Source organism: Stakelama flava (assembly GCF_019351405.1).
GTDB classification, from domain to species: Bacteria; Pseudomonadota; Alphaproteobacteria; order Sphingomonadales; family Sphingomonadaceae; genus Sphingomonas; species Sphingomonas flava_A.
The window spans coordinates 229779-284841 of record NZ_JAHWZX010000001.1 but is presented as its reverse complement, the minus strand read 5'-3'; the positions used below and the strand labels follow the sequence as shown (position 1 = coordinate 284841).

Genomic DNA, 55063 nt, shown 5'->3' with positions numbered 1-55063 from the left:
TTGAGCAAACGTCCGGCGTCGCGGTCACCGGGTATCGCGCGCCCAGTTTCTCGATCGACAAGCGCACGCCCTGGGCGCACGACATCCTTGCCGGGGAAGGCTATCGCTATTCTTCCAGCGTCGCCCCGGTGGTGCACGATCATTATGGCTGGCCCGAAGCGCCGCGCTTCGCCTTTCGCCCGCTGGACGATTCGCCGCTGGTCGAACTGCCAGTCACGACTGCCAGGCTGGGCAGGCGCAACATGGCGACGGGCGGCGGTTTTTTCCGCCTGTTGCCCGGCGCGTTCATGCGCTGGACGGTGCGCCGGGTGAACGGTCGAGATGGACGGCCCGCCATATTCTATTTTCATCCATGGGAAGTCGATCCGGATCAGCCGCGGGTGAGCGATGCACCGATCCGATCGCGTCTTCGCCATTACAGCCGCCTGTCGGCGATGGAGAGCAAGCTGCGCCGCCTGCTCGCCGCGCATCAATGGACGCGGGTTGACGAAGTCGCCGCTGCGGAAGGCGCTCGGCTAGGATGAACGCGCCGATTTCGTTCCCCAAGCTGACGGTGCGCGACGCCGATCTGTACGACGATAACGATTGCGCGCGAATTACGGCGTTTGTCGAAGCGCATCCGGGCGGCACGCCATTTCACCTGCCGCAATGGAGCATTGCGGTCGAACGCGGCTGTGGTCAGCGTGCGCGCATGCTGGTGGCGCAGGATGCGCAAGGGGCGCTCCACGGCATATTGCCGCTTACCGAAACCCGCTCGCCGCTGTTCGGCAACGCCATGGTGTCGGCCGGCTTCGCGGTCGGCGGCGGGGTGCTCGCAAGCGATGACGCGGCGGTAACGCCGCTGGTCGATGCGGCATGGGCACTCACCCAGAACCGGGGCTGCAACACGCTGGAACTGCGCGGCGGGGCGCGGCCCGCCGCGGGCTGGCAGTGCGACGACAGCTATCTGGGCTTTGTCGGCGATCTTGCCCAAAGTGACGAGGAACAGCTTTCCGCGATACCGCGCAAGCAGCGTGCCGAAATCCGCAAATCGCTGAAAGGCGATCTGACGGTCGAGACGGGCCGCGATGCCAGACAGCGGCGCGATCATTATGCGGTATATGCCGAATCGGTGCGCAATCTGGGCACGCCGGTTTTTCCGAAACGGCTGTTTACCGCCATGCTGGAGGAGTTCGGCGAATCGGCCGATATCCTTGTCGTGCGCGAAAAGCAGCGGCCGGTTGCGGCCGTTCTCAGCCTGTACTGGCGCGGCACGGTTTATCCCTATTGGGGCGGGGGCGTTCACGCCGCGCGGACGCTTCGCGCCAATGAACGCATGTATTACGCGCTGATGTGCCATGCGCGGCGGCGTGGATGCGCCCGGTTCGATTTCGGTCGGTCGAAGGTCGGGACCGGGCCGGCGGCGTACAAGAAGAATTGGGGTTTCACCCCCGAACCGCTCACCTATTGGGCGCGCGCACGCGACGGGGAGCCGCGCAAGATCAATCCGCTCAGCCCCAAATACCGGTTGCAGGTGGCGGCATGGAAGAAATTGCCGCTTTGGGCGGCTAACCGCATCGGCCCGTTGATCGCAAAAGGGCTGGGGTGATGGGCGACATCCTGTTCCTCGCCCATCGCGTGCCCTATCCGCCCGATCGCGGGGACAAAATCCGCAGCTGTCATATCCTGAAGTATCTCGGCAGCCGCGCCCCGGTCCATTTGCTTGCCTTTGCGGATGACGCTCGCGACTTGGGCCATGACGCTGAACTGGCACGCCATACCGTTAGCGCAACGGTCATCCCGCGGAGCAAATCGATGCTGGTCGCGGGGTTGCAATCACTCGTGCGCGGCACCCCCGCTTCGATTGCGGCGTTCGATCATCGTTCGATGCGCAAGGCCGTGGGCGAGGTATTGGCGGGCCATGCCATCGACGCGATCTACGTGTTTTCCGGGCAGATGGCGCAATATATCCCGCGCGATTTCGCGGGCCGGCTGGTGATGGACTTTGTCGATATGGATTCGGCAAAATTCGCCGCTTATGCGAAGGACGCCCATGGGCCGATGGCGTGGATCAATGCGCGCGAGGGCCGCTTGATCGCCGACCATGAACGCGCTGTGGCGGCGCGCGCGGACGTCAGTCTTTTCGTCAGCGAAGCCGAAGCGGCACTGTTTCGCGCGCAAGGCGGTGCGGCGCGAGTCCAGGTGGTTGAAAACGGAATCGACACCGAATTTTACGATGGCGACGCCGGTTTTGAGCGGCTGAACGCAGCGGGGCCGTTGATCGTCTTCACCGGCCAGATGGATTATCGCCCCAATGTCGAGGCGGTCGATTGGTTTGCGCGCGAAATCCTTCCCCAGGTTCGTGCCTCGTACCCGCAGGCGCGGTTCGCAATCGTCGGGCGGCGGCCGGGCGGCACGGTGACTGCACTCGGTAAGCTGTCCGGCGTGATCGTGACTGGCGAGGTGGAGGATGTGCGCAGCTGGCTCGCCGCCGCCACGATCGCGGTCGCGCCGTTGGAACTGGCGCGCGGGATTCAGAACAAGGTGTTGGAGGCGATGGCGATGGCGCGTCCTGTGGTTGCCACCCCCGCTGCGGCTTGCGGTATCGATCATGGCGGCGCGCTTCGGGTTGCGGAGGACGCAAATGCGTTCGCCAGCGAAGTCGTCGCGCTGCTCGATGATCCGAGCGCCGCCCGCGCGCTGGGCGCGGCGGCGCGCGCGCGCATGGTCGAACGCTATGGCTGGAGCGCGCGGTTTTCGGTGCTCGATACGCTTGTCGGGCTTGCGACGCCGGGGCGGGCGGGTGACAGATCCGCCGCATGAGCATCGCCTGGTCCTCCCGTGATTTCGATGGTGCGCGCGGCGGCTTTAACGGCCGTTGGCGCCGCAATGCGCTGTTTCTGGGCGGCGCCATCGCTGCACTGCTGATCCTGTTCCATGCCGATGTCGCCGACCTTGCCGGTATTTACTGGAACAGCACGACCTTCGGCCACTGCCTGTTCATCATGCCAGTGTTCGGCTGGCTGGTTTGGCAGCGACGCGAGGGGCTGGCGCGGCTTGTGCCGCAAAGCTGGTATCCCGGCCTTGCGCTGGTAGTGGCGGGCGGCTTTGCCTGGCTGCTGGGGAGCGCGGCAGGCGTGGCGCTGCTGCGCCATTTCGGGCTGGTTGTGATGATCCAGGGCGCGGCGTTGACGTTGTTGGGGCCGCATGTCGCGCGCGCGCTGCTCTTCCCGCTCGCCTTCCTGTTCTTCCTCGTTCCCTTCGGCGAAATGTTCGAAGGCCCGCTGCAAACGGTCACAGTGAAGATGTGCATGGCGCTGCTTCACCTGTTCGCGGTGCCCGCCAGTGTCGACGGGGTGCTCATCACCATCCCGAACGGCTATTTCGAGGTGGCGGAGGCGTGTTCGGGGGCCAAGTTCCTGATCGCGATGATCGCCTATGGCGCGCTGGTCGCCAATGTCTGCTATATTTCATGGGCGCGCCGCGCGGGCTTTATGGCGATGGCGCTGATCGTCCCGGTGATTGCAAACGGTTTGCGCGCGTTCGGTACGATCTACGCCGCCTATTGGACATCGGTCGAGGCAGCGACGGGGTTCGACCATATCGTTTACGGGTGGATTTTCTTCGCGCTGGTCATGGCCGCCGTGCTCGCCATTGGCTGGCGATGGTTCGACCGCGATCCCGATGCGCCTTGGTTCGATCCCGCCGATTTTCCGCCGCCGGTACGGCATCGCACCGATCCGGTGACCGGAACCGGGTTCGTGATCGCCATCGCGGTTGCATTCTTCGCATGGTCCGCAGCGATCGCGGGACGCGCCGATGCGCTGCCCCGCGCCATCTCGCTGCCAGATGTTCCGGGATGGCAACGGGTAGATCGCGTCACCCGGTCGGCATGGACGCCCAACTATCCGGGCGCGGACCATGTGCTGATCGGGCAATATGCGGGACCGGACGGCGCACGCGTCGATCTGGCCGTGGCAATCTATGCCGGCCAGTCGGACGGGCGGGAGGTTGTCGGCTTCGGCATCGGACCGATCCGGGAAAATGGCAAATGGGTGCGCGTCGCCGACGAAGCGCCGGTGAAGGGCGGGGCGACCATGCGCATGACCGCCCCGGGCCCCGTCTATCGCCATGTCGTGATCTGGTACGATGTCGCCGGAACGCTGACCGCCGATCCGAACATGGTGAAGCTCGCCACGCTGCGCGCCAGGTTGCTTGGCGGGCGTCAGCGTGCGGTTGCGGTTCTGGTTTCGGAAGAGGAAAACGGTACCAATGTCCCGCGCGCGGACATGGCGCGCTTTGTCGATGCGCTCGACATCGACACGCTTGCCGACCGGATGGTAAGGACCGCCCCCTGATGTGCGGCATTGCCGGTCTCTTCTATCCCGAAACGCCAAAGCCGGTCGATCCCGCGCGCATCGCCGCCATGACCGAAGCGCTGGCGCATCGCGGTCCCGACGGTGCAGGGATATGGACCGATACCGGCGTGGCGCTTGGCCATCGCCGCCTTTCGATCATCGATCTGGAGGGCGGTGCGCAGCCCATGGCCACGCCGGACGGCGGATTGACGATCAGTTTCAATGGCGAGGTTTACAATTTCGCCGAACTGGCGCGCGAACTCACCGATATGGGCGCGCACTTCACCACGCAAAGCGATACCGAAGTGCTGCTTCACGGCTGGCGCGCATGGGGCCCCGATCTGCTCGACCGGCTGAACGGCATGTTCGCGTTCGCGCTGTACGATGCCGGGACGCGGAGCCTGTTTCTGGCGCGCGACCGGATGGGGGTGAAGCCGCTTTTCTACACCCGCCTGTCGGACGGGGCGGTGGCGTTCGCATCCGAACTGAAAGGGTTGCTCGCCCATCCGCTGATGCGGCGTGAAGCCGATGTCCGCGCGGTGGAGGATTTCATGGCGCTGGGCTATATTCCCGACGATGCGAGCATGATCGCGGGGGTGAGGAAATTGCCCGCGGGACATTTCCTGCTGCTTCGGCGCGGCCACCCCGTGCCCGATCCGGTGCAATGGTGGGACGTCGATTTTTCTGACCGGGCAAAGGGATCGGCCAGCGACCTTCAGGCCGAACTGGCCGAACATCTGCGTCAGGCGGTGCGATCGCGCATGGTCTCCGACGTGCCGCTGGGCGCGTTCCTTTCGGGCGGGGTGGACAGTTCGGCGGTGGTTGCGTTGATGGCCGAAACCAGCCGTCAGCCGGTCGAAACCTGCACCATCGGGTTCGATCAGGCCGATCATGACGAAACCGCGCATGCCGAAATCGTGGCCAAGCGTTTTGCGACCAGCCACCGTACCCGCACCGTAGCGCCGGACGATTTCGCGTTGGTCGACCGGTTGACGCGGGCGTTCGACGAACCCTTTGCAGATGCCTCGGCGCTCGCCACCTATCAGGTCTGCGCGCTTGCCCGCGAACGGGTGACGGTGGCTCTGTCGGGTGATGGTGCGGACGAAGCGATGGCCGGATATCGCCGATACCGGTTCCAGGCGGCAGAGGAACGGGTGCGCGGTCTGATCCCCGATTCCATCCGCAGTCCTGTATTCGGCACGCTGGGGCGCGCTTACCCAAAGGCGGACTGGGCGCCGCGCTTCCTGCGCGCTAAGACCACGCTGCTCGGCATCGCGGAAGAAGGGGATGAAGCCTATGCCCGCTCGGTCGGCGTGACGCCGCCCGCACTTCGCCGGCAATTATACGCCGATTCGATGACCAGACGGCTCGACGGGCATCGGGCAGAGGATCGCTATATCGCCGCAATGCGCGATGCGCCCGCGCGCGAACCGCTTGACCGCGCGCAATATGCCGATTTCAAACACTGGCTGCCGGGCGATATCCTGACCAAGATCGATCGGACGAGCATGGCGGTGGGGCTGGAGGCGCGCGAACCATTGCTCGACCATCGCCTGATCGAATTTGCCGCGCGCCTGCCCGTGTCGATGCGGCTTCGCCATGGCGAGGGCAAATGGCTGATGAAGAAGGCGATGGCGCCCTGGTTGCCCAAGGAGATTCTCTACCGCCCCAAAATGGGGTTCGTCACGCCGGTCAGTGCGTGGTTTCGCGGCGAACTTGCACCTGAAGCGAGGGCGCTTGCCGTATCACCCATCCTCAGTGCGTGGTTCGATCGCAAGGCACTGGCGCGGCTGGCGGCGGATCACCGCGCGGGCCGCGCCGATCACGGCCGGACGCTCTGGCAATTGCTGATGCTTGATCGCGCCGCCCGCCGCCTGTTCGACTGAGGAAGCACGCTTCGCTCAGCTATGCTTTGCTGTCCATAGCCGGAACAGCAGTGGCCAGTGTGCGGCGGGCATGTCCTTTGCCAGTTGCTTTGGCCCGAAACCGTGCCCGCCATGTTCGAAGAAATGCGCCTCCACCGGCACTTTGTGCGCGCGTGCCGCTTCCATCATGTTTATCGCATTTTTGGGATTCACGATGGGATCGTCCAGCGCCTGAACGATGAACATCGGCGGGGCGTAATCGCCCATGCGCTTGCTGGCATCATAGCGCGCGTAAAGTTGCGGCGTGGGTTCGGAGCCGAGCAGGCTCTTGGTCGAATTGCCGTTGGGTGCGAGCGACAGGTCGATCACCGGATAGATCAGCCCGGAATAGGCCGGCTTTGCCGACAATTTGTCCGCATCGTCCACGGGAGTGTAGATTTTGTCGTCGAACCCGACGGTCAGCGAAGCGGCCAGATGGCCGCCCGCGGAAAAGCCGACAATGCCCAGCTTTTTGGGGTCGAGATTCCAGCGCGCGGCGCGCGAACGGATCAGCCGCATCGCGCGTTGCGCATCCTGCAACGGGACGTTCGCCCGGTTCGACCAGCCTTCACCGGGCAGGCGATAGGTCAGGACGAAGATCGTGATGCCATGGGGGTTGAAGGTATCGGCGACGTCGATCCCTTCATTCTGTACCGACAGAAACTGGTATCCGCCGCCCGGAATGCACAGCAGCGCGCGCCCGTCGGGGTTCTTGGGGCGATAGACCGAAACGGTGGGAGTGGCGACGCCGCGCACCCATAGCTGGCGTCCGTTTGCGGGGCCTTCCATCGTCGACCGGTCGGCGGGCAACGTCGCCGGAGCGCCGGGCGGTCGGCCGGGCCACAGTCGGAATGTTTCCTGCGGCGGCCATGCGGGCTTGTCGGGCGCTTTGTCGGCGGGCACTGGGGCGGGCCAGTCCTGCGCATTGGCGACGCCTGCAGCTCCCGCCACGCCAAGTCCGATTGCTCCGCCCAGCAGCGTCCGCCTGTCCATCGTCATATTCGTCCCCGTCCTTCGCTTGGTTGCGCGTCTCTTTGCGCCACCGGGCGGTGCTTTGTCGAGGGGCGGCGGCTTGCATCGCCCCTGTGCATCGCTATGTCCGGCGCCTGTTCGAATTTACCGAAAGGCATATGGCGTGAAGGACGTTCTCGTAATCGGTGCAGGCGGCGTTTCGTCGGTCGCGGTTCACAAGATGGCGAAGAACCCGCAACTGTTCGGGAAGATCACGTTGGCCAGCCGACGCCGGTTCAAATGCGATGCGATCGCCGCATCGGTGAAGCAGCGGTTCGGCGCCGACATCGATACGGCTCAGGTGGACGCCGACGATGTCGATGCGACGGTCAGGCTGATCGAGCAGGTGAAGCCCGCGCTGGTCGTCAATCTCGCGCTGCCCTATCAGGACCTGCCGATCATGGACGCCTGCCTGAAGGCCGGTGTGCATTATCTGGACACCGCAAATTACGAACCGCGCGACGAGGCGAAGTTCGAATATCGCTGGCAATGGGAATATCAGGAACGTTTCAAGGAAGCGGGACTGATGGCGCTGCTCGGCTCGGGTTTCGATCCGGGCGTCACCAGCGTGTTCGCCGCATATTTGAAGAAACATCACCTCGACACGATCGACACGCTCGACATTCTCGATTGCAATGGCGGCGATCACGGCCAGCATTTCGCGACCAATTTCAATCCCGAAATCAACATCCGCGAAATCACCGCGCCCGCGCGCCATTACGAAAATGGCGAATGGATCGAAACGCCCGCGCTTTCGACGCGGCAGGTTTATAATTTCGAGGAAGTCGGCACGAAGAACATGTACCTCATGTATCATGAGGAACTGGAAAGCCTGGCCAAACACATTCCGGGCATCAAGCGCATCCGCTTCTGGATGACCTTCGGCGATCAATATCTGCGCTATCTCGACGTGCTTCAGAATGTCGGCATGACCCGGATCGATCCGGTCATGTATAACGGCGTCGAGATCATCCCGCTTCAGTTCCTGAAAGCGGTGCTGCCTGAACCCAGCGATCTGGGCCAGACGACCAAGGGCAAGACCAATATCGGCGACATCGCCACCGGCACCAAGGACGGTGAGGCGAAAACCGTGCGCATCTACAATGTGTGCGATCACGAAGCCGCGTTCGAGGAAACCGGCAATCAGGCGGTAAGCTACACCACCGGCGTGCCTGCAATGATCGGCGCCGCGCTGATGCTGAACGGCACGTGGAAGGGGGAGGGTGTGTTCAACATGGAACAGCTCGATCCCGATCCGTTCATGGACATGCTCAACCAGCATGGCCTGCCCTGGCAGGTACGCGAACTCGCCGAACCGCTGCGTTTCTGATCCGCGCCCCGACGCAGGCCCGTGCCGCCAGCGGCTCGATATCTGCGCACCGTTTGCCCTGAGCCTGTCGAAGGGCTGTTCTTCTTCCGCCCGGCGTTAAGAAGAACGGTGCTTCGACAAGCTCAGCACGGACGGGTGCGAATGGGTTTGATTGTGAGGAATAGGAAATGACCAAGCATTCAGATCCCGAACCCCAGACCCCCATGACCACCAAATCCGGCGGTCCGGGCGCATTCACCGATTTCGATCTGTCGCGCGTTCCATCGCCCTGTTTCGTAGTCGATCGCGCGGCGGTTGAGGCAAATCTGCAAGTGCTTGCCGATGTGCGTGACCGGGCGGGGTGCAAGATTTTGCTCGCGCTCAAAGCCTTTTCGATGTGGTCGCTTGGGCCTCTGGTCGGGCGCTATCTCGACGGCGCCGCGACATCAGGCCTGTGGGAAGCGCGGCTCGCCGCCGAGTGCTATACCGGCGAAGTCGCGACCTTTTGCGCCGGGTATAAGGACGCCGACATGGCGGAAGTGTTCCGCCTGTCCGATCATGTCATCTTCAATTCGCCGGGGCAGGCGGCGGCGATGCGCGGCGCGGCACAAGCGGCGCGCGAAACAGGCGAGACGTTCGATATGGGGCTTCGCCTCAACCCGATGCACAGCGAGGGCGAGGTGTCGAAATATGATCCTGCGCGACCCCATTCGCGGCTCGGCTTTCCGGTCGATCAGCTTCTGCCCGAACATCTGGACGGGATCGACGGCGTTCACATCCATACGCTGTGCGAACAGGATTTCCCGCCGCTGCGCCGTACCTGGGAAGCGCTGAAACCGCGGCTCGCACCTTATTTCGCGCAGCTTAAATGGATCAATTTCGGCGGCGGGCATCACATCACGCGTCTCGATTATCAGCGCGACGATCTGATTGCGTTCATTCGGCAGGTGCGCGAGGAAACCGGGTGCGAGGTGATGCTCGAACCCGGTGAGGCGATCGCGCTTGATGCCGGCATATTGGTCGGCGAGTTCGTCGACATATTCGACAACGGCATGCCGGTGGCGATCGTCGACATTTCTGCGACCTGCCATATGCCCGACGTGATCGAGGCGCCGTACCGTCCCGCGATGCTGGGTGAACCGGCCGAAGGCGGAGTGACCGTTCGGCTCGGCGGCCCGTCCTGTCTCGCCGGGGATGAGATCGGGGATTATCGCTTCGCGTCACGTCCCGAACCGGGCGATCGCTTCGCGTTCCTCGATCAGGCGCATTATTCGATGGTGAAGACAACCACCTTCAACGGCGTGTCGCTGCCCGCAATCGCGATATGGGACAGCCGCGACGACAGTCTGGAGGTCGTCCGCCAATTCGACTGGACGACGTTTCGCGACCGGTTGAGCTAAGCGGTTCGCTTCCCCATCGTTCTTGTCGGGCGCGGTTGAGAAGCTTTGCTGAGCGCAAACGGTTCCAGGCAAAAAAAGGCCGGATCGGGTAATCCCGTCCGGCCTTTTTCGTCCTTACTGACCCGCCTTGCGGCGATGCTCGTCCAGCGACACCACCCGGTCGGGTTCGCTTTCATGCGTATCGCCCAGATACAGCGTGTCCATCGGTTCGTCATTGACGATATGGGTTTCGTCGGAACCGAAGCCGTTGAACGCGGTGCGCAGCGCAGCGCCATAAGCCCCCAGCATCCCGATCTCGATATAATCGCCGGTCTGGATATCAGCGGGTAGCAAAAAGGGCCCTGCCATATGATCGATATCGTCGCAGGTTGGGCCGTAAAAGCTGAACGCTTCATAGGGCGAAGCGGTCGGCACCTCGCGAAGCCGCTTTACCGGAAATCGCCAGCCCATATGCGCCGCGTCGAACAGCGCGCCATACGCGCCGTCATTGATATACAGTTCGGTCCCGCGCCGTTTTTCCACCCGCACGATCAGCGAGCTGTATTCGGCGCACAGCGCGCGACCCGGTTCGGCCCATAGCTCGGCCGAATAGGAAATCGGCAGGCTTTCGAACGCGCGATGGATCGCGTCGAAATAGCGTTCCAGCGGCGGCGGCTCCATACCGGGATAGGTGGAGGGGAATCCGCCGCCAACATCGATCACGTCGACCGTGACCGATGCCTCGACAATCGCAGCGCGAACGATTTCCATCGCATTGGCATAGGCGTCGGGGCTCATCGCCTGGCTGCCGACATGGAAGCAGATGCCGAGCGCGTCCGCCGCCTGACGCGTGGCGAAGAGCAATTCCTTCACATCGTCGAGTTCGGCACCGAACTTCGCGGCAAGGCTCAGCTTGGACAAGTCCGACGATACGCGAAGCCGGACGCACAGCGTCAGGTCTTCGGCGCCGCGCGTGGCGCGCATGATCTTTTCCAGCTCCTCGATCGTGTCCAGGCTGAAGGTGCGAACGCCATGCGTGAAATAGGCCTCTGCAATCGCCTCTTCCGCCTTGACCGGGTGCATGAAGCACAAGGTGGCTTGCGGAAGTGTACGCGATACGAGGCGCACTTCACCGATCGACGCCACGTCGTAATGGGTGACACCCGATTCCCACAGCAGCTGCAACAGGTCGGGCGAAGGGTTCGCCTTCACCGCATACATGCAGCGACCGGGAAATTTCTCGGTAAAGAATGTAGCTGCCCTGCGCGCCGCATGGGGGCGGACGAGGGTTACCGGCTGGACCGGACGAAGGGCGGTTGCTAGCCCCAGCGCGCTATGATGTTCGGCCAATTCAAGGGACCTCCACAGGGTAGTTCAACATAAGAGCTGCCTTGCGGTAGGAAGTCCCTGGGGCAGCGGAGCGCCCACATAGGGACCACCTTCTGCTATGTAAAGCGTTTCGGCGATGCACCGTTCCAAGACTGGGGAAATACGTGACGATAATGCGACAACCGACCAGGGCAGGCGTTCGCGATGCTGCGGCGAAAGTGGCGGCGATTCTGCCGCCATCCCCTATTTACGTGCACGACGTGGGGGGCGTCGCCGTAACGTTCAAGGCCGAATGTCTGCAACCCATGGGCGCGTTCAAGCTGCGCGGCGCATGGCACCGGTTGACCGCGATCGATCCCGATGTGCGTGACAAGGGGGTGGTCGCCTTTTCGTCCGGCAATCATGCGCAGGGCATCGCCTGGGCGGCAAAGCGGCTCGGCATGCCCGCGGTGATCGTGATGCCCGCCGACGCGCCGCGATCGAAGCGCGAAGGGACGCTGGCGTTGGGGGCGGAGATCGTGACCTATGACCGCGACAGCGAAAGCCGCGAAAAGATCGCCGCGCACCTTGCCCATGCGCGCGGCGCCATTCTGGTGCCCAGCTTCGATGATCCCTGGGTGATAGAGGGGCAGGGGAGCGCCGCGATCGAAGCGATGACCCAGATGGTGGAGGCAGGGCTGCCCGATCCGTCGCATCTCGTCGTGCCGTGCGGCGGCGGCGGCCTGGCGGCGGGGATGACGCTTGGCCTGCCCGATGCGGCGATCACCGTGGTCGAACCCGAAGGCTGGGACGATATGTGTCGCAGCCTGGAGGCGGGGTGGATCGAGCCGGTTGGCGACAATCCGCCGCCCACCGCCTGCGATGCGTTGCAGACCAAACGGGTCAGCGAGCGCACCTTCGAAGTTCTGGCGCGGCGCGATGCGAAGGGGGTCGCGGTCAGCGAAGCGGAGGTTCGCGCCGCCCAGCGCTGGGCGGCGACAAAGCTGCGGCTGGTGGTGGAGCCGGGGGGCGCGGTGGCGCTCGCCGCGCTGCTGGCGCGAAAGGTCGCACCGCAGCCGGGGATGCTGGTGGTGCTGTCCGGCGGCAATGTCGATGTCGATGCCTATTCCGCTGCGCTGGCCGGCGATCGTTGATGCCCGGCGAGCCTGACAGCGATGCACCCGGTAGCTGAAGCGATCGCGGCGGCAGCGCCTGCCATCGCGATGGTCGCGGTCTTCATGCTGTTTGCCGGCGGCGTGGTGCTGATCCGGCGCGGAAGGGGTACGCGGAACAAGGGATTGTTGATGATCGTCTGCGCGGCGGTCCTGCTCGGCAATGTGCTGATCTGGACGCTGTGACGGACCTTTTGTCGGGATTGCGTGGTTTTTGACGCACAACTGATACAGGATGAGGTACGAATATGACGATCCGGACCCCGACTTTTGCCATGGCTGCGCCGTTCGCGCTGCTCGTTGCCTGTTCGGGCGGACAAACGACAGCCGACAATTCGGCAACCGCTGACGTCGCCGCCCCCGATGCATCATCGCAGAGCGCGGATACCGGTATGAATGGGGACGATTCGGTCGTGGCTTCCGCTTCCAATCCCACGCCCGCGCCGACCGCTGCGACCGTTTCCGATGGATCGGACGACGTTCCCGCCACCCCGGCCGAGGCCAAAACGTCGCGAGCGGCGGCTGCCGTGGTCCGTCACTATTACGACGCGATCGACAGCGGCGATTTCCGTACCGCCTATGCCCTTTGGGGCGATGACGGCAAGGCAAGCCACCAGAGCCTGACCGGCTTTGAAAAGGGCTTTGCCCAGACCGCCTCGACAAAGGTGACGATCGGCAATGTCGGCCAACCCGAAGGCGCCGCCGGTTCGATCTATATCGAGGTCCCGGTCGAAATCGATTCGCGGCTGAAGGACGGCACGCAGCAGCATTTTGCCGGCACGTATACGCTTCGCCGCGTCAATGATGTTCCCGGATCAAGCGCCGAACAGCGTCGCTGGCATATCCAGTCGGCCGATCTGAAACGCGGCTGACCGCCGTCCGCGCCCGGCCCGAACCGCGCCGATCACTTGATCGGGCAGTTCGGGTCCAGCCGCATATCCAGATAATTGTTCACCGATCCCATCAGCGGGTCCATTTCATGTTCGAAGAAATGGTTCGCCCCCGGAATGGTTTCATGATGAATCGTGATGTGCTTCTGGGTGCGCAGCTTGTCGACCAGCCGCTGAACCCCGCTGGGCGTCACCACTTCGTCCGATTCGCCGTTGATGATGATACCAGAGGCGGGGCAGGGCGCCAGAAAGCTGAAATCATACAGGTTTGCGGGCGGCGCGATCGAGATGAAACCGCGAATTTCGGGGCGGCGCATCAAAAGCTGCATGCCGATCCACGCGCCGAAACTGGGCGCTGCGACCCAGGTGGTGGACGCTTCGGGATGGAAGCTCTGCACCCAGTCGAGCGCGCTCGCCGCATCGGACAATTCGCCGATGCCGTTGTCGAACGTGCCCTGGCTGCGCCCGACGCCGCGAAAATTGAACCGCAGGGTCGCGAAGCCGCGCCGCTGAAAGGTCTTGTAGAGTTCCTGAACGATGCGGTTGTTCATCGTGCCGCCCGATGCCGGGTGGGGGTGCAGGATCAGCGCGACCGGCGCGCGCGGTTTGGGGGCGGGCGCGAAACGGCCTTCAAGGCGACCTTCGGGACCGGGAAAAATGACTTCGGGCATGAATCTTCCGCAATTGGGGATCGCGCGCGGTGGCACGCGGAAAATGTGGAGGCTATATAGGCGACGTGACCTTTCGCGCAATCATCCTGAACATGGCCCGGCATGGCTGAACGTATCTATCTGGATCATGCGGCCACTACGCCGATGCGGCCGCAGGCGATTGCGGCGATGGAAGACGCAATGCGTGGCTTTGCAAATCCTTCCTCTCCGCATGCCGAAGGCCGTGCGGCGCGCGCCGCGCTTGAGGATGCGCGCCTCCGAATAAAGGCCGCGCTCGGCTGGGATGGCGAACTGATCTTTACCAGCGGCGCGAGCGAGGCGATCGCCATCGCGTTGCGGCGCGGGAAGGGCGGCGACCGGCTGGTCGGCGCGATCGAACATGATTCGGTGCTCCGCATGGCGGGCGATGCACGGCGCATACCCGTCCTGCCCGGCGGTCAGATCGATCGCGAACTGCTATGCGCGCTGCTCACCCGAAGCGATGCGCCGCTGGTCGCGGTGCAGCATGTCAATTCCGAACTCGGCGCGATTCAGCCGGTCGCCGATATTGCCGCCGATGTGCGGACGAAGGGCGGCCTGCTCTTTTCGGACTGTTCGCAATCGGCGGGCAAACATGCGCTTCCCGATGCGGACATGATCGCCCTGTCGGCGCATAAATTCGGCGGACCACCGGGAATCGGCGCGCTGCTGGTGCGCGAATTTTCGGTGCTTGAGGCATCGGGCGGGCAGGAATTCGGGTATCGCGGTGGGACGGAGAATCTCCCCGGTGCGCTGGGCATGGCCGCCGCGCTGGAAGCGCGCGAGGTTGATGAGGACGGCACCGCCACCTGGCTTTCGGCGCTGCGTCCGGCGCTGCTCGATCTTCAGATGAAGCTAGCCGATGCGGGCGGGGTGCAGATCGCGCCCGGCGGATCGCGGGCGATTTGCAACTGGGCGATGCCGGGCGTGAAATCGGCGACCCAGCTCATCCGCTTCGACATTACGGGGATCGCCGTGTCGGCGGGCAGCGCCTGTTCGTCGGGCACGCTTAAATCCAGCCATGTCCTACGTGCGATTCGCACGCCGGGCGACCTTGCCGATTGCGCGATCCGGGTCAGCGTCGGCTGGAACACAACGCCGGAACACATCGCCGCCTTTGCCGAGGCGTGGACGCGAATCGCGCAAGACGCGCGGAGCCGTGCCGCATGACCTATCTCGATTATCAGGCGACGACGCCGCTTGCTCCCGAAGCACTCGCCGCGATGCTTCCCTGGCTCGAAAGCGGGCACGCCAATCCGCACAGCAGCCATCGTCCGGGTCGCGCGGCTGCGGCGGCGGTGGAGGTCGCGCGCGAACAGGTCGCGGCGCTGCTTCCCCCCGGCGGCATACTGCCCTTCACCAGCGGCGCGACCGAAGCGCTCAACTGGGCGATCAAGGGCGTCGAAGGACGCACCGTCACGCTGGTGACCGAACATGCCGCCGTGCTTGACACCGTCCGCGCGCTGGAGGCGAAAGGGCGCGAGGTCATAATATTGCCGGTCGATGGAGATGGCCTGATCGACCTCCACTCCATCCGCGAAGCAATCACGCCGGGGACCGCGCTCGTCGAAGCGATGCTCGTGAATAACGAAATCGGCGTGATTCAACCCGTCGCGGAAATCGCGGCGATTGCGCATGAAGCCGGTGCGTTGATGCTGTGCGATGCGGTGCAGGGCTATGGCCGGATCGCGATTCCCGAAGGATGCGACCTGATCGCGCTTTCGGCACACAAGATTCACGGACCGAAGGGGATCGGCGCGCTATGGATTCGTGACGGTGCGCAAATTGCTCCGCTGCTCCATGGCGGCGGGCAGGAAAAGGCGGGTCGATCGGGCACGCTCTCGCCAGCCTTGTGCGCCGGTTTCGGTGTGGCGGCTCAACTCGCCGCCGATCGCTTTGACGCCGACGCAACGCATGTCGCCGCGCTCTGGGATGCCGCGGTCAATGCATTGGGCGATGGCTGGGTCATCAACGGTTCAACCGATCATCGTTATCGCGGCAACCTCAACATCAGGCGCGAAGGGCTGGACGTGAACCGGTTGATGAGTGAGCTTCGCGACATCGCCTTTTCGGCCGGATCGGCCTGTGCCAGCGGTTCGGGGCGGTCGAGCCATGTGTTGCGCGGCATCGGCCTGTCCGACCGCGAGGCGCGTAGCAGCATTCGCCTGGGCTTCGGCCGCTATACGCAACGGGAGGACCTTATCGCCGCCATCCACCGCATCGACGAAGCCGCACGCAGCCAGATGGCGCCCGTATGACTCGCGTCCGCTTCATCGGACCCGACGGCGAAACCGTGCAGGAGGTGGAGGGTGAACCCGGCGATTCGCTGCTTCGGGTGGGGCAGGCGGCGGGGCAGCCGCTTGAAGGGACATGTGAGGGGCAGATGGCCTGCTCGACCTGCCATGTCATCGTGTCTGATGATGATTTCACGAAGCTGCCGCCAGCGAGCGACGAGGAAGAGGATATGCTCGACCTTGCCGCTGATGTGCATCGCACCAGCCGCCTCGCCTGTCAGATCACGCTTGCCGACGGAATGGACGAATTGACGGTGCGCATCCCTTCCCAGGTCCATAATATGCAGGGACGCTGACTCATGAATTTCAATCGCCGCGATATTCTTTCCGCTGCCGCTGCGCTGGGCGTCGCGGCGACCACCGGCAGCGCCCGCGCGTTTCAGGCGGCGGGCGGTTCGGTCTTCGAACAATTGGAGGATGCGGTTCAGGGCAGGCTGGGTCTTGCCGTGCTCAATACCGGCAACGGCCAGCGCCTGCTGTGGCGCGCCGATGAACGCTTCGCGCTGTGTTCGACGTTCAAGCTGCCGCTTGCTGCCTGTGTGCTGGCAAAGGCGGAGCGCGGCGATGTCGATCTGAATAAATCGGTGCGGATCACACAGGCCGATGTGCTCGATTACGCCCCCGTCGTGAAGGCGAACCTTGCCAGGGGCAGCATGACGATCGCGGAACTGGCCAAGGCGGCAGTTACGGTCAGCGACAACAGCGCCGCGAACCTTTTGCTGCCGCAGGTGGGCGGCCCGCGAGGCGTTACGCGCTATCTGCGCGATGTCGGCGATGCGGTCACCAATATCGACCATCCCGAACCGTTGGTGAACCGCGTTCGTCCGGGGCAGGAGCAGGATGCGACGACGCCCTATGCCATGGCGACGCTGGTAAACGATCTGCTCCTGACCAATGCGCTGACCGAGGACAATCGCAGGATGCTGGGCGAATGGCTGGTCGACAGCACCACCGGCAGCGACCGGCTGCGCGCAGGCCTTCCCGCCGACTGGAAGGTGGGCGACAAGACCGGCACCAGCGGCGATGGCTGGTTCAACGATGTTGCAATCGCCTGGCCCGGCGAAGGCAAGCGCCCGATCATCATCGCCAGCTATTTATGGGCGCCCGATACACCCGACAATGCGGCCAACGCGGTCCATGCCAAGGTCGGCGAACTGGTGGGCGCGCTGTTCACGGGATGACACAGTGCCGCTCGTCCTGAGCTTGTCGAAGGACCGTCCTTCTTTCTTCCGCGCAACAGGAGAAAGAGCAGCGCTTCGACAAGCTCAGCGCAAACGGCGTTGTGATCATGATCGCCAGCCCAACGAATGCGAGCATCCAGCAGAAACGCTGGCCCGCCGCCCGCGCAGGTTCCGACATGGCCGCCATCAAAAGCCTGTGGATAACTCCACCGCCGCCCTTGCCCCGGCATGCCCGCTTCCGCCATTAACGATCCCATGACCGTTCTCGTCGATCTTGGAACCGACGGCGCGGGGAACAGCGTTCCCATGGACCTCGAAGAACTGCTCGCCACGCGATTGCTGGTGCAAGGCAATTCGGGGTCGGGGAAGTCGCATCTCCTTCGCCGCCTGCTCGAAAAAAGCGCAGGACAGGTGCAGCAAGTGGTCATCGATCCCGAAGGCGATTTTGTCACCCTGTCCGACGCCTATGGCCATGTCGTCATCGACGCGCTCGACCATTCGGAGCGGGAGATCACGACCTTTGCCGCACGGCTTCGCGAACATCGCGCTTCGGTTGTGCTGAACCTGGAAGGGCTGGAGGCCGACGGGCAGATGCGCTGCGCGGCCTGGTTCCTGTCCGCATTGTTCGATGCGCCACGCGAGCACTGGTACCCCGCGCTGGTCGTCGTGGATGAAGCGCAGCTTTTCGCCCCCACCGGCGGTGGGGAGGTGCCGGAGGATGTGCGCCGTGCCTCGCTGGGCGCGATGACCAACCTGATGTGTCGCGGGCGAAAGCGCGGGCTTGCAGGCGTGATCGCGACCCAGCGGCTCGCTAAGCTTGCCAAGAATGTTGCTGCCGAGGCGTCAAACTTCCTGATGGGGCGCACCTTTCTCGACATCGACATGGCGCGGGCCGCCGACCTGCTGGGTATGGAGCGGCGACAGGCCGAACAGATTCGCGACCTGGCGCGCGGCAATTTCCTCGCGCTCGGTCCCGCGCTCAGCCGCCGCCCGGTGTCGGTGAAAATCGGCGATGTCGAAACCAGTGCGCGCAGCGGCAGCCCCAAGCTGACCCCGCTTCCCACAGCGCCGGCAGAGGACATGAAGGATCTGCTCTTCGCTGAACTGGAAGAAGCGCCGCCGCCACCGCCGCCGCCCACGCCAAAGAAACAGGCTTTGGAAACGCTGATGGAAAAGCTGGCGGCCAGTGTTTCGCAGCAAACGCCAAGCGCCGCGGCGCTTCCCGAAAAGGAGCCGGAAGAGGTGGAGGCGATCATCGCCGACACGTTGCGCGCGATCGTTGCCGATTCGGATTCGGCGTTTCGCGCTCCGCCCGTGCTGTTTCAGGATTTTCAGGTCCGCTGCCGAATGGCGGGTCTGTCGCCGCCGCCGCTCGACCTTGCGCAATTCACGCGCCGACTGTCGTGCGCGCGCGCCGGTATCTTCGATGCGCCGGGTGAGGAGTGGGAGGCGGCGATCGCGCTTGCCGATACCTTGCCCGACGATATGCTCGGGACCTTCCTGCTCGTCGCGCGCGCGGCGAAGGACGGCGCGCCGTGCCCGAGCGAGGAGCAGCTTGCCGAAACCTATGGCACCAGTTCGCTGGGCCGCGTCCGCCGCCTGATCGCCTATATCGAGGAGCGCGACCTGTTCGTCACGCGAGTCGATCTTGCCGGCAAACGCTCGATCACGCTGCCGCATCTCGGCTGGAGCACTGCCCCGGCCGAGGTTTAACGGGCAGGGGGTCAGCCCGGCGCCACGTCCGGCGCGTCGTGCATAAGCCGTTTGGCGAGCAGCAGCTTGAACGCGATGAACACCACGCCCGCAAAGGCGGCGCACGCGCCATGGATCAGCCAGAAGCTGGTCGTGGGCATCTTCACGTAAAATCCGCCCAGCCAGCCGATCATTGAATTGGCGGCGAAGAAGGACAGGTAATAGAAACCGATCACCGTCGCGTTCAGCGCCTTTGGGGCAAGCCGCGCGAACAGCGCCAGACTGACCGGCAGGACATGCGCAAAGCCGATCGAGTTCATCAGTTCGAACATCATCGGCCAGAACATGCTTATCTTATGCCCTTCGGGCGTCGTGGCGGCGGCCATGAACAGGCAGGCCATCCCCGCTACCGAAAACCCTGCGCCGATGATCATCTTGGTCAGTTCATCGGGCTGCTCCCACCGCTTTCCGTACCAGCGATAGAACAGCGCGACGAGGAACAGGAACGACACCGACACGATCGAATCGATGGTGATGAGGTAGGACGAGAGGAACCGGAAGTGCAGAGCGGGGACATTGAACTGGCTCAGCGCGAAATGCTGGTCGCCCCAGATCAGGTAGATGTTGAAGATCTGCATATTGGGGATCAGCGCGATCGCCAGCACCGGGATCAGCAGCAGCACCGCGATCAGGGCGGGAAGGTCGCCGCGCGTCAGCTTCGCCTTCGGCGCTGCGGTGGCGCTACGGTCCTTTGCGGTGAAATGTTCGCGTGGCAGATATTTTTGCCCGGCGATATAAATGGCGAGCGAAATCAGCATCCCCACGCCGGCCGCGCCGAACCCCCAGTGCCAACCGACATCCTGCCCCAGTGTCCCGACGATGATGGGGGACAGGATCACGCCTGCATTGATGCCGAGATAAAATATCTGGAACGCATCGGCGCGGCGCAGGTCCGCCTCGTTATACAGCGAGCCGACCTGACTCGCGATATTGCCCTTCATCAGTCCCGATCCGATGACGAGCGCGAGCAGTGCGAACAGGAAGCTCGCTTCGAACGCCATCAGGAAATGGCCCGCCGCCATCGCGATCGCGCCGAACAATACCGCGCGCCGCTTGCCCAGCCAGCGATCGGCGATAAAGCCGCCGGCGATCGGCGTCAGATAGACGAGCGCGGCATAGGTGCCGAAGATCGCGGACGCCAGCGCCTCTCCCGAAAGCCCGCGATACATAGGCAGCGAATGGAACGCGCCGAACGCCGCGACATTGCCGATATTTTGCGGCTGCAACAGGTGATGCACCATGTACAGCACCAGCAGAGTCTGCATCCCGTAATAGGAAAACCGCTCCCACGCTTCGGTAAAGGCCAGATAGGCAAGTCCCTTGGGATGGCCGAAAAACGCCCGGTCGGCATGGGTGGCGATGTCGAGTTCGGGCGTCACTTCGGCGGTGGTCATGCGGCGGCGTTCCTTCGGTGGATGGTATCACGTGCAACCAAGGGCAGGTAACCATGTACCATTAACCCTGCCTGTCTCAACCGCATACGGGACGTTGCGCCGCGCACGACTGGCCCTTAAGGGGCTGCAACCTGATCACAACAGGAATGCAACCCATTCGTCAGATAGCAGCCCTTCCCTATCGGTCCGAGGATATCGCAGGCGATTCGCCGGTGCAGGTGATGCTAATCACCTCGCGCGATACCGGGCGCTGGGTGATGCCGAAGGGGAATATCGGTCCCGGCGTGCCACCACACCTTGCCGCCGCGGCGGAGGCGGAGGAGGAAGCGGGGATCATCGGCGCTGTCTGCCCGGTGCCGCTTGGCAGCTACCGATACAGAAAACGGCGCGGCAGCGGCGCGTCGCTGATGGTCGATGTCGATGTCTTTCCGCTTGCCGCTACGCGTGTTCTCGATTCCTGGAAGGAAGAGAAGCAGCGCGAGCGTCGCTGGTTCTCGCTTGCCGAGGCGGCGGATGCGGTGGACGAGGAGGATCTGGGAGAGCTGATTCGCTCCTTCGCCGCGTCGGAGTTCAAAAGCGCCGCCGCGCGCACCGGGCTGATGAGCACGGTTTCACAAAAATCGGGGATTAAAGCCATGTTCGCCTGGTTCCAGCGCCTGTTGCCCAGAACGGGCAATTTCTTCGAAATGTTCGAGGCGCAGGCCGCCGCCGTGCTCGCCGCGGCGGACGCCACCGCGCGCCTGTTCGGCGATGGAAAGGGCGCGAACGAGCATATCCGCGAGATTATCGAGCGCGAACATGATGCCGACGAAATCACCCGCGAAGTGCTTCAGACGGTTCGCCGGACCTTCCTCACCCCCTTCGATCGTGCCGCGATTACCAGCCTGATCGGCGCGCTGGACGACACGGTGGACGAAATGCAGGCGGCGGCGCAGGCGATCGACCTGTACGGCTTTGCCGATTTCACCCCCGAAATGCGCGACATGGCGGCGATCGTGGTCGATGCCGCGCGCCTGACCGCCGATGCCATGCCGCTGCTGCGCGATGTCGCGCGCAACGGCCGGCGGCTGCACGAACTGACCGAACGGCTGGTGCGCATGGAGGGACATGCCGATGAAATTCATACCGAGGGGCTGAAAAAAGCGCTGAAGCAGCATGGCGAGAACGATACGCTGCGCTTCGTCGTGGAGCGCGAAATCTACAAGCATCTCGAACGCATCGTCGACGCGTTCGAAGATGTCGCCGATGAAATCGACGGCATCGTCATCGATCACGTCTGACCGGCCGGCTTTTCGTGCACGAACTCGCCTTTCCGCTGCTGGTCGCGCTGATCGTCGTCGCGCTGGCCTTTGATTATCTCAACGGGCTGCATGATGCCGCCAATTCTATCGCGACCGTCGTTGCGACCCGGTTGCTGTCGCCGCTGATGGCGGTGGGATTCGCCGCGGTCTTCAACTTCGCGGCCTATTTCCTCACCATCGCCTTTCCCAGCCTGCACGCCGTTGCCGAAACCATCGGCAAGGGGTTGATCGACAAGGACCTCGTCACGCCCGCGGTGATTTTCGGCGCGCTGGTCGGCGCGATGTTCTGGAACGTCGTCACCTGGATGAAGGGGATACCGTCTTCGTCCAGCCACGCGCTGATCGGCGGGCTGATCGGGGCTGGCGTCGCGCATGCGGGCCTTACCGGCATCGAATGGGGCGGGCTGAACAAGACGCTGCTTGCCATCGTGCTGTCGCCGATGATCGGCATGTTCCTCGCCATGCTCGTCATGCTGCTGTCCAGCTGGGCGCTGCACCGCGCAACGGCGCGCGGCGCGGAAAAGGGGCTGCGCGTGCTGCACCTGTTTTCCTCAGGCGCCTATTCGCTCAGCCATGGCCTGAACGACGCGCAAAAGACGATGGGGATCATCACCGTCCTGCTGTATTCGACCGGGTATCTGACCGGGCCGTTCGAAGTGCCGCACTGGGTTGCCATCGCCTGCTACACCGCGATCGCGCTGGGCACGATGACCGGCGGCTGGCGGATCATCGAAACGATGGGATCGCGAATCACCAAATTGTCGCAGCATCAGGGGTTCAGCGCTTCGCTCGCCGGATCGATCGTGCTGTTCGGCGCATCCTTTCTGGGCATTCCGGTTTCGACCACGCACACGATCACCGGGTCGATCATCGGGGCAGGGACTGCGCGACGCGCATCCGCCGTGCGCTGGGGTGTGGCTCAGAATGTCGTCATCGCCTGGGTAGTGACGATTCCCGCTTCGGCGGCGGTCGGCGCGCTGTTCTACGGGCTCACGACCTTTTTCTGACGAAGTGGCGCCGCGCGCGGCTGTCTTCATCCGCACCCCCTTGCGTCGTAAGGTAGCTTCGACCATATGCCCGGACGGGAGTCGGGCGGACGGTGCCGTCGCCAACCCGGTCAGGTCCGGAAGGAAGCAGCCGCAACGATTTCGTATCGGGTCGTTCCGGCTCCCACCTTTTCGAAAAAGCTGAATGTCCCGCTGCAACGCCGATATGCCCTGGCGGTGCGGAGGCGTTCGGCACTGGCGAGCGAGCGACGCTGCTTCACAGTGCCGATCTCTTCGACACGCCCGCCTGCTTGGGCTAGACCCGCAGCGATGAACGAATCGTCCCTCGGCCTCGACGAACCGCCCCAGCCGAACAAGGCGGAAAGCTATCGCGTGCTCGCGCGCAAATACCGGCCGCAGACCTTTTCCGAACTGATCGGCCAGGATGCGATGGTCACCACGCTGGCCAACGCGATTCGCCGCGACCGGCTGGCGCACGCATTTCTGCTCACCGGTGTTCGCGGGGTGGGCAAGACATCGACCGCGCGGCTGATCGCGAAGGCGCTGAACTGCATCGGGCCGGACGGCAATGGTGGCCCGACCATCTCTCCATGCGGCGTGTGCGAACCGTGCCGCGCTATCGCCGAAGGGCGCCATATCGACGTCATCGAAATGGACGCGGCCAGTCATACCGGCGTCGACGATGTGCGCGAAATTATCGAAGCGTCGCGCTACGCCGCGGTTTCGGCGCGCTACAAAATCTACATCATCGATGAAGTCCACATGCTGTCGAAAAACGCCTTCAACGCGCTGCTGAAGACGTTGGAAGAGCCGCCGGCCCATGTGAAGTTCCTTTTCGCCACCACCGAAGTGCACAAGGTGCCGGTAACGGTGCTTTCGCGCTGTCAGCGTTTCGATCTGCGGCGCATTTCCGCCGAAAAGCTGGCCACGCATTTCGCCTGGGTTGCTGAGCAGGAGGGCGCTCAGGCCGAACCCGAAGCGCTGGCGTTGATCGCGCGCGCGGCGGAAGGATCGGCGCGCGACGGCCTGTCCATCCTCGATCAGGCGATCGCCCATGCCGATATGGAGGGCGGGGGCGTTCGAGCCGATGCGGTTCGCCAGATGCTGGGCCTGTCCGATCGCGGCGCGATGCGCGACCTGTTCGGGCTGTTGCTGGGCGGCGATGCAGCCGGCGTGATCACGGCGATCCGGCGGCAATATGATCTTGGCGTCGATCCCCAGTCGGTGATGCAGGCGCTGCTCGAAACGGTGCACGGCATCACGCTGGTGAAGGTGGGCACGCCGGACGATCCGGCGCAGTCGGCAGAAGCCCGCGACATGCTGGGCGAGTGGGCGGGGTCGTTGTCGAATCCGTTGCTCCACCGGTTGTGGCAGATGCTGTTGAAAGGGCATGAAGAGGTGGCGCGCGCCGCCATGCCGATCGAAGCGTGCGAAATGGCGCTGCTCCGTATCGTCCATGCCGCCTCGCTTCCCGATCCGGGCGATCTCGCCCGTCGGCTGGCGCGGGGAGATTCGCCGCCCGTTCAGCCTGTCGGTGGCGCGCAACCCGACGGTCCCCCCGCCGCGCCTGCGCCTGCGCCCGATGGTCCACCCGTACAGCAGCTCCCGACCAGTCTTGACGATCTCGCCGCGCTGCTTGAACGGCATAATAAGCATGCGATGGAATCGCATGTTCGCAACCTCATAAGCCCGATCACGTTCGATCCGCCAAAGATGGAAGTGAGCGCCGCGCGGCCGCTGCCCAGCGAATTTTTGCGTGACCTTGCCGCGGACCTGCGCGAGATTACGGGCGTTGTATGGAAGATCACGGCCAGCGATGCGCCGGGCGAACCGACATTGCGTGAAAGGCGGCGTGCGGATCAGGAGGCCGATCGTGCGTCGGTGCTCGCCGAACCGATGGTCGCCGCGGCGATGGACGCGTTTCCCGGTGCCGAACTGGCCAGCTGGACCCGCAAGCAGAATGGATGATTGCGATGCAAAATCTCGAAGAAATCATGAACATGGCTCAGAATGTTCAAAACGAACTTCAAAAAGCGCAGGCCAATCTTGACACGATCGAGGTTGAAGGGAAGGCGGGCGGAGGTCTCGTCACGGTGAAAGCGACGGCAAAGGGCCGGATCGTCGGCGTGAATATCGACGAATCGCTGCTCCAGCCTTCGGAAAAGCAGGTGGTCGAGGATCTGGTCACCGCCGCGTTCAACGATGCCCGCGCCAAGGCGGATCAGGCAAGTAATGAGGAAATGTCGAAGCTGACCAGCGGCATGGAACTTCCGCCGGGATTCAAGATGCCATTCTGACCCGGCATCGCCAACCATGTCGGTCGCGGAACATTTGAAAGCCAATCCACGTTGACCCTCCCAGTTTAAAGGAGGACGCCGCGATGGTAGATGAACGTGTAGAAACGACCGAACCCCGCGAGGGCCACACCCATACAACCGTGATCGAGGAACGGCGCGGCGGTGGCGGGGGCGGTCTGTTGATTGGCTTTGCGGTGCTGATCCTCGTGATCGTCGGCGCCTATTTCCTGCTCAACCAGAGCAAGAATGACAATCTGAAGACTCAGGCAGTCACCGACGCCGCCAAGAGTGTGTCGGATACCGCCGACAAGGCGGGCGACGCGATCGATCAGGGTTCAAACAACTGATCGCGCGTCAATAGACGCAGGCATCAAGCCCGTCGGTACGCACGACATTCATCCGTTTTGCGATGGTGTTGCCGTATCGGCGGGTAAAGCCGCTGGGGGCAATGGCGGCGCGTTTCTTGGGAAGCGGCAGCACCGCCGCGATCCGCGCCGCTTCCTGCGTGCTGAGCGTATCCGCACCATGACCGAAATAACGCCGTGCGCCAGCATCGACGCCATAAGTGCCGATCCCCGTCTCTGCGACGTTCAGATAGACTTCCATGATCCGGCGCTTGCCCCATAAATGTTCGATCAGGAAGGTGAACCACGCTTCCAGTCCTTTGCGGAAATAGCCGCCATCCTGCCACAAAAAGACATTTTTCGCGGTCTGCTGACTAATCGTGGAGCCGCCGCGGATGACGTGGCCGCCCGCCTGATTACGCTCGAACGCCTTGCGAATGGCTTCGTAATCGAACCCCGAATGTTCGCAAAAGCGTGAATCTTCGCCCGCGATCGCCGCGCGCGCCATGTCGCGGTCAATACGTCCGATGCCCATCCAGTCTTTGGTGACGCCGTGACCGGAAATCATATCGCCGAGCATCGTTATCGTGATCGGCGGCGGCACGAACCGATACACCCCGACCCAGATTACCGACAGGATAAGGAAAGCGGCAGCGAGTTTGACCAGCGTGACCGCTATCCACCGGATGGGGCGGCCGCGACGCTTTCGGGATTTAGCCATTACGTTCCGCGATTGATGACCGGGCAGGGTGGCAGCAGGGGACAAGTCGGATGGTCAGGCTGCGATCAAAGCCATTTCACCTCGATCCAGCCCCGTTTCCGTCTGCCCCTTACGGCAACAAGCGATGCACGATCACCCGGCGGGGAGCAACCGCTTATCGCCCGCCAGTCGCATCATCGCCTTTTGCAGCTTCTCGAACGCGCGCACTTCGATCTGGCGGACACGTTCGCGGCTGACGCCATAAACCTGCGATAATTCTTCCAGTGTCTTGGGGTCGTCGGTCAACCGGCGCTCGGTCAGGATATGCTTTTCGCGATCGTTCAAATCGTCCATCGCTTCGACCAGCATATCGTGACGGACATCGGCTTCCTGCGCATCGGCGACACGTTCGTCCTGAAGCGGCTCGTCATCCTGAAGCCAGTCCTGCCACTGCGCTTCGCCATCCTCGCGCATCGGCACGTTAAGCGACGTATCGCCGCCCATCGCCATGCGGCGATTCATGCTGGTGACCTCATCAGCGGTCACGCCCAGATCGGTCGCGATCTTCTCGACATCTTCGGGACGCAGGTCGCCGTCCTCGAACGCGTCGAGCTTCGCCTTCATCCTGCGCAGGTTGAAGAACAGCTTTTTCTGCGCCGCAGTGGTGCCCATCTTAACCAGGCTCCATGACCGCAGAATGAATTCCTGGATCGAGGCGCGAATCCACCACATCGCATAGGTGGCGAGGCGAAAGCCGCGATCGGGTTCGAATTTCTTCACGCCCTGCATCAGGCCGATATTGCCCTCCGAAATCAGTTCGCTGACCGGCAGCCCATAGCCGCGATAGCCCATGGCGATCTTCGCCACGAGCCGCAAATGGCTGGTGACCAGCTGGGCGGCCGCTTCCGGGTCCTGATGCTCCTGAAACCGCTTGGCGAGCATATATTCCTGCTCGGGCGTGAGAATCGGGAATTTCTTGATCTCGGCAAGATAGCGGTTGAGGCTCGCCTCTCCGCCAAGCGCGGGGATCGTCGCCGGGACGTTGCTTGCGCCTGCCATGATCCGTGTCTCCTTGATCCGTCGGTGCCGTCGCCTGATAGCGCGATCGTCACCAGTTCCTATACGTGAAGTTGGCCCAACAGTTCCCGCATGTCCGCAGGCATTTCGCTATCGAACGACAAAGCGTTACTATTTATAGGGTGGGTGAACCCCAACCGGGCCGCGTGCAAGGCCTGACGCCGGAAACCCAGCGTTTCGAGGATCGGCCGGTGAACGGGGCGCGGACGGCCATAGGTCTGATCACCCAGCAGCGGGTGGCCGATCGATGCCATGTGCACGCGCACCTGATGCGTACGTCCGGTCTCCAGCCGGCATTCGACCAGCGCGGCCTGGTTCAGCGGTTCGACCAGACGATAGCGGGTGGTCGCGTGCTTGCCGCCCGGAACGATCGCCACTTTCTTGCGATTGGCGGACGAACGGCCGAGCGGTGCTTCGACAATGCCCTCGCCCTGAACCGGCAGGCCGGCGACGATCGCCAGATAGCGCCGGTCGATCGTATGCGCCTTGAACTGACGCGCCAGCCCTTCGTGCGCGCGGTCGTGCTTTGCCGCGACGATCAGTCCCGATGTATCCTTGTCGATGCGATGGACGATGCCGGGACGCGCAACGCCGCCGATGCCCGAAAGCTGGCCCGCGCAATGATGAAGCAGCGCATTGACCAGCGTGCCATCGGGATTTCCCGCCGCCGGGTGGACGACCAGCCCCACCGGCTTGTCGATCACGATCAGATGCTCGTCTTCATACACGATCGAAAGCGGGATCGCTTCGGCGACATTATGGGCGGGTTCGGGTTCGGGGACCGAAACGCTGAATATTTCGCCGGCGGAGATTTTCTGCGATGCGTTGCGCACAGGAACGCCGCGCGGGTCGACGACATTTCCCTTGGCGATCAGGACCTTCAATCGTTCGCGCGAAATCGTAGGGACGGCCTGCGCAAGCGCACGGTCCAGACGCCAGCCATGGGCCATGTCCGCGATGCGCGCTTCTATTGTGGAAACCCCCCGATCCATTCGGGTAGCAAGATGGGCATGAACCCGCGAATTTCAAGAGCGACGCTGACCCGATTGATGGTGTTGGCCGGACAGTCTCCTGATGCCGAAATTTGCGGTATTCTGCGCGGACATGGCGATGCGGTGCGTGCAGCGCTCGCCACCGCCAACGCGGCCGCCGATCCCGCGCGCCGTTTCGAAATCGATCCGGCGATGTTGTTGCGCTGCCACCGGCTGGCGCGGCGTCCGGGCGGATTCGAAATTATCGGCTATTATCATTCGCATCCCGGCGGCAGGCCGTTTCCCTCAGCCACGGACGCGGCAATGGCTCAGCCGGACGGAAAATTATGGCTGATCGTCACGCGCGATGAAGCGCGACTGTGGCGCGCGGTGGCGCAAGGCGATATGCACGGGCGCTTCGATGCGGTTGCTTTCGACATGCCGACTGGTAATCGGATCGATACGTCCCTGGCCGCGGTCCTGCGGTCGGGGAGGGAAGATAGCTGGAGCGTCGAGCTTGAATATTTCCGCGACTGATTTTGCGAGCCTTTTATGTTCCCGGTTGTGCCATGACCTGCTCAGTCCGGTCGGCGCGCTCAACAACGGGCTGGAACTGCTTGCCGACGAACATGATCCGGAAATGCGCGCTCGCTGCCTCGAACTGCTCGCCGACAGCGCGCGCGCTTCGGCCAACAAGCTGAAATTCTTCCGGCTTGCCTTCGGTGCGGCCGGGGGATTTGGCGAAACGGTTGACGCGCGGGAGGCGAAGACAGCCATTGAAGGGCTGTTTGGCGACAATCAACGGCTGCAACTCGGCTGGATGGTGAGCGAGCAGGTGCTTCCCAAACAGGCGATCAAGGTGCTGCTCAACCTTGCGCTGATCGGCGGCGATGCGCTGATTCGCGGCGGCCAACTCGATATCGGCGCAGAGGTCGTGGACAATATGATCGAAATCGGCGTGCGCGCCGATGGCCCGCGCATCGTTCTGGATGGCGAATTACGCAATGCGCTGCTTGGCGAATCGGGCGATGCCCCGGTAACGCCGCGCGCCGCAGCGGCGTTTCTGGTCCATCAACTCGTGATGCAGAGCGGCGGCAGCCTCCAAGTTTCGCCGCCTGAGGCGGACATTCTCGTCTTTGGGGCATCTTTCCGGGTCGGGTAAACCAGCCTTTAACCGTCCTGCGGCATGGTGCCTGCGCGCTTATGTGCGGGGAACCATGGACGATCTGCTTCAGGACTTCATTGCCGAAACACGCGAAACGCTGGAAACGCTTTCGGGTGAGATCGTCGCTTGGGAAGCCGCGCCCGGCGATCGCGCACGGCTGGATGCCATTTTCCGGTTCGTGCATACGGTAAAGGGAAGCTGCGGATTCCTTGACCTTCCCCGGTTGCAGCGGCTCAGCCATGCGGCAGAGGATGTCCTGGCGCAGGTTCGCGACGGGCATCGCACGCCGGACCAGCAACTGGTCAACGCCGTGCTCGGCATTGTCGATCGAATTGCCGAGATCGTCGAAGCGATCGATGCGGGAACAGCGCTCGACCATTCGGGCGAGGACCTCCTCATCGCCGCGCTGGAGGACGGATCGGCGGAGGTGCATCACGCCGCGCCGGTGCAGGTTCGTCCCGCGTCGCGTAGTGTGCGGCTGAGCGTTGATCTGCTCGACCGGATGATGGGCGGGATGTCCGACATGGTGCTGGCGCGCAACGAACTGGCCCGCCGCCTGCGCGATAGCGATTGCGATCCGGCGATAGAGGCCGCGCTGGAACGCATGTCCGCGACGGTCGCCGATATGCGCGATGCGGTCACGCTGACCCGAATGCAGAAACTAGACGCCTTGTTTTCGCCCTTGCCCCGCGTGGTGCGCGATACCGCAGCGAGCCTGGGCAAGGCGGTATCGCTGTCGATCGACGGGGCCGATGTCGAACTCGACCGCGAAATGATCGAGGCGATGCGCGATCCGCTGGTCCACATCATTCGCAATTCGATCGATCACGGCATTGAATTTCCCGCCGACCGACGCAAGGCTGGAAAGCCGGAAAATGGCCGCCTGACCGTTGCGGCACGGCAATCCGGCAATCAGATCGTCATGGAAATCATCGATGACGGACGCGGCATCGATGTCGAGCGGGTGATTCGCAAACTGGCCGAGAATGGGTCGCGCAGCGAAGCGGAATTGCGCAAGCTGCCCGATCAGGCGAAGCTGGCGCTGATCTTCGAGCCAGGGCTGAGCACAAAGGATGCCGCCACCGAAGTGTCCGGCCGCGGGGTCGGGATGGACGTCGTGCGCGCCAGCGTCGATCAGATCGGCGGCAGGATCGAACTCGATAATTCGCCCGGAAAGGGGCTCAGGATCACTATCCACCTGCCACTTACCTTGTCGATCATCTCGGCAGTGACGCTGGGCGTGGGGAACCAGTCGTTCGCATTGCCCCGTCAGGCGGTTGAGGAGATCGTCAGCGCCGGCGCGCAGAACATCCGGGTAGATCAACTGGGCAGTGCAAGCATCGCCACAGTGCGCGGCCGCAAGCTGCCGCTTGTCCGGCTTTGCGATGTGTTGCGCATCGAATCGTCCGGGCACGAGACGGCGGGAATGCTGGTCATCGTCGGCATGGGCACGGGCAGCTATGCACTGGCGGTCGATACCGTATTCGATACCGAGGAACTGGTCATCAAACCGGCGGTGCCGCAGATCATGGCAAGCGGCGTATATGGGGGTCAGACGCTGCCCGACAGCGGTCAGCCGATGCTGTTGCTCGACGGTGCGGGCATCGCCGCGCGCGCCAATGTCCGGTTTGGCATCAACGGCGCGTTCACCCGGTCGGAGGAGGAAGCGGAGGTGGAGGAAGATCTGGGCATGCCTGCGCTGATGTTCCTCGATCTCGATGGCAGCCGGCGCAGCATACCGCTTTCGGTCGTCGACCGGATCGAAAAGGCGCGGGCGGAGGCGGTGGCGATGTCCGCCGGGCGGCTGCGCATCGCGATCGACGGATCGATGATCACCGTCGCGGTGACGGGCGACCTTCCGCCGCGGGGCAGCATCGCGTTGTTACGGCTGAATTGCGGCGACGGTGAAATCGCCTATGCGGTGCGCGAAGCGTTCGACATCGTGCATGTGCGTGACGAGATGACGCCGGGGGAACAGGGGCCGGTGGCCGGGGTGATGCTGGTCGAGGGCGAGCAGATCGAGATGATCGATCCCAACTGGCTGTTCGAACAATTCGGCCCGAACGAGGCGGCGCATGACGCCTCGCCGATATGCCTGCTGGCAGGCGCGGACGACGGGTGGATGCGCAACTTTGTCAAACCGCTGCTGGAAAGCGCCGGGTATCGCGCGGTTTTCAAATTGGAGGCAGGGCAGGCGCCGGCGGTGGTGCTGGCGCGCGAAGGCGAAACACCCGATGCGGCCGGGACTGCGCCGCTGGTGCATCTTAGTGATCGCAGGGGCGGCGGGGCGGACCGTGCAGGCATATTCCGCTATGATCGCGCCGCGTTGTTGGGCGCCGTCGCGGAACGCCTGAGGACCATCTGATGGAATCGCTCTACCTCGTCGCGCGAATCGCCGGACGGCCTGTCGTTATCGATTCGGAACAGGTCGAATCGGTCATCGACCTTGCCGGCGTCACCGACGTTCCGCTTGCGCCCGGTCATGTCCGCGGCATCAGTGCGCTTCGCAGCCGCGTGGTCACGGTGATCGACAGCCGGGCCGCGCTCGGTCTTTCGCCCTCGCCTGAGATTGGCCGGGCGGTCATCACCCAGGTCGACGGGCATCATTACGCGGTCATGGTCGAGGAACTGGAGGATGTGGTGCCGTTCGCCGCCAATCCGCTGACCGACGGCATCGCACTGGATCGCGTCTGGCGAAAGGCGGGGCGTGGTTATGTGGAGCGCGACGGCGAACCGATCCTGATCGTCGATGTCGAATGCCTGGTTCATGGCGATGAAAAATCCGACTGATCGCCGCGCGTTAACGCGGCCCTTACGAACGCCATGCCATCGCTTCGTTTCTATGCGTACAACAGGGTATTTTTCATGAAGAGCTGTCTGGTAGTCGATGATTCGAAAGTGATTCGACAGGTCGCCCGCCATATCCTCGAAACCTTGCAATTCGAGGTTCGCGAAGCGTGCGATGGCCGCCAGGCGCTGGACAGCTGCCTTGATTCGCCACCCGATGTGGTGCTGCTCGACTGGAACATGCCGGTGATGAGCGGCATGGATTTTCTGCGGGCGCTCGGCGAATCGGACGTCACCAATCGGCCGAAGATCATATTTTGCACGACCGAAAACGGCATGGCGCATATTCGCGCCGCGATCGATGCGGGGGCGGACGAATATGTGATGAAGCCGTTCGATCGCGAAACGCTTGAAAGCAAGCTTCAGATCGTCGGCATGGCCTGAACCGCGCGGTCATGAACATCGCCACCCACGATATGGATACGAATACCGCCCGCGAAACCGCGATGTCGCGTGTGCTGGTGGTGGACGATTCGGTCGTGGCGCGCACCGTGATTACGCGAATGGTCGACTCGTTCGCAGGATTTGCGGTGTCGGCGACCGTCCCCAACGCCGGGGCAGCGCTCGACCATCTGCGACACAATCAGGTCGATATCATTCTCCTCGACATTGAGATGCCGGGCGTCGATGGGCTGACTGCGCTTCCCGACCTGCTTCGGCTGGGCAATGGCGCACGGATCATTGTCGTATCGTCGGCTTGCGACGAAGGCGGTGCGGCGGCGGTTCAGGCGCTGGCGCTGGGTGCCGCGGACACGATGGTGAAGCCCGATACGGGCAGGCTGGCGACGCGCTTCGCCGATGCGCTTTACGACCGGATGGTTCGCCTGACGGTGCGTTCAGGCAATCCTGCGCCGGGGTGTCCGACCGGTTCGGTGAAGCCTGTCCACGCTTTCGATATCGTTGCGATCGGCGCTTCGACCGGCGGCATTCATGCGCTGTCGCAGGTATTGCGGGCGATTCCGCCTGCTTTTGATGTCCCGATTCTGGTGACCCAGCATCTGCCCATGTCGTTCATGCGCTATTTCGCGACGCAGCTTGCCCTGCTGGCCGGCCGGCCGTGCGATGTGGCGAGCGACCATATGCGTATTCGGCCAGGCCGGATCATCGTCGCGCCGGGCGATGCGCATATGCGCTGTGTTCGCATTTCCGATGGCGCAGCGATCCGGCTGGTTCAGGAACGGTCGAACAGCGGCTGCATGCCCTCGGTCGATCCGATGCTGGCTTCGGTGGCGGAAGTTTACGGCGCGCGCGGGTTGGCGATCGTATTGAGCGGTATGGGGAGGGACGGAATGTTGGGCGCGCAAAGCCTGCATGACGCAGGTGGCACCGTTCTGGTGCAGGACAGGGAAAGTTCTGTCGTCTGGGGCATGCCCGGCGCAATCGCTGCGGGTGGTAACGCATCGGCAGTCATGACCCCCGACGCAATCGGCCAGTTTATCGCGCGGAGCTGCACCGCATGATCGTTTCGCCTGCCACTGCCCGTCCCGCCAGCGGCGCGCTTTCGCAAGGGGCGCTGGGCGTCATCGCGGCTATCCTTGAACAGCGTACCGGCCAGCAGGTCGGGGCAAGTCGCAGCTGGCGGATCGAAACCGCACTGCAGCCGCTGCTTCGCCTGAATGATTTCGCATCGCTGGACGATCTTGCGACAGCGGTGGTCAGCAATCCCGACTCGCCGCTGACCGACACCGTTATCGAAGCGATCGTGAACCACGAAACGTCGTTCTTCCGGGATGCATCGATCCTCGATCAGATTGTCGATGCGGCGCTTACCGTGCGCGCGGAAAATAACGGGCGGCGGTTTCGCATATGGTCGGCAGGATGTTCGACCGGGCAGGAGCCGTTTTCGCTTGCGATCCTCCTGTCCGAACGGCTCGCCGCCGACGATCCTGCTTTTCCCGAAATCGTTGCCACCGATATTTCGGCAATGGCGCTCCGCCGCGCGCAGGCAGGGCGGTTCAGCCAGTTCGAAATCCAGCGAGGCCTGCCGGTGCGTCGAATGATTTCCTGGTTCGACAGCGTCGATGAAGAATGGATCGCCCGTTCCGATCTGGTTCGCCGTGTTCAGTTCCGCCGCAACAATCTGGCCAACGAAGCGCCGCCACCGGGGAAGTTCGACCTGATTTTGTGCCGAAATGTGCTTTTGTATTTTTCGGACGAATTGCGTTCACGCGTCTTCGCCAAACTGGCGGGCGCGATGCGCGATGAAAGCCTGCTGGTTCTCGGCGCAGGAGAGACGGTAATCGGGCATACAAAGGCGTTAATGCCGTGCCAGCGTTTTCGCGGCTTTTACCGCCGGACGCCCGCAACGGCGCGCGATGCCGCCTGACGACGACTTGCTTTCGCGCGATATTGCCCCCAATCGGGAAGAACGGCTTTCCCAGCGGTGATATGCGCGCGCAATGAAATTCATCGAAAACCCTTCGCCCAATTTCGATCAGCGCACGCTGTCGGTTTCGATGATCGTGCTGCACTATACCGGGATGCAGAGCGGTGCGGCGGCGCTCGCCCGTCTCACCGATGCCGAATCAAAAGTTTCGGCGCATTATCTGGTTGAGGAGGATGGTGCGGTTCATCGTCTGGTCGATGAAGACAATCGCGCCTGGCACGCCGGTCGTTCGCATTGGCGCGACATCGGCGACATCAACAGCGCGTCGGTGGGGATAGAGATCGTCAATCCCGGCCATGAATTCGGCTATCGCCCCTTTCCCGATCCCCAGGTCGCCTCGGTCATTCGTCTGGTCCATGCGATCAAGGACCGGTACGAAATCACGCGCGGAAACGTGGTGGGCCATTCCGATGTCGCCCCGGCGCGCAAACAGGATCCGGGCGAGCTGTTCCCCTGGGGGAAACTGGCGCGGCTTCGCCTAGTCCTTCCGCGACCGACCAGAAATCTTGCCGATCCGCACTGGCCCGATGGCGGCTTCATGCTGGCGCTCGAACGTTTCGGGTACGACGTGACGGACGGCGAAGCTGCGGTCGTTGCGTTTCAGCGGCGATTCCGTCCCGAACTGATCGACGGGATCATCGATGCCGAATGCCGCGCGATTCTTCTCGCGCTGCTGCTTCCCAAACCGCAGGGAGACGACTAACTAGCGCGCGTGCCAGAGGGCTGGGCGACCGCGTGGACATGCGCCACGAGGAAAGTCCGGGCTCCACGGAAACGACGGTGCCGGGTAACGCCCGGCGGGGGCGACCCCAGGGAAAGTGCCACAGAGAGCAGACGGCCCGGTTTCGACCGGGTCACGGTGAAAGGGTGCGGTAAGGGCGCACCGCGCGGTCGGTAACGGCGGCGGCATGGCAAACCCCACCGGGAGCAAGACCGAATAGGGATGGCAAATGGGCTACAGTTCCGGCCCGCCGTCCGGGTTGGTTGCTTGAGGCGGCGCGCAAGCACCGTCCTAGAGGAATGGTCGCCCAGTCCCGCAAGGGATGGACAGAACCCGGCTTACAGGCCCTCTGGCACGATTTCGCTGCGTCCTGCTCTGGTCTTTGCGGCGCTTGCGCCCTATTTCATACGCTTATGGCACGAACTTCCCGATCCTATGACTGGGGCTTTCCGCGCTGGCGTCCCTATGGCGAACAAGGACGTGAGGCGGCGAATGTCCGCCTGTGCGACCGCCAGGGGTGTGAAGAACCCGGCACCTGCCCCGCGCCCAAAGCACCCAACAGCCCGGAACGCTGGTATTTCTGCGAAAAACACGCGGCGGAATATAATCGCGGCTGGAATTATTTCGAAGGGCTGAGCGAGGAAGAGGCGAAGCAGCGTGAGGCGAATGAACGGCGCGATGCGTCGGGTTTTGCCGATTCGGCGCATTATGGCTGGGCGGGACCGGGCGACGGCACCCGTTCGCGCGATGAGATGCGCGCTCTCGACATCCTTGAACTCGACAGCGATGCCGATTTTGATGCTGTTCGCGCCTCCTGGCGGCGGCTTGCCAAGGAAAACCATCCCGACAAGCGGCCGGACGATGCCGAGGCCGCAAAGCGCTTCCACGCGATTCAGGCGGCGTATGACGTGCTGAAATCGGTCGAAGAGCGCCGTCAGTGGAAACCCGGTTGAAAAGCCATATAAACGCCAACTGGACCAACGCCGCGCTTGTCTGCGCCAAATGCCAGAAAAAGGTCAGGGGCGGCTTTGGCGCTGATGGCAAACAAAAGCTGTCCAAGGCGCTTCGCAAACATCTGGGCGTGAAGAAAGGGCGTAAGGGCCATGTCGGCATCGTCGAAACGAAATGCCTCGGCGTCTGCCCGAAAAACGCCGTAACGGTCGTCAACGCCTCGCGAATGGACCAGTGGCTGCTGGTTGCGCCCGGTGCGAACCTTGATGAGGTGGCGCGCTCGCTCGGTCTCGCCCCGGAACGATGAAGGTCGTCGGCGCCGGGCGGCCTCAGAAATTCATCGCTGCTGTGATCGCGTGATCGCAATCGATATCGGTCGCAACCGGTTCATCGCCGCCAAACAGCGCTTTTCCGACCTGACCGATGACGTCGCCGACAGAATCACCTTTTTCGGGCGGTGATATTTTCGGCGATTTGATCGTCCCGCGCACCGGGACGGCGCCGCCGATCCGCAAGGTCGAATGCTGTTTCGCGACGCCGTGCAACGCCAGGTTCAGGCTTTCGGAAGGGAAGCGGATCGTTCCGGCTGCACGGGTGACCGCGCGGCTGGTATCTATCCGCACATTGCCGGCACTTGCCGTTCCGTTTTTGAGGGTGAACGGGGCGATCAGGCAGCGAAGGACCGCCTGTTTCTTCTTTCCCGCGAACAGGCCGCCGCCAACATCCTGCCCCAGCAGCAGCGCAGTCTTGTCGGGCAGCACGCCGTTGCGCGCGGTCAGCGCCAAACGACCGCTGGCAGCGCCGATCGCCGCGCGGATCGTCTTGCCGGTTCCTGTCAGGTCGATGCGACCACGGGCAGGGGCATCGACACCGCTGGCCGGAAACAGATCAGATAATTGGCCCCCATTCAGTTCCAGCTGCAGGTGAAGCTGCGGCCCCGCCGATTTCTGGGCAATCACGGCTTTACCCGACAGGGTGCCGTGTGGCATCCCGAAACGCAGCGGCGAAACCGTCAGTGTTTTCTTTTCAAGCGTCAACGTGGCGTCAAGGCTGGTGAACGGATCGGAGCCGGGTGCGAGCAGCCGGTCGGCATGGAGGCGAAGCACGCCTGCAACATCGCCCAGATTATCGAGGTCAATCGCGGTGTCGGGTACGACCAGCTTGCCCTGCCGCGCCTGTTTCGCATCCGCCTTTGCACGCTGGGCATCGGTCGACAGATCGGCGAAATCAAAACGGTCGGCATGTAAGGTGCCGTCGATACGGCTCTGCCCGCCCCCTTTGCGGATCGTGGCATCTCCTGAAAAATCCGATCGCCCGACCGTGCCGTTCAGCTTTTCAATTTTCCATTCCGGTCCGCGGCGGGCAAGGGTAGCGGTCATTCGCACCGGCTGCGTATCGGGAAGCCCGGCCTCGATCAGCGCGTCGACATAGGCGAGGCCTGCACCATGGGCGCTTGCCGTCGCGTCGATGCTATCGGTGGCGAGCGGCTTTGCCATGGTTCCGTGCATCACCAAACCTACCGCCTGACCCTCGATATTCAGCTCGAAGGGCCAGCGACCGGATCCATCTTCGGCGGCAAAGGCACCGCCATGCGCGCGCACGCTCACCGGCGCGCCATGGACGCTGCCGCTACCCTTCACGTCGAGGCCGCTTTGCGAACCACCGTTCAGCGTGACGTCGAAACGGCGATTCTGAAGCGCGTCGCGATACGCGATCGTTACATTCTGCAAGGAAAGGGCATGAAGCGCATTCGTTGACGATCCCTCTTCTTCGCTTTTCCCCGATGCGCCGCTCCAGTTGATGCGATTATCGGCTGTGCGGATCAGCAGCGCGTCGGCCCCGCCTATGTCCAGCGTCTCGATCCGCGTGGTTCCGAACAGCAGGGCGAGCGCGTCGAAGCCAAATCGCATCCGGTGGACGCGAAGCATCGGCGTATCCGCTTCTGCCCAATCGGGCTGCGGGATGGTAATGTCGCGTATGTCGAGTACGGGGTGCAGCGAAAATCTGTCCTCGCGTTCGATCGACCCGATGGTTACGGGGCGACCCAGCGCCTTCGACAGTCTGGATTCGATTGTCCTGTCCAGGCTGCCCCAGGGAAAGGCGGCGAGCGTCGCCAGCGCGAGCAGGATCAGCGCAACCAGTCCGGCGAGCAGTATACGCCAATGACGGCCGAGCCAGTGGCTCGCACGCACCGTAAATCGTTCGATTTTCCTGTCCCTTCGCTCGTGCGCTGATCCAGCGCGCGAAAGGGCATATCGTTCCGGATCAGCCGGTAAAGCGGGCGGCGGTTTCGCGGATCAGCGCGATCATATTGGGGATGCCCTGGGTACGGTTCGAACTGAGCTGATTTTTCAGGTCAAAGGGATCCAGCGCGCCTTCGATATCGCATTCGGTGATTTTCTGCGGGGCCTGATCCTGTACTGTCAGCAGTACCAGTGCGATGATCCCCTTGGTGATCGCGGCGTTGCTGTCCGCCAGAAAATGCAGCCTGCCATCGTCCCGGACGGTGGGATAGACCCAGACCGCTGCCGAACATCCGCGAACCAGCGTGGCGTCGGTCTTCAACGCATCCGGCATTGGTTCCAGCTCGCGGCCAAGTTCGATCAGCAACCGATATCGGTCGTCGGGTTCGAGGAATTCATACTCTTCGCTAAGGTCATCGATGCTTCGCATGGGCGCGATATAGCGTCAGCACCGATGAATGAAACCGCCGCCCCTGCGGGAGTGAAGCGCGGGAGCGGCGGCAAAGCCGGCGGCACGGTTGCCGATCGGCTTTTTTCAAAGGTCGACGCCGGCGGCGATCGCTTCCAGCTTGCGGATACGCTCCTTCAAATCGGCGATCTCGATCCGCGCGCCGGTTGAGGACGGCGGAGCATCGACATCGCGCCCGCGCACCAGCGACAATTCCTGCTTCTTGAGCGCAAGCCAGCTTTTCCAGCCGATCAGCGTCGCGGCGATCATCATGGCAAGTCCGGTAAGCGCCGTGGCCGCCATGATCAGATAGAGGTTGGGATCGTTGGTCATATCGTGTCCCCTTTTATGCGGTTCAGCGGCGGTCTTCGTCGCGAAGGCGTTCGATCTCGCGCTCCAGGCTGACGCTGCTGTGATTGTCGGTGATGACCCGTTCGAGCACCGCGATGCGTTCGCGAAGACCCCGGATTTCCGCCTGCATCTGCCGGGCCTCTTCACTGTCGGCGGCGCGATAGGGCGCCTCGCTCGCCTGTGCCTGCAGCTTTGCCTGGACGATTTTCCCGATGGTCACGATGACGATGATGGCAACCACCATTTCGAACGGGTTCATGAAGTAACTCCCTGATCGTGTTTTATATTTCAGTTCAGCGGCGCATCGCGCAGCTTTTCTATCTCGTCGGCGAGATCGATCCCCTTGTCGGTGACGATGCGTTCCAGCACCCGGACGCGTTGTTCCAGCCGTTCGGTCTGCGCGGCATATTGCGCCGCTTTCTCCGCCGCCTGCGCGTTCATCATCGTCGCCATCTTCTCACGATGCTTGAGCGAGCGCTCATAGGCCGAGAAGAGGAGGCCGCCGCCGACCGGCAGGCCGATCACCACCAAAGTGAGCATGAAAATCGTGAAACCGTCGTGCATGGTTACGTCCTTTCCTCAGCGTAGCGAGTCGATTTCGCGCGAAGTGCGTTCGGCGGGGTCGGTCGCGATGCGTTCGAGGACGCGAAGCCGCTCCTCCAGGCGATTGATCTGGCCGGTCAGCCTGTCGTTTTCATTCGACAGCAGTTCGATCTTCCGGGTGAGCGCCAGTTCTTCGTCGCTCGCACCGCCACGGCGTCCGGCGCGCCGGGTGCGTGGGTCATATCCGTATTTCGCGCGGATGACCTGGCGGATAATTCCGGCTACCATCGCCATGCCGACGATGAGCAGGACGAAAACTTGTCCGTGATGCATGGTTCGGCTCCCTAATCCTCAGGCGCTTCAGCGCAGGCTGTCGATCTCATCGGCAAGCCGCGTGTTGCGGCTGGTGTAGAACATTTCCATGTCGGCAAGCCGGCGGTCGATGTCGCGGAATTTTGATCGCACCTCGGCGGTCGAACGCTTCGGGTTGGTGCGCACGCCCTGCCAGAACCTGGCGTCTTCGGCGCTGCCGTACAGATCGACCGGCTTTTTCGGCGCCATATAGGCGACCATGCCATAGGCGATCAGCGTCCAGGGGAAGCCTCCGACCAGCGTAAGGATCACCGCGCTGACGCGAACCCAGACGACATCCAGCCCGGTATAGTCGGCTATCCCTGCGCACACACCCGACCACTGGCCGTTCTGCTTGTCGAGATAGAATTTGGTACGGCTTGCGGACATGGCTCAGTTCCTCCGGGAATAGTCGATTTCGGAAACGTCCGGGGTGCTGGGCACCTGCGGACGGAAGTCGGGATTGTCGGCAGCGACGATGCGTTCGATCGTCTGCAGGCGGTCTTCCAGCCGGCGGGCGGTGTAGTGCAACTCGTCGAGCAGCTTTTCATCCTCGCCGGTAATGGTCGCCGCCTGTTTCCACTTTGTCACATAGTGCATCACTACCCAGGGAAGCCCGATGAAGAGCATTCCCACGATGACGATCGGAAGGAATACATCGTCCAGCATGTTATCCCTCCTGCTTGCCGACGCGGCGCTTCAAGGCTTCCAGCTCTGCCTCGACCTTTTCAGAGGAGCGCAGCTCGGCGATTTCCTCTTCAAGCGTTTTTTGCTGGCCCATGCCGGCGGCTTCAGCACGACCCTCGGCCATATCGACGCGCGCTTCCATCATGTCGAATTTCGAAAACGCATCCTGCATCTTCGATCCAGTGTACATTTCGCGCATCCGCGTGCGGTTATTGGCCGATTCGAGCCGGGTCATGACCGAATTCTGCCGGGTGCGCGCCTCGCGCAGCTTGTTTTGCAGCTTGGTGATGTCCTCTTCCGAAGACTTCAGCGCATTGTCGAGCACCGTGATCTCCTCGTTCAGCTGTTCGACCATGTCGGCGGCCTTTTGCCGTTCGATCAGCGCGGCCTTGGCCAGATCCTCACGATCCTTGGACAGCGCCAGCTCGGCCTTTTCGGTCCAGCTGTCCTGAAGCTTTTCCAGCTTGTTGATATGGCGGCGCATTTCCTTCTGGTCGGCGATGGTGCGCGCGGCCGAAGCACGAACCTCGACCAGCGTTTCTTCCATCTCAAGGATGATCATGCGGATCATCTTGGCCGGGTCCTCCGCCTTGTCGAGCAAGTCGGTGACGTTGGCGGCGATGATATCCCGGGTTCGTGAAAAGATACCCATGGTAACGAGACTCCTTCGTTTAACGCATTGTTACTAAGTGTGATTGCCGGGGCGGGAGTGGGGCAGCCCGTTCCGGCAATCGACCGCTGCTTCATTCGGTGGCGGCGGCCAGTCTATTGTCGTTGTACTTTGCGACGATCTTGCGCGAAACAGCGCGCATTGCCTCGCCGCTCTTTTGGCGCGCCTCGTCGCTGAAGAATACTTCCATCGCGACGGTGCGGGGGGTGCCGCGCAGATTGGCGGGAAGCTGCGGATATTTTACCGCGTCGACCGCCCGGACCGCTTCATGGTCGAGCACATGGTTGCCGGTGCCTTTTTCCAGCGTGTTGCCGACATAATTGCCGTCGGCATCGAAATGCGCTGCGACCACCGCGCCCGCCTGATCCCGCGTGGCGGCCAGGATGGCCGACATGGGATGAATATTGGCGCTCAGGCGATGCGATACGGTGGTCTGCCAATCGGGATCGGAAACGCCGTTCGCGGCAGCAGGGGAAACCGCGCCGGCAACCAACGCGGTGCCGAAAACAGCCGCCAGCGCCAGGCCGGAAACGGAGCGGGTGATGGATGCGATCTTGCTGTTCATTATACGGTCCTCCCTGAACCTGGTGCGAAGTTTCACCGTCTGAGCGGTGATGCCAAAAGCTATGCAGAAGCCGTGCCAAAACTATAAAATTCCGTAGTTACAGCAATTTAGGAAAATTCCAGTTTAGGTGTGGCAATGGTGAGATCGTTATGGCTTGCCAACTATTGGCAAAATGCGCCAAGTGGTCGTCATGGACAGAACGGCGCAAGTCATCGGCCAGGCATCGGCCTTTCTCGACGCGCTCGAACGCGCCAGCCGGGCCGCCGCGCTTGATCGGCCGGTGCTGGTGATTGGTGAGCGCGGCACCGGCAAGGAACTGGTTGCCGAGCGGCTTCACCGCCTCAGCCCGCGCTGGGACCAGCCCTTGGTGGTGATGAATTGCGCCGCACTTCCCGAAACGCTGATCGAGGCCGAACTTTTTGGACATGAAGCCGGTGCGTTCACCGGCGCGACCAAGGCACGGGCAGGGCGGTTCGAGGAGGCCGATGGTGGCACGCTGTTCCTCGACGAACTCGGCACGCTTTCCATGGGGGCGCAGGAACGGCTGCTCCGCGCGGTCGAATATGGCGAGGTCACCCGTATCGGCGCATCGCGGCCGGTGCGGACCGATGTGCGGGTCGTCGCCGCCACGAACGAGCATCTGCCCGACCGGGTGGCGGGGGGAACGTTTCGCGCCGACCTGCTCGACCGACTGTCTTTCGAGGTGGTGACGCTGCCGCCGCTGAGAGCGCGTCCCGACGACATCATGATCCTCGCCGATTATTTCGCCCGCCGCATGGCTGCCGAGATCGGCTGGCCCGACTGGCCAGGGTTCGGCGCGAACGCGACCGACGCCCTATGTTCCTACGGTTGGCCGGGCAATGTGCGCGAATTGCGCAACGTGGTCGAACGCGCGGTATATCGATGGGATCGCGAAGGTCCGGTTGATGAGATCGAGATCGATCCCTTTGCTTCGCCCTATCGGCCCGTTTCCGGTTCAGACGCGTCGGAATCCGGCATGCCGGTCGCCGCGCCCCTACCGGCCATGCCGGCCGCTTCAACACCGGGCAGCAGCCGGCAGGATTTCAAGGTGCGGATCGCGCAGTTCGAACGGACCATACTTGCCAATGCGCTTGAGGAGAATCGCTTCAATCAACGCGCAACGGCCGAGGCACTGGGTTTGAGCTACGATCAGCTTCGCCATGCCTTGCGCAAGCATGATTTGCTTCATGCGGGGGGATAAATCCCGAGTATCGAAAATCGTTGCGCTTGCGTACCCCGACTTTGGACCCATTGCGCCAGTGCGGCGTTGCATGGACGTATCCCGCTACCCTTAATGCCTAAGGAGGATCTATGGCTTTCGAACTCCCCCCGTTGAAATATGATTACAACGCGCTGGAGCCGACCATCAACGAAGAGACGATGAAGCTCCATCACGACAAGCATCACAACGCCTACACCACAAAGTTCAACGATGCCGCCAAGGAAGAGGGCTTCGAGGGCAAGTCCGCCGAAGAGGTCCTGTCGCAGATTTCGAAATATTCGACCAAGGCGCGCGACAATGGCGGCGGCTATTGGAACCACGCTTTCTTCTGGGAAATCATGACGCCGGGCGGTAGCCAGCCGTCGGGTAAACTCGCCGATGCCATCACCGAATTCGGCGGTCTGGACAAGCTGAAGGAAGAATTCAACAACAAGGGCGCAGGCCAGTTCGGATCGGGCTGGGCATGGCTTCTGACCGATAGCAGCGGCAAGCTGTCCATCGCCAGCACGCCGAACCAGGACAATCCGCTGATGGATGTGACCGATCTTACCGGTACGCCAGTGCTCGGCAACGACGTCTGGGAACACGCTTATTATCTGACGTACCGCAACGATCGCGGCGCGTATCTCAAAGCGTGGTGGGACGTGGTCAACTGGGATCAGGCCAATAAGAATTACGAAGCCGCACTCGGCTGATCCGCACTATCCAAATCGAAAAGGGCTCCGGGAAACCGGGGCCCTTTTTTATGCGAACGGGAAACAGAATTGAGGCGTGATGTGACGGCGCTTGCCTTGCGCCATCACCCCTCGGGTGGAAGTGGCGGCTCCTCGGCCTTTTCGGTCGTCAGTCCGTGTTTCAGCAGCATTGGAATGTTGAGCGCGGCGAAGATCAGGGTCAGCGGCACCGCGCCCCACAGCTTGAACCCGACCCAGAAATTCCAGCTTGAATGACGCCACACGACTTCGTTCAGCACCGCCATGAACACAAAGAAGATCGTCCAGTTGATCGTCAGCTTGCGCCACCCGGTCTCGTTCAGGCCGGGATAGGCGGTTTCGAGCATCTGTTTAAGCAGCGGACGCCCCGTGGCAAGCCCGAACCCCAGAATCGCAGCGAACATCGCGTACACGATCGTAGGCTTCACCTTGATGAAGGTTTCGTCGTGGAAATACAGCGTCAGGCTGCCGAAAACGAGCACAAGGATCCCCGACATCCACAGCATCGGGGAGATCGTGCCGGTCTTCCAGCGCGAAACAAGCATCGAAACCACGATCGCCACCATGAAGGCGGCGGTGGCGGCCAGTACGCGGGCGATTTGCGGCCCGCTCATCAGCGTATTCACCAGAAAAAATACCGCCAGCGGGCCAAAATCGATCGCCATGCGCAGCCCTGGCGAACTGCTCTTCTTAGTATCATTCATCGGATAAGTTCTTCCACCCCCGCAATGATGCGGGCAACTTCGTTCGCGTCGAAGGGGCGCAGATCGTCGACTTTCTCCCCAACGCCGATGGCGTGGATGGGAAGGCCGTATTTCTCCGCCGCGTTGACCAGCACGCCGCCGCGCGCCGTCCCGTCCAGCTTCGTCATGACAAGCCCGGTGACGCCAGCCACCTCCTTGAACACCTCGATCTGGCTGAGCGCGTTCTGGCCGGTCGTGGCGTCAAGCACCAGCACCACGTCATGCGGCGCTTGCGGATTGAGCCGTCCCAGTACGCGCCGGATCTTGGCAAGTTCGTCCATCAACTCGCGCTTGTTCTGAAGCCGTCCGGCGGTATCGACGATCAGTACGTCGGTGCCGATCTCTGTCGCCTTTTTTACCGCGTCGAACACGATGCCCGCGGCATCGCCGCCTTCGGGGCCGGATACGATGGGAACGCCGATCCGATCCGCCCAGGTTTTCAATTGCCCGATCGCCGCCGCGCGGAAGGTATCGCCCGCCGCCAGCATCACGGCATAGTCCTGTTCCTGAAGCAGATGCGCCAGCTTCGCGATGGTGGTGGTCTTGCCCGATCCGTTGACGCCGATGACCAATATCACCTGTGGGCGGGGAAAGGCTTCGATCTCCAGCGGCTTCGCGACCTGGGCGAGCGTTTTTTCGACCTCCTCGGCAACGACCAGGCGAATGCCCAGTTCTTCCATGTTGCGCTCATACTGGCCCTCGGCCAGCCTTTTGCGCACGCGTGTCGCCATTTCGGGGCCAAGGTCGGAGGCGATGAGCGCCTCCTCGATCTCGTCGAGCGTTTCATCGTCGAGCCGCGCCGCCGACAGGCCGACCAGATTGCCCGTCAGCCGGTCGGAAGTCCTTTTGAAACCGCTCAGTAGGCGGTCGTGCCAGCTATCGTTGCTCATGCCCGTTCCCCGATCAATGCGCCGTCGCGTATTTCGATGATATCGACCTCCAGGATATTTCCCGTTTCGGTTTGCGTCGCGCCTATCGATTCGCTCTCAGCGATGTATTTTCCTTGCAGCTTCACCTCTGCGAAATTGCCGGCATGGCCACGATTACCGGGACGTTCGACCAGAACGCGCTGGCGCGTGCCGATCTGGCGCGACAGCCATGTCCGGCGATGCGCGGCCGCGACCGCTCGCAGGGCGGCGGCGCGTTGCTTCACGATCGCGCGGTCCAGCTGCGGCATCCGTGCGGCGGGCGTGCCCTTGCGCGGGGAAAAGGGGAAGATATGGCCGTGAACAATGTCGCAATCGGCGATCAGCGCACGCGTGTTCGCCGCCATCTCCGGCGTTTCGGTCGGAAAACCCGCGATCAGGTCTGCACCGATGGCGATTTCGGGCCGGGCGGCTTTTAACCGTTCGACGATTTTCACCGCTTCCTTGCGCGAATGACGGCGCTTCATGCGTTTCAGGATCATGTCGTCGCCTGCCTGAAGCGACAGATGGACGTGCGGCATGATTCGCGTTTCCCCGGTCAGCAGCGTGAACAGCCTGTCGTCGATCTCGATCGAATCGAGCGAGGACAGGCGTAGTCGTTCGAGGCGGGGGACATGCCTCAGGATGCGTTCGACGAGCATACCCAGCGTCGGCGCGCCGGGAAGATCGGGGCCGTAGCTGGTCAGGTCGACGCCGGTCAGCACTACTTCGCGATGTCCTGAATCGACCAGCGCTGCGATCCGGTCGACCACCATTCCGGCCGGGACCGAACGGCTGTTCCCGCGGCCATAGGGAATTGCGCAAAAGGTGCAGCGGTGATCGCAGCCATTCTGAACCTCGACAAAGGCACGGGCATGTTCGGAAAAGCTGGCGGCAAGATGCGGCGCGGTTTCGCGAACCTGCATCACATCACTCACCACCACCGGTTTTGCGCTGTGCCACGCGGCGGGCAGCAGCTTGTCGGCATTCCCGATTACCCGGTCCACCTCCGGCATGCGGGCAAACTCATCCGCGTCGATCTGTGCGGCGCAGCCGGTTACGACGATCTGGCTGTCCGGCCGGTCGCGGCGCGCGCGGCGGATCGCCTGACGCGTTCGGCGCACCGCCTCGTTGGTGACCGCGCAGCTGTTGATAACCACCATGTCGCGTTCACTCACGATCGCGCGGACCGTTTCGCTCTCCGCGATGTTTAATCTGCACCCCAGGCTGATGATTTCGGCCATCAGCGGACCGGAAAGGAAAAGCGAAACGACATGCGCGATGATCTAGGCATGCCGACGGGCGAAGTCCACGCGAAGGCACGCGAAGTGCTTCATTTCTGGTTTGAAGAGCTGACCTCGAAGCAGCATTTCGAAAAGGATGCGGACGTTGATGCGCAAATTGCGTGGCGTTTCGCATGCCTGCGTACGGCGCTGCTTTCAGGCGGAGCGATCAACTGGCGCGACGATCGCCAAGCGTTGCTTGCCGCCGTGATCGTGCTCGATCAGTTTTCGCGCAACATCTACCGGGGGCAGGCGGCGAGCTTTGCCGCGGATGCACTTGCCCTCGCGCTTGCGCGACGGGCGATCGCACGTGGCTGGGACCGCGAACTCCCGCCTGACCGCCGCCATTTTCTCTACATGCCGCTGATGCATTCGGAGGACATTGCCGATCAGCAGGAAAGCGTTCGCCGGTTCGAGGCGCTGGACAATCCCGACGCCGCGCAATTCGCGCGCGATCATCGCGATGTTATCGCCCGCTTCGGGCGCTTTCCCACACGCAATGCGGCGCTGGGGCGCGAATCAAGCGAAGCGGAGCGCGCATATCTTAGCCGGCCAGACGCTGGCTGGTAGGAGCCGGCATCGTTTCATCGGCGGTGCGCATTCTGCCGTTTTCGGGCGACAGCATCCGCCGCTCGGCAAGCATCCTGCGCACCCCGGTGATCGACAGCGGCTTGCCATAGGTCCAGCCCTGCGCGCGCGCCACGCCGATTTCGCGAAGCCGTTCTTCCAGCGCCTTGTCCTCCACTCCTTCGGCCGTGACGGGCAGGTTCAGGCTGTCGCCCATCCGGGCGATGGTGTTGACCAGCGCGGCGCTGTCCTGATTTTCGTTCATCGACGCGATGAAGCTGCGGTCGATCTTGATCCGGTCAAAGGGAAGGGCACGCAGATGGGCCAGGCTGGAATAGCCGGTGCCGAAATCGTCAAGCACGATCCCGACCCCCTGATTTTTCAGGCTGCCGAGAATCGACTGGGCAAGCGCGAGGTTTTCGAACAACGCGCTTTCGGTAATCTCGATTTCCAGCCGGTCGGCGGGGAAACCTGTTTCGGTGAGCAGTTTGATAACCTTCTGCGCCAGCCAGGCGTCGCGAAGCTGCCAGGGCGAGATATTGACGGAGATGGTGAGATCGGAGTTCCAGTCGCGCGCGCCCGCGAATGCCTGACGCATGAGCGTCATCGACAGGTCGGCGATCATTCCCGTTTCCTCGGCGATCGGGATGAACTGGTCCGGCGTGATCAGGCCGCGTGTGGGATGCTGCCAGCGCGCAAGCACCTCGAACCCTTCCAGCCGTCCGCTCGCCAGATCCACCTGCTGTTCGAAATAGGGTACGATTTCCCCGCGCGGAATTGCCGACCGCAATCCGCCCTCCAGATCGTTTCGCGCTTTCAATTCGCGCTCCATCGACTGATCGAACCAGGCCCAGCGATTGCGCCCCGAACGCTTCGCCGCATACATTGCGATGTCCGCCGATCGCATCAGCGTTTCGATGCCCGCGCAATCGCGATCCGACCGCGCGATGCCAAGCGAGCAGGAGATATTGCAGCGCATGCCCTCCACCTCGAAAGGGCGGGACATCCCGGCGACCAGTCGCTCGGCAATTCGTTCGACCGCGTCCGGGCGATCCGCATCGAACGGGAATGCGCACGCAAATTCATCCCCGCCCAGCCGAGACACCAGCGCATTTGACGGCATCGTTTCGGTGATTTCGACCGCCGCCAATTTAAGCAGCGTATCGCCAGCCGCATGGCCATGCATGTCGTTGACCGTCTTGAAATGATCAAGGTCGAGCATCAGCATGGCAACCGCCTTGCCGCGCTGATGCGCACGAACGAGCAGCGCCGCTCCTTCTTCGGCGATGCTGCGGCGATTGAGGAACCCGGTCAGCGGATCGCGTGAGGCAAGTTGTTGCGCGCGCGCTTCGGCCGCGGTTCGCACCGCGATTTCCGCCGACAGGTGGCGATGCCGCCCCCAGCCGAAAATGATCAGCGCGACATTCAGCAGCAGCGCGATGACGATCGTCTGGTCGGCCGGTTCTCCATCTGCGAAATAATAAGCGAGCGTCGCAGACAACACCGAACTGCCGGTGCCGACGAACAGCACGATCGCCGCGACGCTGATTATGCCGGTAAGAAGGTCATATTGCCGTTCGGGTGCGCGATCCTGCGCGGCAGCGTCGGTTTCCAGCGTCATCGCCAGCACGTTCCTCAAGTCTTTCTGTCGCAGGCAAAATCGGGGACATAGGTATAGATCGGGTTAAACCATTCGGCTGCTTGCCTGATCAGCCGGGTTACGCTAAAGACTCCGCGACCGTTCCACAGGAGCGAGATGCAGATGCTGCCCCATGGGGTACGCCGGCCGACGAGGTTTCGTCCGCCGGCGTGTTTTGCGTTTGGCCCGTGGCGATCGGAATTGGAGTGAGCATGTTCGATAGTCTGAGCGACAGGTTAGGCGGCGTATTCGACCGGCTTCGCGGGCGCGGTGCGCTGACCGAAGCCGATGTGCGCACCGCCATGCGCGAAGTTCGCGTCGCGCTGCTCGAAGCCGACGTGGCGCTGCCGGTGGCGCGTAAATTCGTCGACGACGTTACCGAAAAGGCGATCGGGCAGGACGTGCTCCGCTCGGTCACGCCGGGCCAGCAGGTCGTGAAGATCGTCAACGACGAACTGATCGCAATGCTGGGGCCGGATACGGCCGAGCTGGAAATCAACGTCGCGCCGCCCGCCGTCATAATGCTGGTCGGGCTTCAGGGGTCGGGCAAGACGACGAGCACGGCAAAGCTTGCCAAACGGCTTTCGGGCACGGAGCGCAAGAAGGTCATGATGGCGTCGCTCGACGTCAATCGTCCGGCCGCGCAGGAACAGCTTGCCGTGCTGGGCCAGCAGGCGGAGGTCGCGACCCTTCCGATCGTGCAGGGGCAACAGCCGGTCGATATTGCACGCCGCGCGCTGCAATCGGCAAAGCTTCAGGGGCATGACGTGCTCCTGCTCGACACTGCGGGCCGGTTGCATGTCGATCAGGCGCTGATGGATGAGATGAAGGCGGTTGCTGACATCGCCAACCCGGCCGAAATCCTGCTGGTGGTGGATTCGCTGACCGGTCAGGACGCGGTGAACGTCGCAACCAGCTTTTCCGAACAGGTGCCGCTGACCGGCGTCATCCTGACCCGGATGGATGGCGATGCGCGTGGCGGCGCTGCGCTTTCGATGCGCTCGGTCACGGGCAAGCCGATCAAGTTCGCGGGCATGGGCGAAAAGCTCGATGCGCTCGAAGCCTTCCACCCGAAGCGCGTTGCGGGACGCATCCTGGGCATGGGCGATGTTGTCAGCCTGGTCGAAAAGGCCGCGGCGACGATCGAGCAGGAAGACGCCGAGCGCATGGCGAGCCGTCTTGCCAAGGGCAAGTTCGACATGAACGACCTGCGCGCCCAGCTTCAGCAGATGCGCCGCATGGGCGGCATCGGCGGGATTGCGGGCATGATGCCGGGATTGAAAAAGGCGCAGGCGGCAATGGCGTCGGGCGCGGTCGATGAACGGCTGCTGCTTCGCATGGATGCGATGATCACGTCGATGACGCCCAAGGAGCGCGAAAAACCCGCGCTGCTCAACGCCAAACGCAAGATTCGCGTGGCCAAGGGATCGGGCACCACGGTTCAGGACGTCAATCGCCTGCTCAAAATGCATCAGGAGATGCAAAGCGCCATGAAAAAGATCAAGAAAATGGGCGGGATCAAGGGGATGATGGCGATGCTGGGCAAGGCGGGAGCCGGCGGCGGCATGGCCGGGCTGGGCAAGGCGCTTGGCGGGCAGCAGCTTGGCGATGCGATGGGCGGGATGGACGGGATTCCCGGCCTGCCCAACGGCAAGGGCGGCGCGCCGCAGCTTCCCCCCGGTTTCGAGGATATGATCAAGAAGAAGTGACGCTGGCCCGGCGCATCATGCCGTCGGAAAAGCACATGGTTGAATGGTCCCGATATTGCGGGACGACGGATTTGAAGAAGAAGGACATCAGAAAATGGCAGTCAGCATGCGTTTGTCACGGGGCGGATCGAAGAAGCGCCCCTATTACCGGATCGTGATCGCCGATTCGCGCAGCCCGCGCGACGGCAGCTTCATTGAAAAGATCGGTACCTATAACCCGCTTCTCGCCAAGGATGACGAAAAGCGCGTTGAAATCGACGTCGAGCGCGCGAAGCACTGGATCGAAGTCGGAGCGCAGCCGACCGATCGCGTGCTCCGCTTCCTTGACGCCGCGGGTGTGAAAGAGCGCGCAGCTCGCAGCAATCCGAACAAGGCGGAGCCGGGCGAAAAGGCCAAGGAACGCGCCGAAGAGCGCGCCGAAAAAGCGAAAGCCGCCGAGGAAGCGGCAGCCGCCGCGAAGGCAGCGCCCGCTGAAGAGCCGGCCGCCGAGAGCGAAGCGCCTGCCGAAGAAGCCGCCGCCACCGAGGAAAAGGCGGAGGGTTGATCTTCCGGTTCCCCTCCCGCTTGCGGGAGGGGGCAGGGGAGGGCGTTCGAATGCCGTCTGAAACCGATCCTCCCCGAACCGCGTCCGATCGGGCGCGGGGCAACCGCCCCGTCACGCTAGCCGTTGTCACGGGTGCGCATGGCGTGACGGGCGAGGTGCGGTTGAAGGTTTTCGCAGAGGACCTGGCCGCGCATAACCAGTTCAACGGTGGTGCATTAACGCTGAAAAGCGCGCGCGATGCCACCAATGGCATGATCGCCCGTTTCGCGGAGGTAAAGGATCGCGGCGCGGCCGAGCGGCTGCGCGGCACTGAACTTACCGTGCCGCGCTGCGCGCTCCCGCCGCTCGGCGAGGGCGAATATTATCATGTCGACCTGATCGACCTGCCGGTGGTCGATGACAGCGGCGCGGCGATCGGTATCGTCGTGGCGATCGACAATTACGGCGCTGGCGATGTCATCGAAATCGAACGTCCGAACGGCAAGCGCTTCATGGTGCCCATGCGCCCCGAAGCCGTTCCGGACTGGAACGAACAATGGCTGGTCCTCAGCGCCGCTTTCGCTGAGAATTGATGAACAACGGCGCAATATGCGCAGTTCGAACATCATTTAAATTCCGTAAGATCGCCTTTTTCGGGATTGAATCGCCAGATACTGGCGTTGCCAGCCGCATCGATTTTCACCAGAGGGGCGCTATATGCGGCGGCAGCGTTGCTTGAGATGTTGCGATCTATTGCGGACACCGCTTGTGAAATATTGGTGAAATCAACGCCTTCCAAAGCAGATAAGCCGTAGTTCCACCATTTCAGTTCAAGAAGCGCTTCGATTACAGGCGCTTCGAACCGATAGCGAATGATCTGTGCAGGAATTCCGCCGACAATCGCGTATGGCGGCACGTCGTTGGTCACTACTGCCCGTGCCGCTATGATGGCACCATCGCCTATTGACACGCCGCGACGAATAAAGGCGCCTTCGCCGATCCATACATCGCTGCCAATACGGATCTTTTCGATCCGGTTTGCCATAGAATTGGACAGGCACATAGCTGCCTTTTCAACCATATGGCTGTTTCGACCGTAAAACCCGACCAGACTTCCAAATTCCTCGAAACCCGTCAGAACCGGCGAAGATGAGAGGTAATCCGTCGGATGTTCAACCTGGCCTGACACGATATTGCTCGCGATTGAACAGAACCTTCCAATCGAAGCGACATGCCGTATCAAAGTCTCCCGGCCGCCCAGATAGGTGTAGGCACCGACGAAATCGACATCGTACATTCCGCGCCGTATGCTCACCGGCGCTTCCAGCAGAATTTCTCTCGGTTTTTCAAAACCCAGAAAAACATCGCTCGCTATATGAACGTTGTGGGATTTGCAGATGGCGATCGTATCTTCAGAAACCGGTGAGATCATTTCGCACTTTCAATTTGGTCCTGACGCTCGCTGAAATTTGTCATCATCCGATCGCGGACGCCAGAGCCAGAGCGGATTTCGCAGATACAGGTCATTGCGAATGGTGGTTGCGGCGACGCCTGCCTCGCCCATCGCATGGCTGATCTGGTCGAGGCCGAGAACCACATCCCCCGCAGCGTATAGACCGGGTATCGATGTACGTTGATGCGTATCGACTTCCAGACACCCCTCATCGGTTGCCTTCGCGCCCGCCGTAACGGCGAGCGAGGAGCGGATGGTGGAGCCAAGCGCGGGGTACGCGCTCTCGAACGCCATCCGTCCGGCTGCGGTGTCGAGCGCGAGGCGGTTCCCCTCGATCGCCCAGCCACCGCAGGGGCCGTCGATCCGTGCGATACCGGCTTCGTCCAGCCGAGCGATGCATTCGTCCGACAGCCCGTGCTCCGCGTCGGGCGCGATCAGCGTGACGTCGTGTGTGAAAGTGCGCAGGAAAAGCGCCTCGCGCATGCCGTGATCGCCGCTGCCGATAACGGCGACCCGCTGGTCGGTAACCTCATAGCCATCGCAGACCGGGCAATAGCGCAGCAGCCCGCGTGCAAGCGCGGTGTCGTGCAGCGCATCGGGCATGTCCGGGCGGTGATTGACGACTCCGGTAGCGAGCAGCACGCTGCGCGAACGGAAAGTTTCCTCCCCGACGCGGACATGAAAATCGCCATCATCCCGCCCCTCAATGCCGGTCACCCGCGCTTCGACGCGGCTCGCGCCGAACCGCGCCGCCTGTTCACGCATTCGGCGCAGCAATTCGGCACCGGCAATCCCGTCGGGAAAGCCGGCGTGATTGTTCGTGCGCGGAATCAGCGCCGCGCGACTGGTGCCGCAATCGAACAGGCGGATGCGAAGGTGGAAGCGCGCGAGATAGATCGCCGCCGTCAGCCCGGCAGGCCCTGCGCCGACGATGATGCAATCATCCACCTCTTCACCCGACCGTTGGCGATCGGTAGAGGAATCAGGTTTCATCGGGTTCGGGCACCTGTACCGCGAAACCGTTCAGCGTCGTCGATACCATGCAGTAGAGGCCGACAAGATATACCAGTTCGGTCGCGCCGTGCAGCCCGAAGCGCTCGACCGCCAGATCCCATGCCGGCCGGGGCAGCGTGCCGCCGTTCACCAGCGCATAGGCGACGTCATAGCCGATGCTTTCCTCTTCGCTGAGGTCGTTTGCCTTCAGGCCCGAACACAGCGTGGCCAGCCGGGCATCGGTCATGCCGCGCGCTTCGGCGACCGCAACATGCGCATAAAGTTCATATGCCGCGTCGAAATGGGCGCCGACGACCAGAATGACGACCTGTCGCACATCGTCGGGCAGTTTCGCCTGCGCCGTCATCACCTTTGTCAGGTTCCAGATCGCGCCGCCGATTTCGGGATCGTGAAGCCACGGATTCCATGGACCCATCAGCGCGCCGTTTTCGTCCATCGTCTGAAAGGCGGAAAAATCGGACGCGATGCCCTTTTTCATGTCTTCGTATAACGGCTTTTGTTTGTCGTTCAGCTGATTGGGCGAAAGCAGCGGCAACCGGGGTTCTACGTGCATCGGTATTCCTTCATATGGAGGGTGGCACCGATGAAACGCTTGGCCGTCAGTCGGGTCCCATGCGACGGCGCGGGTACAGCGAAAAAGCTTTTCCTTGCCATTCGCGCAGGGGAAAGGGACAGACGGGCGTCATGACCTTTGCTGCCACCGTCCTCACCTTGTATCCCGAAATGTTTCCTGGGCCGCTTGGCATATCGCTTGCGGGGCGTGCGCTTGCCGAGGGGAAATGGTCGCTGAACGCAGTGCAGATGCGTGATTTTGCCACCGACCGGCATCGCAGCGTGGACGATACCCCGGCGGGCGGCGGGGCGGGCATGGTGCTTCGCCCCGACATCCTTGCCGCCGCAGTGGACAGCGTGGTGGACGATGTCCCGATCCTTGCCATGACGCCGCGTGGGCTACCGCTTGCTCAGGCGCGGGTGCGCGAACTGGCGGCGGGGCCGGGCGTGGCGATCCTGTGCGGCAGATTCGAA

At 62.7% G+C, this 55063-nt stretch carries 61 protein-coding genes and 2 other RNA genes (2 of these 63 only partly in view); 39 read left to right on the top strand and 24 right to left on the bottom strand.

Going from position 1 to position 55063, the window contains the following annotated elements; all coding sequences use genetic code 11:
• The 5 genes in view from KY084_RS01360 to KY084_RS01340 are tightly spaced (each overlapping or abutting the next) and all read left to right on the top strand, a layout consistent with a single transcriptional unit that may run on beyond the window.
• Positions 1–524: the 3' portion of an XrtA system polysaccharide deacetylase gene (locus KY084_RS01360; RefSeq protein ID WP_219236624.1), read on the top strand. 319 nt of this gene lie to the left of the window's left edge; only the last 524 of its 843 coding nucleotides appear in the window; its start codon lies beyond the left edge, outside the window; the stop codon is at positions 522–524.
• Entirely contained in the window at positions 521–1588 is a 1068-nt protein-coding gene (locus KY084_RS01355) for a FemAB family XrtA/PEP-CTERM system-associated protein (RefSeq protein ID WP_219236623.1), read from the top strand. Before KY084_RS01360 ends, KY084_RS01355 begins: the two co-directional genes overlap by 4 nt.
• The gene (locus KY084_RS01350; RefSeq protein ID WP_219236775.1) at positions 1588–2802 is read left to right on the top strand and encodes a TIGR03087 family PEP-CTERM/XrtA system glycosyltransferase; all 1215 of its coding nucleotides are present in this window, start codon (positions 1588–1590) and stop codon (positions 2800–2802) included. The genes KY084_RS01355 and KY084_RS01350 overlap by 1 nt, the downstream gene beginning before the upstream one ends.
• A complete protein-coding gene (xrtA, locus tag KY084_RS01345) occupies positions 2799–4337 on the top strand; it encodes an exosortase A (RefSeq protein ID WP_219236622.1) in 1539 nt (512 codons plus the stop codon). The genes KY084_RS01350 and xrtA overlap by 4 nt, the downstream gene beginning before the upstream one ends.
• Positions 4337–6223 (top strand): XrtA/PEP-CTERM system amidotransferase, encoded by a 1887-nt coding sequence (locus KY084_RS01340; protein WP_219236621.1) that lies wholly within the window; start codon positions 4337–4339, stop codon positions 6221–6223. Before xrtA ends, KY084_RS01340 begins: the two co-directional genes overlap by 1 nt.
• A 15-nt stretch (positions 6224–6238) precedes the next feature.
• Here the strand turns inward: KY084_RS01340 and KY084_RS01335 are convergent, their stop codons facing one another.
• A complete protein-coding gene (locus tag KY084_RS01335) occupies positions 6239–7240 on the bottom strand; it encodes an alpha/beta hydrolase (protein ID WP_246586761.1) in 1002 nt (333 codons plus the stop codon).
• A 136-nt stretch (positions 7241–7376) separates the two neighbouring features.
• Between KY084_RS01335 and KY084_RS01330 the strand changes: the two genes are divergently transcribed.
• Complete coding sequence (locus tag KY084_RS01330; RefSeq protein ID WP_219236620.1) at positions 7377–8582, top strand: saccharopine dehydrogenase family protein; 1206 nt, start codon at positions 7377–7379, stop codon at positions 8580–8582.
• Between the two features lie 203 nt (positions 8583–8785).
• The gene (locus tag KY084_RS01325) at positions 8786–9961 is read left to right on the top strand and encodes a carboxynorspermidine decarboxylase (RefSeq protein WP_219236773.1); all 1176 of its coding nucleotides are present in this window, start codon (positions 8786–8788) and stop codon (positions 9959–9961) included.
• A 114-nt stretch (positions 9962–10075) separates the two neighbouring features.
• Here KY084_RS01325 and KY084_RS01320 read toward each other — a convergent pair whose 3' ends face one another.
• The gene (locus KY084_RS01320; protein ID WP_219236619.1) at positions 10076–11290 is read right to left on the bottom strand and encodes a type III PLP-dependent enzyme; all 1215 of its coding nucleotides are present in this window, start codon (positions 11288–11290) and stop codon (positions 10076–10078) included.
• A 152-nt stretch (positions 11291–11442) separates the two neighbouring features.
• Here KY084_RS01320 and KY084_RS01315 point away from each other — a divergent pair, with 152 nt between their 5' ends.
• From KY084_RS01315 to KY084_RS01305, 3 genes are all read left to right on the top strand, one after another.
• Entirely contained in the window at positions 11443–12402 is a 960-nt protein-coding gene (locus tag KY084_RS01315) for a threonine ammonia-lyase (protein ID WP_219236618.1), read from the top strand.
• A 21-nt stretch (positions 12403–12423) separates the two neighbouring features.
• Positions 12424–12606, top strand: coding sequence for a hypothetical protein (locus tag KY084_RS01310; RefSeq protein WP_219236617.1), 183 nt, complete (start codon positions 12424–12426; stop codon positions 12604–12606).
• A gap of 62 nt (positions 12607–12668) precedes the next feature.
• Positions 12669–13292 (top strand): nuclear transport factor 2 family protein, encoded by a 624-nt coding sequence (locus KY084_RS01305; RefSeq protein WP_219236616.1) that lies wholly within the window; start codon positions 12669–12671, stop codon positions 13290–13292.
• 32 nt (positions 13293–13324) lie between these two features.
• Here the strand turns inward: KY084_RS01305 and KY084_RS01300 are convergent, their stop codons facing one another.
• Positions 13325–13981 carry an alpha/beta hydrolase gene (locus tag KY084_RS01300; RefSeq protein ID WP_219236615.1) on the bottom strand — a complete coding sequence of 219 codons (657 nt, stop codon included), beginning with the start codon at positions 13979–13981 and terminating at the stop codon, positions 13325–13327.
• A gap of 102 nt (positions 13982–14083) precedes the next feature.
• On the opposite strand from KY084_RS01300, the gene KY084_RS01295 reads away from it, so the two are divergent.
• The 5 genes from KY084_RS01295 to KY084_RS01275 all read left to right on the top strand — a co-directional run bounded on the left by KY084_RS01295 (position 14084) and on the right by KY084_RS01275 (position 19187).
• Positions 14084–15169 (top strand): cysteine desulfurase family protein, encoded by a 1086-nt coding sequence (locus KY084_RS01295; RefSeq protein ID WP_219236614.1) that lies wholly within the window; start codon positions 14084–14086, stop codon positions 15167–15169.
• On the top strand, positions 15166–16257 hold the full coding sequence (locus KY084_RS01290) for a cysteine desulfurase family protein (protein ID WP_219236613.1): 1092 nt from the start codon (positions 15166–15168) through the stop codon (positions 16255–16257). Before KY084_RS01295 ends, KY084_RS01290 begins: the two co-directional genes overlap by 4 nt.
• Complete coding sequence (locus tag KY084_RS01285) at positions 16254–16589, top strand: 2Fe-2S iron-sulfur cluster-binding protein (RefSeq protein ID WP_219236612.1); 336 nt, start codon at positions 16254–16256, stop codon at positions 16587–16589. Before KY084_RS01290 ends, KY084_RS01285 begins: the two co-directional genes overlap by 4 nt.
• Before the next feature lie 3 nt (positions 16590–16592).
• Positions 16593–17474 (top strand): class A beta-lactamase, encoded by an 882-nt coding sequence (gene bla / locus KY084_RS01280; RefSeq protein ID WP_219236611.1) that lies wholly within the window; start codon positions 16593–16595, stop codon positions 17472–17474.
• A gap of 255 nt (positions 17475–17729) precedes the next feature.
• Complete coding sequence (locus KY084_RS01275; RefSeq protein WP_219236610.1) at positions 17730–19187, top strand: helicase HerA domain-containing protein; 1458 nt, start codon at positions 17730–17732, stop codon at positions 19185–19187.
• Between the two features lie 11 nt (positions 19188–19198).
• Here the strand turns inward: KY084_RS01275 and KY084_RS01270 are convergent, their stop codons facing one another.
• A complete protein-coding gene (locus tag KY084_RS01270; RefSeq protein ID WP_219236609.1) occupies positions 19199–20620 on the bottom strand; it encodes a peptide MFS transporter in 1422 nt (473 codons plus the stop codon).
• Between the two features lie 146 nt (positions 20621–20766).
• Here KY084_RS01270 and KY084_RS01265 point away from each other — a divergent pair, with 146 nt between their 5' ends.
• The 6 genes from KY084_RS01265 to KY084_RS01240 all read left to right on the top strand — a co-directional run bounded on the left by KY084_RS01265 (position 20767) and on the right by KY084_RS01240 (position 25572).
• Positions 20767–21900 carry a DUF47 family protein gene (locus KY084_RS01265; protein WP_219236608.1) on the top strand — a complete coding sequence of 378 codons (1134 nt, stop codon included), beginning with the start codon at positions 20767–20769 and terminating at the stop codon, positions 21898–21900.
• A gap of 14 nt (positions 21901–21914) precedes the next feature.
• Positions 21915–22928: an inorganic phosphate transporter gene (locus KY084_RS01260; protein WP_219236607.1), complete on the top strand. Its 1014-nt coding sequence runs from the start codon at positions 21915–21917 to the stop codon at positions 22926–22928.
• Between the two features lie 73 nt (positions 22929–23001).
• Positions 23002–23099, top strand: an RNA gene (ffs, locus tag KY084_RS01255) — signal recognition particle sRNA small type.
• 138 nt (positions 23100–23237) lie between these two features.
• Positions 23238–24896: a DNA polymerase III subunit gamma/tau gene (locus KY084_RS01250; RefSeq protein WP_219236606.1), complete on the top strand. Its 1659-nt coding sequence runs from the start codon at positions 23238–23240 to the stop codon at positions 24894–24896.
• A gap of 5 nt (positions 24897–24901) precedes the next feature.
• Positions 24902–25225, top strand: a complete 324-nt coding sequence (locus KY084_RS01245; protein ID WP_219236605.1) for a YbaB/EbfC family nucleoid-associated protein — start codon at positions 24902–24904, stop codon at positions 25223–25225.
• A gap of 83 nt (positions 25226–25308) precedes the next feature.
• Positions 25309–25572: a hypothetical protein gene (locus tag KY084_RS01240; RefSeq protein WP_219236604.1), complete on the top strand. Its 264-nt coding sequence runs from the start codon at positions 25309–25311 to the stop codon at positions 25570–25572.
• Positions 25573–25579: 7 nt separating this feature from the next.
• Here the strand turns inward: KY084_RS01240 and mtgA are convergent, their stop codons facing one another.
• The 3 genes from mtgA to KY084_RS01225 all read right to left on the bottom strand — a co-directional run bounded on the left by mtgA (position 25580) and on the right by KY084_RS01225 (position 28338).
• On the bottom strand, positions 25580–26290 hold the full coding sequence (gene mtgA / locus KY084_RS01235; protein WP_219236603.1) for a monofunctional biosynthetic peptidoglycan transglycosylase: 711 nt from the start codon (positions 26288–26290) through the stop codon (positions 25580–25582).
• A gap of 132 nt (positions 26291–26422) precedes the next feature.
• On the bottom strand, positions 26423–27328 hold the full coding sequence (rpoH, locus tag KY084_RS01230) for an RNA polymerase sigma factor RpoH (protein WP_219236602.1): 906 nt from the start codon (positions 27326–27328) through the stop codon (positions 26423–26425).
• A gap of 59 nt (positions 27329–27387) precedes the next feature.
• On the bottom strand, positions 27388–28338 hold the full coding sequence (locus KY084_RS01225; RefSeq protein ID WP_219236601.1) for an RluA family pseudouridine synthase: 951 nt from the start codon (positions 28336–28338) through the stop codon (positions 27388–27390).
• 18 nt (positions 28339–28356) lie between these two features.
• On the opposite strand from KY084_RS01225, the gene KY084_RS01220 reads away from it, so the two are divergent.
• The 11 genes from KY084_RS01220 (at position 28357) to KY084_RS01170 (ending at position 36694) form a co-directional block, all read left to right on the top strand.
• The gene (locus KY084_RS01220) at positions 28357–28854 is read left to right on the top strand and encodes a M67 family metallopeptidase (RefSeq protein WP_219236600.1); all 498 of its coding nucleotides are present in this window, start codon (positions 28357–28359) and stop codon (positions 28852–28854) included.
• A complete protein-coding gene (locus tag KY084_RS01215; RefSeq protein WP_219236599.1) occupies positions 28835–29479 on the top strand; it encodes a histidine phosphotransferase family protein in 645 nt (214 codons plus the stop codon). Before KY084_RS01220 ends, KY084_RS01215 begins: the two co-directional genes overlap by 20 nt.
• 55 nt (positions 29480–29534) lie before the next feature.
• Positions 29535–31847 (top strand): chemotaxis protein CheA, encoded by a 2313-nt coding sequence (locus KY084_RS01210; protein ID WP_219236598.1) that lies wholly within the window; start codon positions 29535–29537, stop codon positions 31845–31847.
• On the top strand, positions 31847–32272 hold the full coding sequence (locus KY084_RS01205) for a chemotaxis protein CheW (RefSeq protein ID WP_219236597.1): 426 nt from the start codon (positions 31847–31849) through the stop codon (positions 32270–32272). Before KY084_RS01210 ends, KY084_RS01205 begins: the two co-directional genes overlap by 1 nt.
• Before the next feature lie 75 nt (positions 32273–32347).
• Entirely contained in the window at positions 32348–32713 is a 366-nt protein-coding gene (locus tag KY084_RS01200; protein ID WP_219236596.1) for a response regulator, read from the top strand.
• An 11-nt stretch (positions 32714–32724) separates the two neighbouring features.
• Positions 32725–33789 (top strand): chemotaxis protein CheB, encoded by a 1065-nt coding sequence (locus KY084_RS01195; RefSeq protein WP_246586760.1) that lies wholly within the window; start codon positions 32725–32727, stop codon positions 33787–33789.
• Complete coding sequence (locus KY084_RS01190) at positions 33786–34655, top strand: CheR family methyltransferase (RefSeq protein ID WP_219236595.1); 870 nt, start codon at positions 33786–33788, stop codon at positions 34653–34655. The genes KY084_RS01195 and KY084_RS01190 overlap by 4 nt, the downstream gene beginning before the upstream one ends.
• A gap of 73 nt (positions 34656–34728) precedes the next feature.
• On the top strand, positions 34729–35418 hold the full coding sequence (locus KY084_RS01185; RefSeq protein WP_219236594.1) for an N-acetylmuramoyl-L-alanine amidase: 690 nt from the start codon (positions 34729–34731) through the stop codon (positions 35416–35418).
• A gap of 12 nt (positions 35419–35430) precedes the next feature.
• Positions 35431–35793: RNase P RNA component class A (rnpB, locus tag KY084_RS01180), an RNA gene on the top strand.
• Between the two features lie 56 nt (positions 35794–35849).
• A complete protein-coding gene (locus tag KY084_RS01175; RefSeq protein WP_219236593.1) occupies positions 35850–36389 on the top strand; it encodes a J domain-containing protein in 540 nt (179 codons plus the stop codon).
• On the top strand, positions 36386–36694 hold the full coding sequence (locus KY084_RS01170; protein WP_219236592.1) for a (2Fe-2S) ferredoxin domain-containing protein: 309 nt from the start codon (positions 36386–36388) through the stop codon (positions 36692–36694). The genes KY084_RS01175 and KY084_RS01170 overlap by 4 nt, the downstream gene beginning before the upstream one ends.
• 22 nt (positions 36695–36716) lie before the next feature.
• On the opposite strand, the gene KY084_RS01165 is transcribed toward KY084_RS01170, so the two are convergent.
• The 10 genes from KY084_RS01165 to KY084_RS01120 all read right to left on the bottom strand — a co-directional run bounded on the left by KY084_RS01165 (position 36717) and on the right by KY084_RS01120 (position 42245).
• Positions 36717–38579 (bottom strand): AsmA family protein, encoded by a 1863-nt coding sequence (locus KY084_RS01165; RefSeq protein WP_219236591.1) that lies wholly within the window; start codon positions 38577–38579, stop codon positions 36717–36719.
• Positions 38580–38652: 73 nt separating this feature from the next.
• Complete coding sequence (locus KY084_RS01160; protein ID WP_219236590.1) at positions 38653–39060, bottom strand: SufE family protein; 408 nt, start codon at positions 39058–39060, stop codon at positions 38653–38655.
• Between the two features lie 105 nt (positions 39061–39165).
• On the bottom strand, positions 39166–39411 hold the full coding sequence (locus KY084_RS01155; protein WP_219236589.1) for a hypothetical protein: 246 nt from the start codon (positions 39409–39411) through the stop codon (positions 39166–39168).
• 22 nt (positions 39412–39433) lie between these two features.
• Positions 39434–39688, bottom strand: a complete 255-nt coding sequence (locus tag KY084_RS01150; protein WP_219236588.1) for a hypothetical protein — start codon at positions 39686–39688, stop codon at positions 39434–39436.
• Between the two features lie 29 nt (positions 39689–39717).
• Complete coding sequence (locus KY084_RS01145) at positions 39718–39993, bottom strand: hypothetical protein (protein ID WP_219236587.1); 276 nt, start codon at positions 39991–39993, stop codon at positions 39718–39720.
• A 15-nt stretch (positions 39994–40008) separates the two neighbouring features.
• On the bottom strand, positions 40009–40305 hold the full coding sequence (locus KY084_RS01140; protein ID WP_219236586.1) for a hypothetical protein: 297 nt from the start codon (positions 40303–40305) through the stop codon (positions 40009–40011).
• 27 nt (positions 40306–40332) lie between these two features.
• Complete coding sequence (gene pspC, locus KY084_RS01135) at positions 40333–40713, bottom strand: envelope stress response membrane protein PspC (protein WP_219236585.1); 381 nt, start codon at positions 40711–40713, stop codon at positions 40333–40335.
• 3 nt (positions 40714–40716) lie between these two features.
• Positions 40717–40989, bottom strand: coding sequence for an envelope stress response membrane protein PspB (gene pspB / locus KY084_RS01130; protein ID WP_219236771.1), 273 nt, complete (start codon positions 40987–40989; stop codon positions 40717–40719).
• Between the two features lie 4 nt (positions 40990–40993).
• Positions 40994–41662, bottom strand: coding sequence for a phage shock protein PspA (gene pspA / locus KY084_RS01125; protein ID WP_219236584.1), 669 nt, complete (start codon positions 41660–41662; stop codon positions 40994–40996).
• Positions 41663–41753: 91 nt separating this feature from the next.
• Positions 41754–42245 (bottom strand): TonB C-terminal domain-containing protein, encoded by a 492-nt coding sequence (locus tag KY084_RS01120; protein ID WP_219236583.1) that lies wholly within the window; start codon positions 42243–42245, stop codon positions 41754–41756.
• A 190-nt stretch (positions 42246–42435) separates the two neighbouring features.
• Here KY084_RS01120 and pspF point away from each other — a divergent pair, with 190 nt between their 5' ends.
• Together pspF and KY084_RS01110 are read left to right on the top strand one after the other, a co-directional pair.
• Positions 42436–43467, top strand: a complete 1032-nt coding sequence (gene pspF, locus KY084_RS01115; protein WP_219236582.1) for a phage shock protein operon transcriptional activator — start codon at positions 42436–42438, stop codon at positions 43465–43467.
• Positions 43468–43577: 110 nt separating this feature from the next.
• A complete protein-coding gene (locus KY084_RS01110; RefSeq protein WP_219236581.1) occupies positions 43578–44183 on the top strand; it encodes a superoxide dismutase in 606 nt (201 codons plus the stop codon).
• Between the two features lie 104 nt (positions 44184–44287).
• Here the strand turns inward: KY084_RS01110 and KY084_RS01105 are convergent, their stop codons facing one another.
• The 3 genes from KY084_RS01105 to mtaB are packed head-to-tail and all read right to left on the bottom strand — an operon-like array spanning position 44288 to position 47093.
• Positions 44288–44905 (bottom strand): septation protein A, encoded by a 618-nt coding sequence (locus KY084_RS01105; RefSeq protein ID WP_219236580.1) that lies wholly within the window; start codon positions 44903–44905, stop codon positions 44288–44290.
• A complete protein-coding gene (gene ftsY, locus KY084_RS01100) occupies positions 44902–45834 on the bottom strand; it encodes a signal recognition particle-docking protein FtsY (RefSeq protein ID WP_219236579.1) in 933 nt (310 codons plus the stop codon). The genes KY084_RS01105 and ftsY overlap by 4 nt, the downstream gene beginning before the upstream one ends.
• Positions 45831–47093: a tRNA (N(6)-L-threonylcarbamoyladenosine(37)-C(2))-methylthiotransferase MtaB gene (gene mtaB / locus KY084_RS01095; protein ID WP_219236578.1), complete on the bottom strand. Its 1263-nt coding sequence runs from the start codon at positions 47091–47093 to the stop codon at positions 45831–45833. Before mtaB ends, ftsY begins: the two co-directional genes overlap by 4 nt.
• A 30-nt stretch (positions 47094–47123) precedes the next feature.
• Here mtaB and KY084_RS01090 point away from each other — a divergent pair, with 30 nt between their 5' ends.
• Entirely contained in the window at positions 47124–47702 is a 579-nt protein-coding gene (locus KY084_RS01090) for a DUF924 family protein (RefSeq protein ID WP_219236577.1), read from the top strand.
• Here the strand turns inward: KY084_RS01090 and KY084_RS01085 are convergent.
• Positions 47677–49320, bottom strand: a complete 1644-nt coding sequence (locus tag KY084_RS01085) for a putative bifunctional diguanylate cyclase/phosphodiesterase (RefSeq protein WP_219236576.1) — start codon at positions 49318–49320, stop codon at positions 47677–47679. The two genes, KY084_RS01090 and KY084_RS01085, sit on opposite strands and share 26 nt — an antisense overlap.
• Before the next feature lie 230 nt (positions 49321–49550).
• On the opposite strand from KY084_RS01085, the gene ffh reads away from it, so the two are divergent.
• The 3 genes from ffh (at position 49551) to rimM (ending at position 52163) form a co-directional block, all read left to right on the top strand.
• Positions 49551–51047, top strand: coding sequence for a signal recognition particle protein (ffh, locus tag KY084_RS01080; RefSeq protein ID WP_219236575.1), 1497 nt, complete (start codon positions 49551–49553; stop codon positions 51045–51047).
• 94 nt (positions 51048–51141) lie between these two features.
• Positions 51142–51591, top strand: coding sequence for a 30S ribosomal protein S16 (gene rpsP, locus KY084_RS01075; RefSeq protein ID WP_219236574.1), 450 nt, complete (start codon positions 51142–51144; stop codon positions 51589–51591).
• Between the two features lie 50 nt (positions 51592–51641).
• Positions 51642–52163, top strand: coding sequence for a ribosome maturation factor RimM (gene rimM, locus KY084_RS01070; protein WP_219236573.1), 522 nt, complete (start codon positions 51642–51644; stop codon positions 52161–52163).
• 32 nt (positions 52164–52195) lie between these two features.
• On the opposite strand, the gene KY084_RS01065 is transcribed toward rimM, so the two are convergent.
• From KY084_RS01065 to KY084_RS01055, 3 genes are read right to left on the bottom strand one after another with little or no spacing between them, the layout of a single operon-like run.
• Positions 52196–53002 (bottom strand): CatB-related O-acetyltransferase, encoded by an 807-nt coding sequence (locus KY084_RS01065; RefSeq protein ID WP_246586759.1) that lies wholly within the window; start codon positions 53000–53002, stop codon positions 52196–52198.
• Between the two features lie 9 nt (positions 53003–53011).
• Positions 53012–54016 carry an NAD(P)/FAD-dependent oxidoreductase gene (locus KY084_RS01060; protein WP_246586758.1) on the bottom strand — a complete coding sequence of 335 codons (1005 nt, stop codon included), beginning with the start codon at positions 54014–54016 and terminating at the stop codon, positions 53012–53014.
• Positions 54006–54590, bottom strand: a complete 585-nt coding sequence (locus tag KY084_RS01055) for a carboxymuconolactone decarboxylase family protein (protein WP_219236572.1) — start codon at positions 54588–54590, stop codon at positions 54006–54008. The genes KY084_RS01060 and KY084_RS01055 overlap by 11 nt, the downstream gene beginning before the upstream one ends.
• A gap of 131 nt (positions 54591–54721) precedes the next feature.
• Between KY084_RS01055 and trmD the strand changes: the two genes are divergently transcribed.
• Positions 54722–55063, top strand: the 5' end (the start) of a protein-coding gene (trmD, locus tag KY084_RS01050; protein WP_219236571.1) for a tRNA (guanosine(37)-N1)-methyltransferase TrmD. It continues 390 nt past the right edge of the window; 342 of the gene's 732 nt are visible here — the first part of the coding sequence; the start codon lies at positions 54722–54724; the stop codon falls past the right edge of the window.

Coding starts and splice junctions, on each gene's coding strand:
- KY084_RS01085 (WP_219236576.1), bottom strand. CDS start 49,320: ATGACGCTGGAAACCGACGCTGCCGCGCAGGATCGCGCACCCGAACGG.
- KY084_RS01315 (WP_219236618.1), top strand. CDS start 11,443: ATGCGACAACCGACCAGGGCAGGCGTTCGCGATGCTGCGGCGAAAGTG.
- ftsY (WP_219236579.1), bottom strand. CDS start 45,834: ATGAGCAACGATAGCTGGCACGACCGCCTACTGAGCGGTTTCAAAAGG.
- KY084_RS01250 (WP_219236606.1), top strand. CDS start 23,238: ATGAACGAATCGTCCCTCGGCCTCGACGAACCGCCCCAGCCGAACAAG.
- KY084_RS01210 (WP_219236598.1), top strand. CDS start 29,535: ATGGACGATCTGCTTCAGGACTTCATTGCCGAAACACGCGAAACGCTG.
- KY084_RS01265 (WP_219236608.1), top strand. CDS start 20,767: ATGCAACCCATTCGTCAGATAGCAGCCCTTCCCTATCGGTCCGAGGAT.
- pspA (WP_219236584.1), bottom strand. CDS start 41,662: ATGGGTATCTTTTCACGAACCCGGGATATCATCGCCGCCAACGTCACC.
- KY084_RS01190 (WP_219236595.1), top strand. CDS start 33,786: ATGATCGTTTCGCCTGCCACTGCCCGTCCCGCCAGCGGCGCGCTTTCG.
- KY084_RS01285 (WP_219236612.1), top strand. CDS start 16,254: ATGACTCGCGTCCGCTTCATCGGACCCGACGGCGAAACCGTGCAGGAG.
- KY084_RS01105 (WP_219236580.1), bottom strand. CDS start 44,905: ATGAATGATACTAAGAAGAGCAGTTCGCCAGGGCTGCGCATGGCGATC.
- KY084_RS01275 (WP_219236610.1), top strand. CDS start 17,730: ATGACCGTTCTCGTCGATCTTGGAACCGACGGCGCGGGGAACAGCGTT.
- KY084_RS01090 (WP_219236577.1), top strand. CDS start 47,124: ATGCGCGATGATCTAGGCATGCCGACGGGCGAAGTCCACGCGAAGGCA.
- KY084_RS01270 (WP_219236609.1), bottom strand. CDS start 20,620: ATGACCACCGCCGAAGTGACGCCCGAACTCGACATCGCCACCCATGCC.
- mtaB (WP_219236578.1), bottom strand. CDS start 47,093: ATGGCCGAAATCATCAGCCTGGGGTGCAGATTAAACATCGCGGAGAGC.
- KY084_RS01055 (WP_219236572.1), bottom strand. CDS start 54,590: ATGCACGTAGAACCCCGGTTGCCGCTGCTTTCGCCCAATCAGCTGAAC.
- rpoH (WP_219236602.1), bottom strand. CDS start 27,328: ATGGCAGGCGCAAGCAACGTCCCGGCGACGATCCCCGCGCTTGGCGGA.
- rimM (WP_219236573.1), top strand. CDS start 51,642: ATGCCGTCTGAAACCGATCCTCCCCGAACCGCGTCCGATCGGGCGCGG.
- xrtA (WP_219236622.1), top strand. CDS start 2,799: ATGAGCATCGCCTGGTCCTCCCGTGATTTCGATGGTGCGCGCGGCGGC.
- KY084_RS01225 (WP_219236601.1), bottom strand. CDS start 28,338: ATGGATCGGGGGGTTTCCACAATAGAAGCGCGCATCGCGGACATGGCC.
- KY084_RS01205 (WP_219236597.1), top strand. CDS start 31,847: ATGGAATCGCTCTACCTCGTCGCGCGAATCGCCGGACGGCCTGTCGTT.
- KY084_RS01140 (WP_219236586.1), bottom strand. CDS start 40,305: ATGCATCACGGACAAGTTTTCGTCCTGCTCATCGTCGGCATGGCGATG.
- KY084_RS01300 (WP_219236615.1), bottom strand. CDS start 13,981: ATGCCCGAAGTCATTTTTCCCGGTCCCGAAGGTCGCCTTGAAGGCCGT.
- pspF (WP_219236582.1), top strand. CDS start 42,436: ATGGACAGAACGGCGCAAGTCATCGGCCAGGCATCGGCCTTTCTCGAC.
- KY084_RS01325 (WP_219236773.1), top strand. CDS start 8,786: ATGACCACCAAATCCGGCGGTCCGGGCGCATTCACCGATTTCGATCTG.
- KY084_RS01060 (WP_246586758.1), bottom strand. CDS start 54,016: ATGAAACCTGATTCCTCTACCGATCGCCAACGGTCGGGTGAAGAGGTG.
- KY084_RS01335 (WP_246586761.1), bottom strand. CDS start 7,240: ATGACGATGGACAGGCGGACGCTGCTGGGCGGAGCAATCGGACTTGGC.
- KY084_RS01240 (WP_219236604.1), top strand. CDS start 25,309: ATGGTAGATGAACGTGTAGAAACGACCGAACCCCGCGAGGGCCACACC.
- KY084_RS01310 (WP_219236617.1), top strand. CDS start 12,424: ATGCACCCGGTAGCTGAAGCGATCGCGGCGGCAGCGCCTGCCATCGCG.
- KY084_RS01155 (WP_219236589.1), bottom strand. CDS start 39,411: ATGACCAACGATCCCAACCTCTATCTGATCATGGCGGCCACGGCGCTT.
- KY084_RS01305 (WP_219236616.1), top strand. CDS start 12,669: ATGACGATCCGGACCCCGACTTTTGCCATGGCTGCGCCGTTCGCGCTG.
- pspC (WP_219236585.1), bottom strand. CDS start 40,713: ATGTCCGCAAGCCGTACCAAATTCTATCTCGACAAGCAGAACGGCCAG.
- KY084_RS01295 (WP_219236614.1), top strand. CDS start 14,084: ATGGCTGAACGTATCTATCTGGATCATGCGGCCACTACGCCGATGCGG.
- KY084_RS01175 (WP_219236593.1), top strand. CDS start 35,850: ATGGCACGAACTTCCCGATCCTATGACTGGGGCTTTCCGCGCTGGCGT.
- KY084_RS01160 (WP_219236590.1), bottom strand. CDS start 39,060: ATGCGAAGCATCGATGACCTTAGCGAAGAGTATGAATTCCTCGAACCC.
- mtgA (WP_219236603.1), bottom strand. CDS start 26,290: ATGGCTAAATCCCGAAAGCGTCGCGGCCGCCCCATCCGGTGGATAGCG.
- KY084_RS01110 (WP_219236581.1), top strand. CDS start 43,578: ATGGCTTTCGAACTCCCCCCGTTGAAATATGATTACAACGCGCTGGAG.
- KY084_RS01150 (WP_219236588.1), bottom strand. CDS start 39,688: ATGAACCCGTTCGAAATGGTGGTTGCCATCATCGTCATCGTGACCATC.
- KY084_RS01350 (WP_219236775.1), top strand. CDS start 1,588: ATGGGCGACATCCTGTTCCTCGCCCATCGCGTGCCCTATCCGCCCGAT.
- KY084_RS01355 (WP_219236623.1), top strand. CDS start 521: ATGAACGCGCCGATTTCGTTCCCCAAGCTGACGGTGCGCGACGCCGAT.
- KY084_RS01220 (WP_219236600.1), top strand. CDS start 28,357: ATGAACCCGCGAATTTCAAGAGCGACGCTGACCCGATTGATGGTGTTG.
- KY084_RS01195 (WP_246586760.1), top strand. CDS start 32,725: ATGAACATCGCCACCCACGATATGGATACGAATACCGCCCGCGAAACC.
- KY084_RS01185 (WP_219236594.1), top strand. CDS start 34,729: ATGAAATTCATCGAAAACCCTTCGCCCAATTTCGATCAGCGCACGCTG.
- KY084_RS01200 (WP_219236596.1), top strand. CDS start 32,348: ATGAAGAGCTGTCTGGTAGTCGATGATTCGAAAGTGATTCGACAGGTC.
- bla (WP_219236611.1), top strand. CDS start 16,593: ATGAATTTCAATCGCCGCGATATTCTTTCCGCTGCCGCTGCGCTGGGC.
- KY084_RS01290 (WP_219236613.1), top strand. CDS start 15,166: ATGACCTATCTCGATTATCAGGCGACGACGCCGCTTGCTCCCGAAGCA.
- KY084_RS01065 (WP_246586759.1), bottom strand. CDS start 53,002: ATGATCTCACCGGTTTCTGAAGATACGATCGCCATCTGCAAATCCCAC.
- KY084_RS01340 (WP_219236621.1), top strand. CDS start 4,337: ATGTGCGGCATTGCCGGTCTCTTCTATCCCGAAACGCCAAAGCCGGTC.
- KY084_RS01245 (WP_219236605.1), top strand. CDS start 24,902: ATGCAAAATCTCGAAGAAATCATGAACATGGCTCAGAATGTTCAAAAC.
- KY084_RS01145 (WP_219236587.1), bottom strand. CDS start 39,993: ATGCACGACGGTTTCACGATTTTCATGCTCACTTTGGTGGTGATCGGC.
- rpsP (WP_219236574.1), top strand. CDS start 51,142: ATGGCAGTCAGCATGCGTTTGTCACGGGGCGGATCGAAGAAGCGCCCC.
- KY084_RS01120 (WP_219236583.1), bottom strand. CDS start 42,245: ATGAACAGCAAGATCGCATCCATCACCCGCTCCGTTTCCGGCCTGGCG.
- ffh (WP_219236575.1), top strand. CDS start 49,551: ATGTTCGATAGTCTGAGCGACAGGTTAGGCGGCGTATTCGACCGGCTT.